Source organism: Enterovibrio norvegicus FF-33, assembly GCF_000286835.2.
GTDB lineage: Bacteria > Pseudomonadota > Gammaproteobacteria > Enterobacterales > Vibrionaceae > Enterovibrio > Enterovibrio norvegicus_A.
The window spans coordinates 378494-436164 of the sequence record NZ_AJYD02000013.1 but is presented as its reverse complement, the minus strand read 5'-3'; the positions used below and the strand labels follow the sequence as shown (position 1 = coordinate 436164).

50 protein-coding genes, 3 tRNA genes and 2 CRISPR repeat arrays (1 of these 55 cut by a window edge) are annotated in these 57671 nt (G+C 48.2%); of the genes, 25 read left to right on the top strand and 28 right to left on the bottom strand.

The window, feature by feature from the left end:
• Positions 1-304: a CRISPR direct-repeat array (repeat unit 28 nt; unit sequence CTTCACTGCCGCACAGGCAGCTTAGAAA); it reaches 1044 nt to the left of the window's first position.
• A gap of 241 nt (positions 305-545) precedes the next feature.
• The 7 genes from cas1f to cas6f are packed head-to-tail and all read left to right on the top strand — an operon-like array spanning position 546 to position 8673.
• Positions 546-1523, top strand: coding sequence for a type I-F CRISPR-associated endonuclease Cas1f (gene cas1f, locus A1OO_RS04320; protein ID WP_017004730.1), 978 nt, complete (start codon positions 546-548; stop codon positions 1521-1523).
• Positions 1520-2149, top strand: coding sequence for a hypothetical protein (locus A1OO_RS23525; RefSeq protein ID WP_198928786.1), 630 nt, complete (start codon positions 1520-1522; stop codon positions 2147-2149). Before cas1f ends, A1OO_RS23525 begins: the two co-directional genes overlap by 4 nt.
• Positions 2128-4842 (top strand): type I-F CRISPR-associated helicase Cas3f, encoded by a 2715-nt coding sequence (gene cas3f / locus A1OO_RS04315; protein ID WP_198928785.1) that lies wholly within the window; start codon positions 2128-2130, stop codon positions 4840-4842. Before A1OO_RS23525 ends, cas3f begins: the two co-directional genes overlap by 22 nt.
• A gap of 29 nt (positions 4843-4871) precedes the next feature.
• On the top strand, positions 4872-6176 hold the full coding sequence (gene csy1 / locus A1OO_RS04310) for a type I-F CRISPR-associated protein Csy1 (protein WP_017004729.1): 1305 nt from the start codon (positions 4872-4874) through the stop codon (positions 6174-6176).
• Positions 6134-7120 (top strand): type I-F CRISPR-associated protein Csy2, encoded by a 987-nt coding sequence (gene csy2, locus A1OO_RS04305; protein WP_083248033.1) that lies wholly within the window; start codon positions 6134-6136, stop codon positions 7118-7120. Before csy1 ends, csy2 begins: the two co-directional genes overlap by 43 nt.
• A 12-nt stretch (positions 7121-7132) precedes the next feature.
• Complete coding sequence (gene csy3, locus A1OO_RS04300; protein ID WP_017004727.1) at positions 7133-8116, top strand: type I-F CRISPR-associated protein Csy3; 984 nt, start codon at positions 7133-7135, stop codon at positions 8114-8116.
• A 2-nt stretch (positions 8117-8118) separates the two neighbouring features.
• Complete coding sequence (gene cas6f, locus A1OO_RS04295) at positions 8119-8673, top strand: type I-F CRISPR-associated endoribonuclease Cas6/Csy4 (RefSeq protein WP_017004726.1); 555 nt, start codon at positions 8119-8121, stop codon at positions 8671-8673.
• 138 nt (positions 8674-8811) lie between these two features.
• Positions 8812-10160: direct repeats of the CRISPR family, unit length 28 nt; unit sequence CTTCACTGCCGCACAGGCAGCTTAGAAA.
• Positions 10161-10190: 30 nt separating this feature from the next.
• Here the strand turns inward: cas6f and A1OO_RS22945 are convergent.
• Positions 10191-10346, bottom strand: coding sequence for a DUF2256 domain-containing protein (locus A1OO_RS22945; RefSeq protein ID WP_083248032.1), 156 nt, complete (start codon positions 10344-10346; stop codon positions 10191-10193).
• Between the two features lie 507 nt (positions 10347-10853).
• On the opposite strand from A1OO_RS22945, the gene A1OO_RS04290 reads away from it, so the two are divergent.
• The gene (locus tag A1OO_RS04290; RefSeq protein WP_017004725.1) at positions 10854-11780 is read left to right on the top strand and encodes a hypothetical protein; all 927 of its coding nucleotides are present in this window, start codon (positions 10854-10856) and stop codon (positions 11778-11780) included.
• Positions 11781-11873: 93 nt separating this feature from the next.
• On the opposite strand, the gene yfbV is transcribed toward A1OO_RS04290, so the two are convergent.
• Positions 11874-12323 (bottom strand): terminus macrodomain insulation protein YfbV, encoded by a 450-nt coding sequence (gene yfbV, locus A1OO_RS04285; protein WP_017004724.1) that lies wholly within the window; start codon positions 12321-12323, stop codon positions 11874-11876.
• Between the two features lie 418 nt (positions 12324-12741).
• Here yfbV and A1OO_RS04280 point away from each other — a divergent pair, with 418 nt between their 5' ends.
• Both A1OO_RS04280 and pta read left to right on the top strand, forming a co-directional pair.
• Positions 12742-13938, top strand: a complete 1197-nt coding sequence (locus A1OO_RS04280) for an acetate kinase (protein ID WP_017004723.1) — start codon at positions 12742-12744, stop codon at positions 13936-13938.
• Positions 13939-14091: 153 nt separating this feature from the next.
• Positions 14092-16239: a phosphate acetyltransferase gene (gene pta / locus A1OO_RS04275; RefSeq protein ID WP_017004721.1), complete on the top strand. Its 2148-nt coding sequence runs from the start codon at positions 14092-14094 to the stop codon at positions 16237-16239.
• A gap of 99 nt (positions 16240-16338) precedes the next feature.
• On the opposite strand, the gene A1OO_RS04270 is transcribed toward pta, so the two are convergent.
• The 11 genes from A1OO_RS04270 to A1OO_RS04220 form a co-directional block, all read right to left on the bottom strand.
• The gene (locus A1OO_RS04270; RefSeq protein WP_016959361.1) at positions 16339-17301 is read right to left on the bottom strand and encodes a dihydroxyacetone kinase subunit DhaK; all 963 of its coding nucleotides are present in this window, start codon (positions 17299-17301) and stop codon (positions 16339-16341) included.
• A 32-nt stretch (positions 17302-17333) separates the two neighbouring features.
• Positions 17334-17744, bottom strand: coding sequence for a hypothetical protein (locus A1OO_RS04265; RefSeq protein WP_016959360.1), 411 nt, complete (start codon positions 17742-17744; stop codon positions 17334-17336).
• Between the two features lie 114 nt (positions 17745-17858).
• A complete protein-coding gene (locus A1OO_RS04260) occupies positions 17859-18152 on the bottom strand; it encodes an HPr family phosphocarrier protein (protein WP_016959359.1) in 294 nt (97 codons plus the stop codon).
• The gene (gene dhaM, locus A1OO_RS04255) at positions 18152-18529 is read right to left on the bottom strand and encodes a dihydroxyacetone kinase phosphoryl donor subunit DhaM (RefSeq protein ID WP_277814487.1); all 378 of its coding nucleotides are present in this window, start codon (positions 18527-18529) and stop codon (positions 18152-18154) included. The genes A1OO_RS04260 and dhaM overlap by 1 nt, the downstream gene beginning before the upstream one ends.
• Positions 18530-18533: 4 nt before the next feature.
• A complete protein-coding gene (gene dhaL, locus A1OO_RS04250) occupies positions 18534-19136 on the bottom strand; it encodes a dihydroxyacetone kinase subunit DhaL (RefSeq protein ID WP_016959357.1) in 603 nt (200 codons plus the stop codon).
• A gap of 25 nt (positions 19137-19161) precedes the next feature.
• Positions 19162-20187 carry an ABC transporter ATP-binding protein gene (locus A1OO_RS04245; RefSeq protein WP_016959356.1) on the bottom strand — a complete coding sequence of 342 codons (1026 nt, stop codon included), beginning with the start codon at positions 20185-20187 and terminating at the stop codon, positions 19162-19164.
• On the bottom strand, positions 20174-21277 hold the full coding sequence (locus tag A1OO_RS04240) for an ABC transporter ATP-binding protein (RefSeq protein ID WP_016959355.1): 1104 nt from the start codon (positions 21275-21277) through the stop codon (positions 20174-20176). The genes A1OO_RS04245 and A1OO_RS04240 overlap by 14 nt, the downstream gene beginning before the upstream one ends.
• An 11-nt stretch (positions 21278-21288) precedes the next feature.
• A complete protein-coding gene (locus A1OO_RS04235; RefSeq protein WP_016959354.1) occupies positions 21289-21477 on the bottom strand; it encodes a hypothetical protein in 189 nt (62 codons plus the stop codon).
• On the bottom strand, positions 21477-22424 hold the full coding sequence (locus A1OO_RS04230) for a carbohydrate ABC transporter permease (protein ID WP_016959353.1): 948 nt from the start codon (positions 22422-22424) through the stop codon (positions 21477-21479). Before A1OO_RS04230 ends, A1OO_RS04235 begins: the two co-directional genes overlap by 1 nt.
• Complete coding sequence (locus A1OO_RS04225; RefSeq protein WP_016959352.1) at positions 22421-23362, bottom strand: carbohydrate ABC transporter permease; 942 nt, start codon at positions 23360-23362, stop codon at positions 22421-22423. The genes A1OO_RS04230 and A1OO_RS04225 overlap by 4 nt, the downstream gene beginning before the upstream one ends.
• A gap of 82 nt (positions 23363-23444) precedes the next feature.
• A complete protein-coding gene (locus A1OO_RS04220; RefSeq protein WP_016959351.1) occupies positions 23445-24776 on the bottom strand; it encodes an ABC transporter substrate-binding protein in 1332 nt (443 codons plus the stop codon).
• A 402-nt stretch (positions 24777-25178) separates the two neighbouring features.
• On the opposite strand from A1OO_RS04220, the gene A1OO_RS04215 reads away from it, so the two are divergent.
• Positions 25179-26831: a dihydroxyacetone kinase subunit DhaK gene (locus A1OO_RS04215; RefSeq protein WP_016959350.1), complete on the top strand. Its 1653-nt coding sequence runs from the start codon at positions 25179-25181 to the stop codon at positions 26829-26831.
• A gap of 61 nt (positions 26832-26892) precedes the next feature.
• Here the strand turns inward: A1OO_RS04215 and A1OO_RS04210 are convergent, their stop codons facing one another.
• A complete protein-coding gene (locus A1OO_RS04210) occupies positions 26893-29700 on the bottom strand; it encodes a hybrid sensor histidine kinase/response regulator (protein ID WP_017004720.1) in 2808 nt (935 codons plus the stop codon).
• Between the two features lie 272 nt (positions 29701-29972).
• Here A1OO_RS04210 and A1OO_RS04205 point away from each other — a divergent pair, with 272 nt between their 5' ends.
• Positions 29973-31073, top strand: a complete 1101-nt coding sequence (locus A1OO_RS04205) for a response regulator (RefSeq protein WP_017004719.1) — start codon at positions 29973-29975, stop codon at positions 31071-31073.
• On the opposite strand, the gene A1OO_RS04200 is transcribed toward A1OO_RS04205, so the two are convergent.
• The 4 genes from A1OO_RS04200 to A1OO_RS04185 form a co-directional block, all read right to left on the bottom strand.
• Positions 31070-31678 (bottom strand): LysE family translocator, encoded by a 609-nt coding sequence (locus tag A1OO_RS04200; protein ID WP_198928787.1) that lies wholly within the window; start codon positions 31676-31678, stop codon positions 31070-31072. The genes A1OO_RS04205 and A1OO_RS04200 overlap by 4 nt on opposite strands.
• A 145-nt stretch (positions 31679-31823) precedes the next feature.
• Positions 31824-33203: a TRAP transporter large permease gene (locus A1OO_RS04195; protein ID WP_016959346.1), complete on the bottom strand. Its 1380-nt coding sequence runs from the start codon at positions 33201-33203 to the stop codon at positions 31824-31826.
• Positions 33200-33766, bottom strand: a complete 567-nt coding sequence (locus A1OO_RS04190; RefSeq protein ID WP_017004718.1) for a TRAP transporter small permease subunit — start codon at positions 33764-33766, stop codon at positions 33200-33202. The genes A1OO_RS04195 and A1OO_RS04190 overlap by 4 nt, the downstream gene beginning before the upstream one ends.
• A gap of 74 nt (positions 33767-33840) precedes the next feature.
• Complete coding sequence (locus A1OO_RS04185) at positions 33841-34950, bottom strand: TRAP transporter substrate-binding protein (protein WP_017004717.1); 1110 nt, start codon at positions 34948-34950, stop codon at positions 33841-33843.
• A gap of 987 nt (positions 34951-35937) precedes the next feature.
• Here A1OO_RS04185 and metN point away from each other — a divergent pair.
• The 5 genes from metN (at position 35938) to A1OO_RS04160 (ending at position 39712) form a co-directional block, all read left to right on the top strand.
• Positions 35938-36972 (top strand): methionine ABC transporter ATP-binding protein MetN, encoded by a 1035-nt coding sequence (gene metN, locus A1OO_RS04180; protein ID WP_017004716.1) that lies wholly within the window; start codon positions 35938-35940, stop codon positions 36970-36972.
• On the top strand, positions 36962-37654 hold the full coding sequence (locus tag A1OO_RS04175; protein ID WP_016959342.1) for a methionine ABC transporter permease: 693 nt from the start codon (positions 36962-36964) through the stop codon (positions 37652-37654). Before metN ends, A1OO_RS04175 begins: the two co-directional genes overlap by 11 nt.
• Before the next feature lie 50 nt (positions 37655-37704).
• Positions 37705-38517 (top strand): MetQ/NlpA family lipoprotein, encoded by an 813-nt coding sequence (locus A1OO_RS04170; protein ID WP_016959341.1) that lies wholly within the window; start codon positions 37705-37707, stop codon positions 38515-38517.
• Between the two features lie 146 nt (positions 38518-38663).
• A complete protein-coding gene (locus A1OO_RS04165; RefSeq protein ID WP_017004715.1) occupies positions 38664-39428 on the top strand; it encodes a sulfite exporter TauE/SafE family protein in 765 nt (254 codons plus the stop codon).
• 8 nt (positions 39429-39436) lie between these two features.
• Complete coding sequence (locus A1OO_RS04160; protein WP_016959339.1) at positions 39437-39712, top strand: SelT/SelW/SelH family protein; 276 nt, start codon at positions 39437-39439, stop codon at positions 39710-39712.
• A gap of 40 nt (positions 39713-39752) precedes the next feature.
• Here the strand turns inward: A1OO_RS04160 and A1OO_RS04155 are convergent, their stop codons facing one another.
• From A1OO_RS04155 to A1OO_RS04140, 4 genes are read right to left on the bottom strand one after another with little or no spacing between them, the layout of a single operon-like run.
• Positions 39753-40148, bottom strand: coding sequence for a CBS domain-containing protein (locus A1OO_RS04155; protein ID WP_016959338.1), 396 nt, complete (start codon positions 40146-40148; stop codon positions 39753-39755).
• Positions 40145-40495, bottom strand: coding sequence for a P-II family nitrogen regulator (locus A1OO_RS04150; protein WP_016959337.1), 351 nt, complete (start codon positions 40493-40495; stop codon positions 40145-40147). Before A1OO_RS04150 ends, A1OO_RS04155 begins: the two co-directional genes overlap by 4 nt.
• On the bottom strand, positions 40495-41301 hold the full coding sequence (locus A1OO_RS04145; RefSeq protein ID WP_016959336.1) for a DUF1538 domain-containing protein: 807 nt from the start codon (positions 41299-41301) through the stop codon (positions 40495-40497). The genes A1OO_RS04150 and A1OO_RS04145 overlap by 1 nt, the downstream gene beginning before the upstream one ends.
• A complete protein-coding gene (locus A1OO_RS04140) occupies positions 41298-42032 on the bottom strand; it encodes a DUF1538 domain-containing protein (RefSeq protein ID WP_016959335.1) in 735 nt (244 codons plus the stop codon). Before A1OO_RS04140 ends, A1OO_RS04145 begins: the two co-directional genes overlap by 4 nt.
• Positions 42033-42331: 299 nt before the next feature.
• On the opposite strand from A1OO_RS04140, the gene A1OO_RS04135 reads away from it, so the two are divergent.
• Positions 42332-43225 carry a TIGR01777 family oxidoreductase gene (locus A1OO_RS04135; RefSeq protein WP_016959334.1) on the top strand — a complete coding sequence of 298 codons (894 nt, stop codon included), beginning with the start codon at positions 42332-42334 and terminating at the stop codon, positions 43223-43225.
• A gap of 132 nt (positions 43226-43357) precedes the next feature.
• On the opposite strand, the gene A1OO_RS04130 is transcribed toward A1OO_RS04135, so the two are convergent.
• Both A1OO_RS04130 and A1OO_RS04125 read right to left on the bottom strand, forming a co-directional pair.
• Positions 43358-45778 carry an ABC transporter permease gene (locus A1OO_RS04130; protein WP_016959333.1) on the bottom strand — a complete coding sequence of 807 codons (2421 nt, stop codon included), beginning with the start codon at positions 45776-45778 and terminating at the stop codon, positions 43358-43360.
• A complete protein-coding gene (locus A1OO_RS04125; RefSeq protein WP_016959332.1) occupies positions 45775-46452 on the bottom strand; it encodes an ABC transporter ATP-binding protein in 678 nt (225 codons plus the stop codon). Before A1OO_RS04125 ends, A1OO_RS04130 begins: the two co-directional genes overlap by 4 nt.
• Here A1OO_RS04125 and A1OO_RS04120 point away from each other — a divergent pair.
• From A1OO_RS04120 to A1OO_RS04105, 4 genes are all read left to right on the top strand, one after another.
• On the top strand, positions 46451-47059 hold the full coding sequence (locus A1OO_RS04120) for an arylesterase (protein ID WP_016959331.1): 609 nt from the start codon (positions 46451-46453) through the stop codon (positions 47057-47059). The two genes, A1OO_RS04125 and A1OO_RS04120, sit on opposite strands and share 2 nt — an antisense overlap.
• An 8-nt stretch (positions 47060-47067) precedes the next feature.
• On the top strand, positions 47068-47895 hold the full coding sequence (locus A1OO_RS04115; protein ID WP_017004714.1) for an SDR family oxidoreductase: 828 nt from the start codon (positions 47068-47070) through the stop codon (positions 47893-47895).
• A gap of 459 nt (positions 47896-48354) precedes the next feature.
• A complete protein-coding gene (locus tag A1OO_RS04110) occupies positions 48355-49209 on the top strand; it encodes a thioredoxin family protein (protein WP_017004713.1) in 855 nt (284 codons plus the stop codon).
• Between the two features lie 198 nt (positions 49210-49407).
• The gene (locus A1OO_RS04105) at positions 49408-51372 is read left to right on the top strand and encodes a CHASE3 domain-containing protein (protein ID WP_017004712.1); all 1965 of its coding nucleotides are present in this window, start codon (positions 49408-49410) and stop codon (positions 51370-51372) included.
• A gap of 293 nt (positions 51373-51665) precedes the next feature.
• On the opposite strand, the gene cueR is transcribed toward A1OO_RS04105, so the two are convergent.
• Positions 51666-52085, bottom strand: coding sequence for a Cu(I)-responsive transcriptional regulator (gene cueR, locus A1OO_RS04100; RefSeq protein ID WP_017004711.1), 420 nt, complete (start codon positions 52083-52085; stop codon positions 51666-51668).
• Positions 52086-52207: 122 nt separating this feature from the next.
• On the opposite strand from cueR, the gene A1OO_RS04095 reads away from it, so the two are divergent.
• The 3 genes from A1OO_RS04095 to A1OO_RS04085 all read left to right on the top strand — a co-directional run bounded on the left by A1OO_RS04095 (position 52208) and on the right by A1OO_RS04085 (position 56533).
• Positions 52208-55000, top strand: a complete 2793-nt coding sequence (locus tag A1OO_RS04095) for a cation transporter (RefSeq protein ID WP_017004710.1) — start codon at positions 52208-52210, stop codon at positions 54998-55000.
• Between the two features lie 147 nt (positions 55001-55147).
• Positions 55148-55582 carry a DUF411 domain-containing protein gene (locus A1OO_RS04090; protein ID WP_017004709.1) on the top strand — a complete coding sequence of 145 codons (435 nt, stop codon included), beginning with the start codon at positions 55148-55150 and terminating at the stop codon, positions 55580-55582.
• Between the two features lie 63 nt (positions 55583-55645).
• Positions 55646-56533, top strand: a complete 888-nt coding sequence (locus A1OO_RS04085; protein WP_017004708.1) for a TraB/GumN family protein — start codon at positions 55646-55648, stop codon at positions 56531-56533.
• Positions 56534-56969: 436 nt separating this feature from the next.
• On the opposite strand, the gene A1OO_RS04080 is transcribed toward A1OO_RS04085, so the two are convergent.
• From A1OO_RS04080 to A1OO_RS04070, 3 genes are all read right to left on the bottom strand, one after another.
• Positions 56970-57046 (bottom strand) — tRNA-Pro (locus A1OO_RS04080).
• A 179-nt stretch (positions 57047-57225) separates the two neighbouring features.
• Positions 57226-57302, bottom strand: a tRNA-Pro gene (locus A1OO_RS04075).
• Positions 57303-57550: 248 nt separating this feature from the next.
• Positions 57551-57627, bottom strand: a tRNA-Pro gene (locus A1OO_RS04070).
• Between the last annotated feature and the right edge of the window lie 44 nt (positions 57628-57671).

Genomic DNA, 57671 nt, shown 5'->3' with positions numbered 1-57671 from the left:
GAAATCATGGTGGACTAACATGTGTCGAGTTGGTTTCTTCACTGCCGCACAGGCAGCTTAGAAATCAGAGAAGCAATCGCACTTATCAATCCATGCCTTCACTGCCGCACAGGCAGCTTAGAAAAATAAAAAAGGCGGCAATTAAGCCACCTGATTCTTCACTGCCGCACAGGCAGCTTAGAAAATATCAGCCGCCTGATTGCCCTGATGATGACTCTTCACTGCCGCACAGGCAGCTTAGAAAGTAAGAGCTTGTCGGTGTTGAGTTCATTGGATCTTCACTGCCGCACAGGCAGCTTAGAAACGAATGAGTCAAACAAGCTCATCGCTCACCCCCTTCACTGCCGCACAGGAAAATAGAACGGAAACGTTAACAACAAACAATCAAAAAAATCACTTAAAGACATTCAGTTTGGTAACTCCAGATCCACAACCATTCAGTAATCACAAACATGACATAAATGTACTTATAATTGGTCAACAATTTATGAGTTTGTAGTTAAAATCCAAACAAGATATGCAACCAAGTTTATTTTGTAGCAAACATGGCCAATAAAGACTTTTCTCCAAGTGATTTAAAAACAATTATCCACTCTAAACGCGCCAACATTTATTACCTTCAACACTGCCGTGTGCTGGTAAATGGCGGACGGGTTGAATATGTCACCGACCAAGGTAAAGAGAGCCTTTATTGGAATATCCCCATCGCAAATACCACCGTGGTGATGCTCGGCACTGGCACATCCGTTACACAGGCAGCCATGCGCGAATTTGCAAAAGCAGGCGTTTTAGTCGGTTTTTGTGGCGGCGGAGGCACGCCGCTATTTAGTGCCAACGAAACTCAGGTCGAGGTTTCGTGGCTAACACCACAATCGGAGTACCGCCCTACCGAGTATCTTCAACAATGGGTTCGATTTTGGTTTGATGATGCATTGCGACTCGAAGCCGCAAAGCAACTCCAACAAGAGCGGATTCGACAGGTCAAAAAGCATTGGCTAAAAGCCAGTAAGCACGATGCGTTTCCGGTTAATGTGGATCAACTCGACGCCGCACTTTCTCGCTTCACGGATAAAATTGAAACCTGCACCACCACGCAAGACCTGTTGTCTCTAGAAGCGACCACAACAAAAACGCTCTATCGCCTAGCCTGTCATGCCACCCAATATGGCGACTTCACGCGTTCAGATCGCGGAAATTCAACTGACATAGCAAATCGGTTTTTAGACCATGGCAACTACCTAGCATACGGTTTGGCTGCTACCGCTTGTTGGGTTATCGGACTACCACATGGACTCGCCATCTTGCATGGAAAAACGCGCCGCGGCGGGTTGGTGTTTGATGTCGCCGATATTGTTAAAGATGCCTTAGTGCTACCTCAAGCCTTCATTGCCGCGATGGCGGGTGACGATGAACAAGAATTTCGCCAACGCTGCTTAAACCAGTTTCGGGAGGCAGAAGCGCTAGACGTGATGATTGACACATTGCAACGCACGTCAGCGTCATGTTCGGAGCAAGCGCTGTGAACATTCTTCTTATCTCTGAATGCAGCAAACAAGCCCTGCCAGAAACGCGACGAGTATTAGACCAATTTGCCGAGCGAAAAGGCCAGCGAACATGGCAAACCCCCATCACGTATGAAGGGCTAAAAACGCTTAGGATCTTGTTGAAAAAAACGGCGCGCAGAAATACCGCCGTAGCCTGTTACCGAACATATGGGAAAAACCACACCGAGTTGATGTGGATAGTCGGCAGCCGAAAACGCTTCAACGAAGACGGCACTGTGCCGACGAATACAACGTGCCGAAACATACTACGAAGCGGCGATGAAAATGATAGACACAGCACCCATGCAACCGCCGTCATGGCGGGGGTTGCTGGGCTTTTTCACGACCTTGGAAAAGCGAATATACTGTTTCAGAACAAACTGCTCGGAATTGGAAAACACTACGAGCCGTACCGACACGAATGGGTGTCTGCCCAGCTTTTTCTCGCCTTTGTCGGTGGCAGAAATGATCAAGAATGGCTTGAGCATCTCAATACACTCAGTGAGATAGATGATAGGAATCTACTCGAGAGCTTTTCCCCAGCTAACATTGTTCCATTCGCAAGCATGGCCCCGCTTGCCGCTTGCATTGCATTGCATGGCTGATTGTTTCACACCACCGCCTGCCTAAATGTTTGAGTGACAGGCAGCAAGACATGCATAACGTAGCGGCATGGTTCAACACAGGCATGAGCGCAGAATGGAACGCACTCAACCACCATGCTTTTGACGAAAAAGAGAAAACGGATGTATTTCGATTTCCAATGGGTACACCATTGGCGAGTTTCACATGGCGAAATAAAGCCAAAGAGCTGGCAGCTCGCGCATTAAAACTCCCAAGCCTCATGGAATTCGCCAAACCAGAATTGGCATACCCACTGCATCTTGCTCGCATGGCCTTGATGCTTGCCGATCACGCATACTCCGCCGGTGCGCCCACCTCGCATTGGCAAGACACACAGTACACCGCCATTGCAAACACCGACAGGCAAACACGCAAACCCAAGCAAAAGCTTGATGAGCACTGCATTGGCGTTGCACACAATGCGTATTTACTGGCCACCATTATTCCTAAATTGCGCGGTGCAATGCCTGCCATCACGCGACATCCTTCACTGAAAAAACGCACCACAGATCCACGTTTTCGTTGGCAAAACAACGCCTATGACGCCGCGGTTTCCGTCAGAGAGCAAACCCAAAATCAAGGCTTCTTTGGGGTCAACATGGCCTCAACAGGAAAGGGGAAAACCTTTGCTAACGCACGGATCATGTATGGGCTTTCTGATCCACAAATGGGGTGTCGCTTTAGCGTGGCGCTAGGCTTGCGCACACTCACGTTGCAAACCGGTGATGCCTTGCAGGAACGCCTTCAACTCGATGACGATGATCTGGCGGTTGTCATTGGTTCAAGCGCGGTTAAGGCACTTCATAACAAGAAAAAAATCCGTGACGTGGCCGCGATAAAAAGTGCGATGGACGACGAAGAGAAAGCATCGCCAACAGGCAGTGCGTCGGAAAACCTCTTTGCTGAACACCTGTATGTAAAATACGATGGTGAGCTTGATAACCACTATTTAAACCGCTGGCTAAAGAACGACAGAAACACGCGAAAATTCGTGCATGCCTTGGTTAGCGCACCGATTTCAGTCAGCACTATTGACCACATCATCCCAGTGTCTGAAGGCACGTCGGGCGGCCAGCAAATCGCGCCAATGCTGCGATTGCTCACCAGTGATTTAGTGTTGGATGAGCCTGATGATTTTGGCATAGAAGACATACCCGCTCTGAGTCGTCTTGTCTATTGGGCTGGTTTGTTGGGATCCCGAGTTCTGCTTTCCTCTGCCACCTTACCACCGTCTCTGCTCAGCAACCTGTTTGACGCTTATCGTGCGGGTCGCCAGCAGTTCAACGTCGTGAATGGTGAACAACTGGAATTGCCCGTCGTGGCGTATTGGTGTGATGAATTTAATCACGACAGCGGACAGCATGACGATGCCAAAAGCTATCTCGCGCAACATCAAGCATTCACAGAGAAGCGCCTGCAATGCTTACGCGACAAATCGTCAGCGCTTCACCTAGGAAAATTTTTACCTGTTGAGACATCGCCACCACAAGATGCCATCGCCTCATTGGCGGCGCTTTTTTTGCAAACCGCACAACAGCTCGCAGCCGAGCATTACACCGAAGATGAAAGCGATACGAAAAACAAAGGGAAAACCTTCTCGGCAGGCATCATACGCATGGCCAACATCGAACCTTTGGTCGCCGTCGGTAAACGGTTGTTGGACATGTCACCCAACGAAAACACACGTATCCACGTTTGCTTTTATCACAGCCAACACCCGTTAGCGGTACGGTCAGAAATTGAAGACAACCTCGATGCGATACTAAAGCGCGATCCGAAGCGCCCAATTACGGCCTTACCTCAGGTGCAGGCGGTGTTCAAACAACACCCAGAACAACACCATATATTTGTGGTGCTCGCCACGCCAGTCGCAGAAGTAGGGCGAGACCATGATTACGATTGGGCCATTGTTGAACCCAGCTCAATGCGTTCCATCATTCAACTTGCGGGCCGCGTACAACGGCATCGTCAGCAACCGCCAACCAACCCCAACATCTATGTGTTGACGCAAAACTACCGTGCGTTAAAAGGCGAATCTGTCGCCTTTTGTAAGCCTGGCTTTGAGAGCAACCAAGAATACAAATTAGTCAGAAAGGAATCGAAACAAGCGCCTTGGCTGCAACTTGATAGCCACAATCTGACAGACATACTAGACGAATGCGATTTACAACCTATTTCGTCTTCACCGCGTTTTATTCAACCACCACTGCGTAAGCAAAATAAAGTGGCCGGCTTCATCGCCTTGGAGCACTTTGCACTGAACTTCGTGATGAGAGACAAAGCAAAAGTGTGGTGGACACAGCCACACGCGCACCTTTTTGCCGAAATTCAGAAACAAACTCCTTTTCGAAAAAGTCAGCCAACACAACCCTATGTATTTGGGATAGCGCAAGACGAAGAAACCCCAACCCTTGAGCAATGGGATCCGTTCGGCTTGGAATTTATAGACAGCGGCAAGCTCGAGATCGAACCCGACATCCCCCTTGCTGATGGCGTCTCGGTGTGGGGAAACATTGGATTGGCGAGCGTCATGGAAACATTGGGCGAACACTTCGACCTCCCTCTCGATGAAGCCTGTCAGCGCTTTGCCACCATCGAACTGAGTGAACTGAATCATGGCCAAAAATGGCGCTATCACCCCGTATTAGGGGTATTTAGAGGAACAGAATGTTAATCATTTGGAATAGGCGTTTAGGAGGATAAATGCCCACAACGTTAACCCAACATATCGCGCAATACATTGCCGATAGACGCGCCGTGAAAGTAGAGGCGCTCGAAAAAGAATGCGACAAAGAAAAAGCAAAAATCACATCAGCTGACGATGCCGACACCTTTGAAGCAAACCGATCTGCCAAAGTCGCCAAACTGGAACTCGATTTTACCGTTACCCACTGGTTAGACAGCGCGGCAAAACGCGCAGGGCAAATCAGCATGGCGACACATGCCATTAAGTTCAGCCACAGTGCCGCCAAAGGCACGAATGTGCTGGCAGAAAATCTTGGTAGCGATTCGCGTTATGTCGATACCTTTTCGATCGCCAGCCCCGCTGTTGATGCGGTGGGCAATGCGGCAGCACTGGATGTTGCCCGTTTATTGCAGCTCAAAGACGATGCGGGTAAGAGCTTATTGGAATACCTCCAAGAAGACAGTATCGAACCGCTGTCCCCTTTAGCCAACACGCCTGAGCAACTGCAAGAATGGCAACATGGGTTAAAACAAGCGTTACGCGATGCAGCGCCTAGCAGTCACACCTTAGCCAAGCAGGTTTACTTCCCTGTCGCTCAAGGTGAGTACCATCTTCTGGCACCGCTGTACTCGTCGTCGTTATCGCAAGCGCTATACAGTGAGATCAACCACAGTCGTTTCAGCCAAGAAATGAAAGCCGTTCGGGACGCCAAAAAGGCCAACCTGCCTTGTGAAAACCTTCTGGTGGCGTACCCCAATCTTGCTGTCACCATCAGCGGCGGATCTAAACCGCAAAACGTGTCTCAGCTGAATAGCGGTCGAGGTGGAAGAACCTACTTACTCGATACTCGCCCACCCACCTGGCGCAACCAACAGCAGCAGCCTAAAGACAGTAACCAGCTGTTCAACCATTCATCGTTGCTGTTCAACACAGAGCGAACCGTAAAACGCATTGCCGATTTTATGCTTTGTATGCTTCACAAACCGAGCAACCTAAAGCGCCGCGAATACATTCAACGCATGGTTGAACAAATTGGTGAGCAAGTGATTAACGACATAGCCATTTGGCAGCAACAACCTGCGGGATGGACGAACACCTACCATCAACTTCCGTTGCACCATGCCCAATGGCTCGATCCCAATAACCCCCGTTGGACCGAGGAAAACGATGACTGGCGCGACCGCGTGAGTACTGAGTTTGGTCTTTGGCTTAAAGACAGAATTGATAAAGCCGCTGGCAGTGGTCAAACATTTCGATTGTCTCAAGGCGAAGCGGATGAATGGCGACAAACCTTCAAGCAGCTACTGTGGGAGATGAAGTAATGGCCTACTTGGTACTTAAAAATATTCAGATCAGCAACGCCAATGCCATTTCTGGCATGACCTGGGGCTTTCCCGCTGTTAGTCATTTTTTGGGGTTTGTTCATGCCCTGTCAAGACATACTGAGCGCAGCGAGTTCGGGTTTAGCCTTGATGCATGCGCCATCGTTTGCAACCAGCACCAAGTACATGCTCATAGAGAAAATGCCTACGAGCCGTATGCTTTTTCACTCACCCGCAACCCTTTGACCAAAGAGGGGAAAACCGCCCCTATTGTTGAAGAAGGACGCATGCACCTGACCGTGTCTTTGGTCATTGAGTGCAACGGCGTGAATCGCGTCACCGACGACATGGAGCGCGCACAATCTGATTTTGTGAAACGCTTGGCTGAACGCAACAAACTCGCTGGCGGCACAATCACTGACATTGGTGCTTGCTACTTCTCAGATGAGCCTCACGCGAAGTTATTACGCCGCCTGCTTCCCGGTTTTATCTTGGTTGATCGCAGTCAATACCTCGCAGAGCAGAACGAACAATGCAACGAATCTGCCTTACAAAACTGGCTCGATTTCTCTGCGCTCAAATATCAGGCCACCGATACGCCTTTGTCGGCGGAAGAGCACAAAGAAAGCCCCAAGGTTGAATGGCAACGCGTTAAATCGTCCTTCGACGGTTACTTAGTGCCCATTCAAATTGGCTATAAAAAAATTGCCCCGACATACGCGGCAGGCGACGTTGCCAACACGCGCGATAACGACACCCCAGTGAGTTTCGTTGAAGCCATTTACAGTGTCGGTGAATGGGTGGGCAGTCCGAGCCGCCTCACATCGATGCAGCAAGCTTTGTGGCAACACGCCTACCGAGACCCTTTTTATGTTTGCCATACCCAATCGCAACTGAGCGCAAACGTTGACCCTATTGATCTAGATGACGATTTTTTAGAATAAGGAAATAATCCCATGACAAACTTAACGACCCCTTCGGTACTTGCTTTTGAATCTAAACTTGCTTGCTCAGACGCGCTGTTGTCGTCAGGCAACTGGGAACAACGCGCCGATTCAACGCAATGGCAAGCCGTGAATGTGATTGAGAAATCTGTCAGAGGCACCATTTCAAACCGAGTAAAAGGGGCGAAAGCCAGTAAAATTGATGCCGAAGTAGAAAAAGCTAACCTTCAAACCGTCGACAATGCGGCGCTGCCTTTCGATGCAGACACACTGAAAGTCAGCTTTAGCCTGCGTGTGCTTGGTGATTTGTCTGTTCCCTCTACCTGCAACAACCCCGATTATCAAAAAGCACTTGCAGGCCTAATTTCTGAATATGTTCAAGAGAATGGCTTTAGTGCGCTGGCGCTTCGCTTTGCCACCAATCTTGCAAACGGCCGATTCCTATGGCGAAACCGTGTGGGTGCAGAGCGAGTAGAAGTGCGTATTTCACATGCCGATAAACAATGGGTATTTGATGCACAGGAACTTTCACTTCGCGATTTCAGCCACAAAGATGAACAGCTTTCCCAACTGGTAGCCGTGATCGAACAAGGCTTAATGGGTGAAAAACCGACGCTAATCAAAGTGGACGCTTTTAGCTGCTTAGGCGAAGGGCAAACTGTTTTCCCATCCCAAGAATTGGTAATGAACAGTAGCGGTAACAAAAGTAAATACCTCTACCAACTTAACCAACAAGCCGCAATGCACTCTCAAAAAATTGGTAATGCATTACGCACCATCGACACTTGGTACCCTGAAGCGAGCGAATTTGGCCCTATCGCCATTGAACCCTATGGCAGCGTAACCAACCGCGGCGTTGCCTACAGAAAACCAAAAGAAAAAACCGACTTCTATACCCTGCTGGATAATTGGATCCTTAAGGGGCAAGCACCATCAAACGAACAACAACACTACGTTATCGCGATGCTGATTCGCGGTGGTGTTTTCGGGGAGTAATCATGGACAGCTACATAGATATTGTTGTTCTGCCTGATGCAGAAATCTCCTGCCCCGCACTGATGAACAACTTATTCGCTAAACTGCACCGTGCCTTGGTGGAACTCGCCAGCGGTGACGTGGCCGCCAGTTTCCCAAAGTATGGAAAAACGCTGGGTAACATACTGCGACTTCACGGCACTCGAGATGCATTAGATCGCTTAATGACACAACCTTGGCTTAAAGGTTTACGAGATTACACATCGGTCAGTGATATTTCTCCTGTACCAGACAATGTTCAAGGGTATCGTTCCACGTTTCGAGTGCAACAGAAAAGCCCTCAAAACATCCGTAGACGCGCCATCTCTAAAGGTTGGTTATCTGAAGAGGAAGCACTGCATAAAATCCCAGACTCCAAGCAAAAGCGACTCTCTTTGCCTTTTATCCAAATAAAAAGTCAGTCGACCAACCAAGAGGTTCGTCTTTTTGTTGAGCGCGGAGAATTACTAGATAAACCCGAAACTGGCCACTTTTCCAGCTATGGGTTCAGTAGAACAGCAACCACCCCTTGGTTCTAACCCACTACAACCCTATTTTTCAGGCCTAACTTAAGCCATTGATTCTAAATGGCTTAAATTTCCATTCGAAAATAGGGTTTTTCCATCATATTTCTTCCTAGCTCTTTAAAAATCTATGCTTCAGAGATATCCTCAACCCTTCACTGCCGCACAGGCAGCTTAGAAAGAACAGACCGGGCTTTTAACCGAACCTTTAACCTTCACTGCCGCACAGGCAGCTTAGAAAAACACTGATTACGACTTCGACGGTAACGTTGTCTTCACTGCCGCACAGGCAGCTTAGAAATGATCGTCAACTGCTCGGCCTACAACAACGTCCTTCACTGCCGCACAGGCAGCTTAGAAAGGAATGATGAACTATTACGTCGTCGACCTGAACTTCACTGCCGCACAGGCAGCTTAGAAAACCACATTGCCGCTATCAGGGAACGGCCCAGACTTCACTGCCGCACAGGCAGCTTAGAAAATTGTATCTTGCGTATTAGTTTTAAATTTTAGCTTCACTGCCGCACAGGCAGCTTAGAAATGGCATATGCGTGACACTGCTTCTTAAAGTCTCTTCACTGCCGCACAGGCAGCTTAGAAACGTTGCGCACTCAATCAATGAAAATTCACTTCCTTCACTGCCGCACAGGCAGCTTAGAAAATATGACGACACCGAGAGTGACACACACGATGCTTCACTGCCGCACAGGCAGCTTAGAAAGGGTAGACCTTTCTCACCCGTGCTTTTATCTACTTCACTGCCGCACAGGCAGCTTAGAAATTGAGTGCGCTGATTGTCAGACTTGCGAAACTCTTCACTGCCGCACAGGCAGCTTAGAAACAAGCCGACCGGCCATGATGGGTACCTTTCAACTTCACTGCCGCACAGGCAGCTTAGAAATAATTGATAGTTACCTACAGTCTTTTGCATTAGCTTCACTGCCGCACAGGCAGCTTAGAAATTGTGGCCAGGGAACAAGCCGTTAAACTCTGACTTCACTGCCGCACAGGCAGCTTAGAAAACTCGGTAGGGCGAAAGGGTAAGCACAACAAGCTTCACTGCCGCACAGGCAGCTTAGAAATTGATTGGCTCCCACTCTGGGTACAAATCAACCTTCACTGCCGCACAGGCAGCTTAGAAAAGTAAATCGATACCGTATGGAGACGATGAAAGCTTCACTGCCGCACAGGCAGCTTAGAAATGAATGACATCAAGCGCGATGAATACGAAAGCCTTCACTGCCGCACAGGCAGCTTAGAAAAAAAATGAAACATTCGTGCCGTTATCAAAATGCTTCACTGCCGCACAGGCAGCTTAGAAAATGTTCCCGCTAGTTCTCCCGCATCAAATGTCCTTCACTGCCGCACAGGCAGCTTAGAAATGAATGTCTTTGTCGGTTAAAGGCCCGGACATCTTCACTGCCGCACAGGCAGCTTAGAAAGTATGGGCCTGTTGAATCAATAGTGATGTTGTCTTCACTGCCGCACAGGCAGCTTAGAAACGAAAGCCACTACGCATTATACCCATAGTGTTAAATAGCTTTAGTTAGCTTTTTCATACTTCGTTGTCCGGCGCAGCGCTTGGAGCAATACTTCACGTCATCCCACACACGTTCCCATTTCTTGCGCCACGTAAACGGGCGCTCACACACAGCACAGGTTTTCGAAGGTAACGTTTTTTTCTTCATTCAGTGTCCACCAATATCATCAATCTGGCCTTACGTGTCGTTTGAGTAAGCGATGCGCTTCACGTTGTACTTCGGGCAGCTTTCGCCTGCACAATTGAATACACCTGACGAAGACTCAAATTACCCCACGCTAAGTAGGCAGAAACCCAAAAACATCGATTGCATCCAAAAACAAATAGCGACAATCCGACTTTGCGGGTGCGCATGATTGTGACTATTGGTTCGACATCTAACGTCTTTTCTTTTGGTCCGTGATGGAAAGAACCTACGAAGCGAACGAGCAATTAGATTGTTAGCGACAGAAAATTAAAGACCCTATCGGGTAAGCATCTTAAAGACATCGCAAAGAAATGAAGCACATAGGAAAACGAGAGTGCAAACCATGTATTACTATTTAGACCAGCCACCAATTGCGGCAAGTATTGATAGGCAATGATTGCTCGCTTGGGTGTCGAGCATTAGCATTTCTCCAACTAAAGAGAATCGGATATTGACGTGAAAACAAACATGCTAGCTTTTTTGGTCACATCAGCACTTTTATCTTTCACCGCTCGCGGTGAATATTCAGGGACAGCAACTGTTATCGAGGGAAGCGCTGACGTAAAAGTTGAAAACTTATATATATGCGAAAACGGAAGATCTCGTCCATCACCTATCGGTGAAAAACAAAGTGACGGGCAAACGTTCGTCGTGCCAGCAGACGTGCAGTACGAAGAGCAAAAGTTTGCAACCAACCTCTACGATCAGTGTTCAAACGTCAAACCCGGCTCTCTGGCTGATGTTGATGTGTCGGCAGTGCCTGTTGTTGAAGTCGATAGCGATGGCGAGATAGTGACGGGATATATTTTTGCGGACAATTACTTCGAGCTTTACATTAACGGCACCCTGATCGGTGTTGACCCCGTGCCTTTTACGCCATTCAACTCCAATATTGTCAGATTCAAAGTCAACAAGCCGTATGACATCGCCATCAAGGTGGTAGATTGGGAAGAAAACTCAGGGCTGGGAAGCGAAAATAACCGTGGGAAGCGTTATCACGCCGGCGATGGTGGCTTAATCGCGAGCTTTACTGATGGAACGAAAACCAATGGTGATTGGTCAGCACAGACATTTTACACGTCACCGATTACCGATCTAAATTGTGTTGAAGAAAACGGCCAACATCGAATCACTGCGACATGCGACACGGACGGTTCTGACAGTTATGTAACAACTTACTCTTTGCATTGGGGTGTACCAGACGGTTGGAAAGCCAATGAACAGTTTGAGGCTTGGCCAAAGGCCACGGAATTCACGGAAGACGACATCGGCGTAAACAACAAAAAAGCCTACATGAACTTCCAAGAGCAATTCACAGGTTCTGGCGCGAAATTCATTTGGTCAAAGAACCTTGTTTTAGACAACCTCGTTCTATTCAGATACTCAGTAAAGTAATCGCGAGTAACGTTTAAACCAAACAGTTAAAACCCAAAAAGCGCCTTGGTCTCCCAAGACGCTTTTTTCGTTTTCATTCACGCTAACCGAATACTAAAACCAGCGCTCTAGCGACGATTTATCTAATTGCTTGAACGCGCGGTTCAAGGTTTGCGCCAGTTCTTTGTAACGAGGGCGACTTTTGATGGGTTGTACTGCCCCACCTTCACTCACAATTTTCTCGTGAAGCTCGCGATACCAACCTGCCAATGCCGGCGGAAGTTGCGTGTCACGACGTCTTCCCAGCCACCACATACCCTGTAGTGGCATACTCAATGCAAACAACGCCATGATCATTGCTTGAGGCAAGCCTGAGTAATTATTAAAGGCCATTTGCATCAATACACTCATCACTGCGACAGCAGGCATCACTTTGGTAGCAAACTGTGTTGCTCGAATCACCCGGTTTTCTGGGAACATCGGTGCCAATTCTTTTCGGATTGGCCATTCCGTCATGTATTTTTGACCATCACGAAAACTGTTCCACATCGATTTATTGCTCATACGGTGCATACCTCCCAGCGATGTCTCTGTATTGTCAGCTAAAATCCTGCTGCAAGCTTTAAAATAAAGTTTATAAACATTAATTCAAATCAATAATGACTTAAAAATTTTTGTTATCTGCCGCAAGTATCGCTATCCTTAGCCGACCTAAATCAATTGTTGCTCGGATTTGATTATCTCGCAACCACAGAAACGCCAAATGGATGACCGGCAGCGCAACAAATCACCAACGATGGTGAGCCTGTAGGTTAGTCTGTCTGGCGTTTTTCGTTGCATATCAGGGACCGATGAGCGATGCATCTATTCCGCGACAAATTTTTTGCTTATTGCTTTTGTGAGAAGAATAGTGACTTTTTTATCTACTATCCTTCTCCGATTAGTTAACAAACTCTATTTTACATCGAATAGGTAGTATTAAATGTCTAAGCTGGTTCTTGTTCTTAACTGCGGCAGCTCATCGCTGAAATTCGCTATCATTGACGCACAAACAGGTGATGAGCACCTGTCTGGTCTGGCGGAGTGTCTACACCTGCCAGAAGCTCGCATTAAGTGGAAATTGGACGGCAAACACGAAGCTCAACTGGGCGAAGGTGCTGCACACAAAGAAGCACTGAGCTTCATCGTTGACACCATTCTGGCTTCTAAGCCTGAACTGGCTGAAAACTTGGGCGCAATTGGTCACCGTGTTGTTCACGGTGGCGAGCAATTCACGCAATCTGCACTGATCTGTGAAAACGTTCTGAAAGGCATTCAAGATGCTTCTAGCTTCGCACCTCTTCACAACCCAGCACACCTTGTTGGTATTGAAGCGGCTAAAGCTGCATTCCCAGAGCTGAAAAACGTTGCAGTATTCGACACCGCGTTCCACCAAACTATGCCTGAAGAAGCGTTCCTATACGCGCTGCCATACAAGCTGTACAAAGAAAACGGTATCCGTCGTTACGGCATGCACGGTACTTCTCACTTCTTCATCGCGCAAGAAGCAGCAAACCTACTTGGCAAGCCAGTTGAAGAACTCAACATCATCAACTGTCACCTAGGTAACGGCGCATCTGTATGTGCTATCAAAAATGGTAAATCTGTAGACACTTCAATGGGTATGACCCCTCTTGAAGGTCTGGTCATGGGTACCCGTTCTGGTGACCTAGACCCAGCTATCATTTTCCACCTGCACGATGCACTGGGTTACAGCGTTGAGCAAATCAACAACATGCTAACCAAAGAGTCTGGCCTTGCGGGTCTGACTGAAGTGACTTCTGATTGCCGTTTCGTTGAAGACAACTACGGCACTAAAGAAGAAGCAACCCGTGCGATGGACGTATTCTGTCACCGTCTTGCTAAGTACGTTGCAGGTTACACTGCATGTCTTGACGGTCGTCTTGACGCAATCGTATTCACTGGCGGTATCGGCGAGAACTCTGGCCCGATCCGTGAATTGGTTCTGAACCGTCTGGCTCTGCTGGGTGTTGAAGTTGACCAAGCACGCAACCTGAAAGCACGTTTCGGCGGCGAAGGCGTTATCACTACAGATAGCAGCCGTGTTCCTGCGATGGTTATCTCTACCAACGAAGAACTGGTTATCGCTCAAGATACTGCACGTCTAGCTGCTATTTAATTAGCGACTGACGTGAACTTGCGGCTGGTCAATGCGATCAGTCGTTTCAATTTGGCATAGTAATAGGCCACATTGAACACATTCACAAAGCCTGCCTCGCGCGGGCTTTGCTCCTGACGTAGTAAAGAGGAATTAACCGTGTCCCGTACTATTATGCTCATTCCAATCGGCGCTGGCGTTGGCCTAACAAGCATTAGCTTAGGCGTATTGCGTGCGATGGAACACAAGGGCGTTCGCGTTTCGTTTTTCAAGCCAATCGCGCAACCTCGCCATGGCGACAATCAGCCTGACCTGACCACCACAATTATCGAAGCTAACAGCAGCATGAAAGTGGCTGTGCCACTCAGTATGGCAAAAGCTGAAGCGCTGATCCGTACTGACCAAAATGATGTGTTGATGGAAGAAATCATCGCACGTTTCAAAGAAGCCACTGCTGATACAGAAGTCGCGCTGATTGAAGGTCTAGTACCGACACGTAACCACCCGTTCGCTAACCAAGTGAACTACGAGATCGCGAAAACACTGGATGCGGAAATCGTGTTCGTGGCGACGCCGGGTACGGATAACCCATCGCAGCTTCGTGAGCGTATTGAGGTTGCGGTATCTAACTTCGGTGGTTCGAAGAACAAAAACATCTCTGGTTTGATCATCAACAAGCACAATGCGCCTGTTGACGAAGAAGGCCGCACTCGCCCTGACCTGTCTGACATCTTTGACGAGTCAAACGCGGCGAAACCAACCAACGTAGAAGTGATGGAGATTTTCAACTCTAGCCCTATCCGCGTTCTTGGTTGTGTGCCTTGGAGCATCGATCTTATTGCAACACGTGCAAGCGATTTAGCGGCGCACTTGAAAGCTGAGATCGTAAACGCAGGTGACATTAATACGCGTCGTATTAAGAGCATCACGTTCTGCGCACGCTCTATTCCAAACATGATCGAGCACTTCCGTCCGGGTTCACTGCTGGTGACTTCAGCAGACCGTCCTGACGTTATCGTAGCGGCATGTCTGTCTGCGATGAATGGTCTTGAAATCGGCGCCCTGCTGCTAACTGGCGGTTACAACATCCCAGAACAGCTTCAAGGTCTTTGTGCGCGTGCGTTTGAATCTGGCTTGCCAGTATTCACCACCAAAGGTAACACTTGGCAGACATCTCTGAATCTTCAGAGCTTCAGCCTAGAAGTGCCTGCTGACGACAAAGAGCGCGTTGAGTTCGTTAACGAGCACGTAGCAAGCCACATCGACGGCAACTGGATTGAATCGCTTTCTGAAGGTTCTGTTCGTGCGCGTCGTCTAAGCCCACCAGCGTTCCGTTACCAGCTTACTGAGCTTGCTCGTAAAGCCGCTAAACGTATCGTTCTGCCTGAAGGCGACGAGCCACGTACAGTGAAAGCAGCATCAATTTGTGCTGAACGTAAAATCGCTGAGTGTGTGCTTCTGGGTAACCCTGATGAAATCCGTCGCGTAGCCGCTCAACAAGGTGTTGAACTTGGCGCTGGCGTCACCATCATCAACTCTGACGAAGTGCGTGAAAATTACGTCGCGCGTTTGGTTGAGCTACGTGGTTCGAAAGGCATGACGGAAGTTGTGGCTCGCGAGAAGCTAAAAGATTCAGTATTCCTTGGCACCATGATGCTTGAAGCGGGTGAAGTTGACGGTCTGGTTTCTGGTGCGGTTCATACCACAGCAAACACCATCGTTCCTCCGTTCCAAATCATCAAAACAGCCCCTGATGCCTCTATCGTATCTTCAATCTTCTTCATGCTTCTGCCTGATCAAGTGCTTGTATACGGTGACTGTGCGATCAACCCAGATCCAACGGCTGAGCAACTTGCTGAAATCGCTATTCAATCTGCTGATTCTGCAGCGGCATTTGGTATCGACCCTCGCGTTGCAATGATCTCATACTCTACTGGTGAATCTGGTAAAGGTGCAGACGTTGATAAAGTGCGTGAAGCAACGAAACTGGCACAAGCGAAACGTCCTGATTTGATCATCGACGGTCCGCTTCAGTACGACGCAGCGATCATGGAAAACGTAGCCGCTTCTAAAGCGCCTAACTCTCCTGTTGCGGGTAAAGCTACCGTGTTCGTCTTCCCTGACTTGAACACCGGTAACACCACGTACAAAGCGGTACAGCGTTCTGCTGATTTGGTTTCTATCGGTCCTATGCTGCAAGGCATGCGTAAGCCGGTAAATGACCTGTCTCGTGGCGCACTGGTAGACGATATCGTTTACACCGTGGCACTGACTGCGATTCAAGCGAAACAAGCTGACGACGCGGAAGCGGCGGCAGAATAAGCCAGGCGCTTATTGATAAAAAAAGCCGATGCTGATGCATCGGCTTTTTTGTCGGTCGCGGTTTGTGATTCCACCCATCGGCTACCCGTCCGTTTAACCCTAACCTATCGCCAATGCCGGCGTTGTTGCTGGCGAATCCCAAAGTTCAATCCACTCTGGTCGCGCATCAACCACGGTAAGAGAAATCCCGTCAGTATCCAATGTTGTTGCAAACGTCCCCACTAGGGTTCGCGCAACGGGCATTCCCTTTTCAGCCAATACTTTTTGGGCTTCTTCTAAAGCAAGATCCAGATCAGAAGCAAGGGCAGCACCCAGGCCATTGACCATCAAGATAGGCTGAGACGATGCGGCTTCCAAAGATTGCAGAATATCGTCGATCATTTTGGGAATGAGAACATTGATGGGCGATCTGGGAATACGTGAAATACCTAACTCACCATGTATACCCACACCATATTCCACTTCATGGCTTTCTAAAGACCCAGCCATTTTTCGAAAAGAGCATGTCGAAAAAGCAACGCCGATTGTTCGCGTGCGAGAAACAATGTCATCACCCAGTTCAGCCAAGGCCTCAAGCGTCAAGCCACGCTCTGCGGCAGCGCCCAGCATTTTTTCTACCACCACCACGCCCGCCAACCCTCGCGCGGAATCCCTATCCGATTGCGTCGCGTCATCGTTGACGAGAACCATCAAAGTATCACTCTCCGAGAGCTCTGCTGCTATTTCAAAGTTCATCCGATCCCCTTGATAATTTTTCACGATCAAAAGGACGCCCTTACCGGTATCAGATTGGTGAATAGCGGATGTAATTTGATCGGGAGAAGGTGACGTAAATATTTCGCCAGGGCACGCTGCATCAAGCATTCCTTCGCCCACAAACCCCGCATGCAGAGGCTCATGACCCGAGCCACCGCCAGAAACCAATGCCACTTTATTTTTCTGATAGTGGGGATGTCGAAAGACAACCAAAGGATCCCACTGAATGACGATGTTATCTTGATGGGTCTGTTCAAATTCCTTTAGGCGGCTTTTTACAGAAATGTCTTTGCTATCCTTTGCCATTTGATTTCGTCTCAATCTTCAAGAGATTCGAACTAAGGTGTTTTAACCGTTTCAATCGTTGCTACTAACTGCTTAGTATAATCTTGAATCGCCTTTTTGATGGCGGTGTTACTTTTCTCACTGCCCATGTCTGGAAATGAAACGGAGCAATGCACCATCTGCACTTTCTTATTCTCTAACGCTGACCGATTGGGGTGAGCCTCGGTATAAGCAGCGAGGAACTGACTCTCCTGCTCATCTGAAAACATGCAGACGTCAAAAATTTTGGGGATATGCTTAAACGGGATCGGCGTGTTGTACTCAGGGTTTGAAATCTGAGAAATAAAACTGCGATTTTTTCCTAACGCCTCCGCCAAGCGCTGCCGAATACCAGAAGGGCGCTGTTCAATAACGGTTCTAAGGATGACTTTGTATTTAGAGACTTTCGACCCTTCACTGCTCATGCATTACCACTCGTGAAACCCAATATGACAAACTCGCTTTGCATTGTGTTATCCATCTAATTGGAGAGAAATCAGCATATCAGATGCAGGATCAATCACCAATTGGATAGCCAGTTATCTATTCTCTCGTTGCTGACAGTCGACACCTTCGAGGCAATCCACGATCACAGACATCGCGGCGATCTTATCTTGTCCTGATGCCCTTATGTAAACGGGATAGTCCGAACGTAGCTTTAACCGCACCAAAGCCGCCTGACGTGTCGCACACACCCAAGGGCCATCAACCGTTTCAGCCAGCTCAACCCTCGCGTCATACCCTTGCATTAAGCGAGCTAAGCGGGCGGCTGGACGCACATGCAGGTCGAAACCACCTGTTAGCCAAACCTTGGCTTTTACATGTTCTTCCATTATCCACCAGCATGATTGAGTTCATTGGCCGCCAATTCGACTTGCTTGAGGCTTCCCCCAGCAACGGCCTTGTAAGATGCCACGATAACGCCTTCGACAAGCGGCGCATCGATAATTCTCACCACTTTGGCTTTTTCTGGCGAAAGCATGTCAATGGCGACTTCACTGTTAAGTTCCGTGCTGCCCATATCAACGAAGATCGCCACACCCGCAGGAGACCACACAGAGGTTATCGCGTCATAAATGGCATCAGCATTGCAACCGAGTTGACCATCAGACGCTCCCCCCGTCCATGCGATAGGCACAGCGTCGGTCACAATTTGTGTTGCCATATCAGCAACGCCTTGCGCCACGAGCCGCGAATGCGAAACGATCACTAAGCTAATCGGATTGTTCAAGGTTCGTCATCTCCATCATTCCATTCATTGCAGCTTTCATCGCTAGCATACAAGAGCAAGCACCGGGATCGATATGCCCCACGCTTCTCTCACCGAGGTATGCCGCTCTCCCTTTTTGCGCAAGCAGATTTTTTGTGTTTTCACAGTGGGTTTCAGCGAGACGCTGAACAATAGGCCACGTATCAACGCCAAGTGCTTTCGTCTCAAAATGCCAATATGCAGCAAAAGGAACCAGCACATCCAACATGGTTTTATCACCCACCGTGGACTTCCCTCTTCGTTCAACCGATTCAACCCCAAGGTAAAATGCCGCATCAATGGATTTACCTTGGTTGAGCGCCTTGCCCCAGGTTAAAAACAAGGTGCCATACAAGGCGCCAGAGGCGCCACCAATGTGCTTTAACACGCATTCGCCTAGTGCCTTTAGAAAGGCGTCATCCATTAAGTGTCGCCACTGCGGTGCGGCTTCCAAAACGGCTTCCGCGCCCCTAGAGATGTTAAACCCATGGTCACCATCTCCAATCTCAACATCTAATCGCGTAAGCAAATCTTGATGAGAGAGCAAATCATGACAGACTCGATTCACTATCTGCTCTCGCCATATCTGTTGACTAATACGTTATCCCTCGCAGTCTCAGACCTGCTTTATCAAATAAAACCGGATTCATAAAATCGAACGACACACGCTCACTTGGTTTCAACGTGGTATTTGAAGGCACCAACATTGTGATTTTCTCTTGATGAAAATCCAGATGCAGATGGCATTGATCCCCCAAATGTTCCACTCGTCGCACGACCGCCGAATATTTTCCTTCCCCGCTCGCCTTTAACGACAAATGCTCGGTTCTCACCCCAACGAACGCCACGTCTTCCTCAGAGAAATGTTCATCGAAACATTGCTTCGGCAACACATTGATTTGAGGTAACCCCAGTCTCGTCGCGACATAGTCACTGTTTGGGTTGCTATAGATTTCCTTTGGTGTGCCGACTTGAACAATCTCGCCGTCTTTCAGCACACCAATACGATCACCCAGCGTCATGGCTTCAATTTGATCGTGTGTGACATAAAGTATAGTGGCACCAAGCTCTTGCTGAATCCGCTTCAGTTCAACCCTGAGATCCGCACGCAGTTTTGCATCCAACGATGATAAGGGTTCGTCCATCAAATACAGCGCGGGGCGGCGAACTAACGCACGTCCAATAGCGACTCGTTGCATTTCACCACCCGACAGTTTCGTTGCTTTGTTTTGCAGCTTATGGCTAATCCGCAGCACTTCAGCCACTTTCCCGATACGTTTTTTGATGTCGGCTTCAGGCATATTTCGGATTTTCGAACGCAGCGGAAAGGCCAAGTTGTCATAAACACTCATATGAGGATAAAGCGAATATTGCTGAAAAACGAAAGCAACATCTCTCTCAGAGGGAGCCACGGAATGCATGTTTCGATTCGCTAACGTGATATCGCCCTCGTCACACGTTTCTAGCCCAGCCGCCAAACGCAATAAGGTCGTTTTACCTGCGCCAGTTGGCCCAAGCAACACCATAAACTCCCCTTCTTTAACGTCTAAATTGATTTGCTTCACCGCTTCAATATCACCAAAGCGTTTAAAGACATGATTAAATTTAAGCTTGGGCATGGTATGCCTCCTCATAACGCGTGTTCATTATCACTTGATCTGTTTCGCGATCGAATACCGAGGTATGTTCAGGGTTTAACTGAAGATAAACTTGCTGGCCTCGCTCAACATCGATGTGGCTATCAACACGCGCTTTTAATTTTCCAATCATTGAGTTAATTGTCAGTACTTGTGTTGTTCCCAAGTATTCAACGGCATCAATCATTCCTTTCAAGTGGGAGAACTCAACCAATGATACATGCTCAGGGCGGACGCCCAATGCCAGTTTCTTGGTTTGAACCCCCTCAACAATGCGCGCAACGGCAATCTTGATACTGTTGATGCAGACAGAGTCTGCTCCCTGCGCAACGCTCCCTTCAAACTCAATGATGTTCATTGAGGGTTCCCCGAGAAATTTGGCGACAAATATGGTGTTGGGAAAATCGTAAATAAACTGTGGCGCTCCCACTTGTTCTATCACGCTATGGTTCATCACCATGATTTTATCGGCCATCGACATCGCTTCTAATTGGTCATGCGTAACATAAACCGTCGTTGCCCCCATTCGATTGTGCAGCTCTTTGAGCTCAGAACACATCAGGTGGCGAAACTCACTGTCCAACGCACCTAAAGGCTCATCCATCAAAAAAGCCTGTGGTTTTCGGATGATTGCCCTACCCAGCGAAACGCGCTGTTTATCACCGCTAGATAACCCACCGACAGGGCTGTCTAGGAGATGCTCAATACGTAAAATGTCGGCCACTTCCGCGACCCGTTCTTTTATTTCCGCTCTCGCGACACCCTGACACTTCAGCGGGAAGCTGATGTTTTGACGAACATTCATGTGCGGATAGAGTGCGAACATCTGAAAGACAAACGCAATATCTCTCTGGCTTGCGCGCAGAAATGAAACGTCATCTCCTTCGATTTTTATTTGGCCTGAGGTAGGTAACTCCAGCCCTGCAATCATCCTTAATGTGGTTGTTTTCCCGCACCCAGAAGGACCGAGTAAGACAAAAAACTCACCATCATTAATCGTAAATGTCGAATTTTTTACCGCGACAAAGCGATCAAATCGTTTGTGCAAATTAGCCACTGTAATATCAGCCATAAACTTCTCTCCTATTCTGGAAAATGGCTGACAATCAGAAAGCTGACTGTGCCGAACAAAATGACGCTGAACGAATATGTAAATGCGGTCATGACAAAAGGTTGCATCAGCATAAAGATGCCAAGCCCTATCAATACGCATGAGACATTTTCCAAGAAACCTCTACGCAGGTAGCGGCTGGTTAATAATCTATTTTTCATTACTTCCTCACTGCTCCAAACGTAATTCCTCGTAGCAGGTGCTTTCTGAGAACCACGGTAAACACAACAATTGGGATGAGGAACAAAGACGTGCCTGCTGCAACAGCCGGCCAATCAAGCCCTCCTTCACCGATAATGATGGGGATGAATGGCGGTGCGGTTTGGGCATTACCACTGGTCAACAGCAATGCAAACGCATATTCATTCCACGCAAACACCAAACAGAAAATGGCGGTAGACGCGATGCCCGTTGCCGCTTGTGGTAACACCACTTTGATAAAGGCTTGAAATCGGCTGTATCCATCAATCATTGCGGCTTCTTCATACTCTCGCGGGATCTCATCAATAAAGCCTTTGAGCAACCACACCGATAAGCTGACATTGACCGCGGTATACAAAATAATCATCCCAAGATGGGTATCTGATAGCCCTAACTGCCGATACATCAAATAGATGGGGATGGCGACCGCAATGGGTGGCATCATTCGCGTCGACAGAATAAAGAACAGCAGATCATCTTTTAGCGGCACCTTAAATCGTGAAAAACCATACGCTGCTAACGTTCCTAGGAATACGGCTAGAAATGTCGAACCGAAGCCGATGATCATCGAGTTGGTATACCGCCCTAAAAAGCGAGAAGGCCCCGTAATGACCATGTTTTGGTCACGAACGATTTCGTCATACCACGTCGAGGGTGGCGGCAACGATGCCATGTGCTCTTCGGTTTGACGCGAACGACTGGTGAACAAGTTAACGTACCCCTCTAAGCTGGCTTCGAATGTCACTTTAGGAGGGTAAGCAATGGCGTCAGACGGCGACTTAAAGCTCGTCATCAATATCCATATCAGCGGAGCAATGGAAATCACGCCGTAGAAAATGACTACCGCAGCTGCCATTTTTTTTGAGCGTCCGCTTGGCTCAATTACAGAAAATGCAGAATCACTCATCGACTTTTCACCTTATTCATCGCTTTAACATAGATATTTGCGGCACCAAATACGGTGACAAACAAAATAACGGCGAATGCAGAGCTATAGCCCGTCTTCCATTTTTCAAACGCTTCCCGCTTGAGATTAATTGACGCCAACTCTGTTATTGACCCAGGGCCTCCCGAGGTTAGCTGCACAACCATGTCAAACATTTTGAAGTTCTCTATTGCTCGGAATAAAATGGCTAACATCAAAAATGGCATCACCATCGGCAGAGTAATCGAGAAAAACTGACGTATATTTGAAGCACGGTCTACCTCGGCTGCTTCATAGATACTGCCCGGTATCGACCTCAACCCAGCGAGACAAATCAGCATCACATAGGGTGTCCACATCCATGTATCCACTAAGATGATCGACCACGGCGCAAGTGTGGTATCGCCAATCATGTCGACGGGACCAACATCCACAAAGAAGTTAACGACGTAAGAAAAGACACCAGATTGTGGCTGATAGAGATAGGTCCAAAATGTCCCTACCACGGCGGGTGCCATCATCATTGGGATCAAAATCAAGGTCGTCCAAAAACTGTGACCTTTAAAGTTTTTATTAATGAGTAGCGCAAGACCAAAACCAATAGTGAATTGGAGAATCATCGTCCAGCTGACAAAGTGCATCGTCGCTTGGAGATACCCCCAAATATCCTCATCATTTAAGATTTTTATGTAGTTCTTTAACCCCACCCATTCCACATCACGATCAAGTCTGTTCGCGCGGTAATTGGTAAAGCTCAGATAGATCGTCCAAATGAGAGGGAAAATGTTAATGGCTAACAGGAGTAGAATGGTGGGAGAAATAAACCACCAGGCCATTGCACGGTCAGACATCGACCACGTCTTCCGTGACGAGCCCTCCAATGCGTTGACAATATTGTCAGCACTCTGTATTGACTTCATTTTATTTACTTCCATGGTGCAACCGTTTTTGCGAGTCACTGAAGTTAAGCAGAGAGAGCGAGGCTCTCCCTGCCTCGGAGAATTACAGCTGTCCGCCGTCTTCTAAGATTTCCTGCCAGTCATCTTTCAGTTTTTCAAGAGCTTGCTCTGGTGTGCCCTTGCCTGCGACGACATAGTCATGAAGTCGTTTTTGCATTGCCTGAAGAAGTTCTGCGTAGTTCGGCTCCTGCCAAAAATCTTTCACGTTTGACATCGCTTCTACAAAGTCGGCAGCAAAAGGTGCAGTACTCGCAAAATCGGGATGCTCAACCACCGCTCGGTGTGCAGAGTAACCACCCAGAGTCCACCAGTCTGATTGCACCTGAGGTTGGGCGAACCATTTGATGTATTGCAACGCTAAGTCTTTCTTATCCGAATAAGAAACCACAGAGATGCCTTGCCCACCCAGTGTTGAACCTTCGGTAGTTTGTTTTGGGTTTAAGAAAAAGCCCGAGTTTTCACCCCCAACGTTGGGGTCTTTGACAATGCCAGGGAAGAAAGCGAACCAGTTCATTTGCATGGCAACCTGACCTGATTTATACGCATCAAGGTTTGCCACCATATAGGCATTCGAGTGGCCTGGCGGGGTGCAGCAATCATACAGTTCCTTGTATGCTTTCAGACCTTCCGCCGCTTCGGGACTATTTACAAAGCCTTCTAAATCATAAGGTTTGTTAGGGTTTTGATATTGAAAGCCATGTGCATAGAGCGCTGATGTCGCCCCCATGGTAATACCTTCTGAGCCACGTTCGGTGTAGATAGCCGCACCGTAGACTTTTTGGCCATCAATCTCTCGACCTTGAAAAAAGCTCGATACTTCTTTTAACTCTGTCCACGTTTTAGGCGGCGTGAGTTCTCGGCCAAATTCCATTTCAAATTGGCTCTGAATATCTTTTCTTGAAAACCAATCTTTACGATAAACCCAACCCAACGCATCACCCATTGCAGGGAGCGCCCAGTAATTGTCAGACCCTTTGGGCCAGGCAGAATATGCATCAACCGTTGCGGGGATAAAGTCACTCATGCTGATCCCTTCTTTTTCAAAGAAATCATTTAGCTTGATGTAGTGACCATTTTCAGCAGAACCCCCAATCCATTGGCTATCACCAATAAGCAGGTCGCAAAGCTTGCCGCGAGAGTTCAATTCATTTTGGAAACGGGAAGAAAAACTCGTCCAAGGTACAAATTCGAAATTCATTTCGATACCTGTCTCAGACGTAAAGTCTTTTGAGAGTTCAACGAGTGCATTGGCGGGATCCCAAGCAGCCCAGCAGAGTGTTAAAGATTGCTCCGCACTCTGCGCGGCAGTACTACTTACTCCGAGTCCGATTGCTGTTACCGCAATGACGGCATTTAACTTGTGCCTCAATTTCATTAGATCAGCTCCTTTTGTTTCTTCCTTGAACCTTTTTGGTTCATTACAAATCCTGTCTGAGACCATCTTCATCCAACGATTCTCTGGTGCGTGACCGCAGATCAGGTTCCATCTCGACGAAGATTGTGTTCAATAACCAAAGTTCACTAAACACACAAAAACACTGAGCCAACGCTTAACAAAATGCAAGCTATATTTAACTTAATAATAACAATTGATTTTCATCCATTTTTAAATAAATAAAAAACAATAACTTAAAGACATTTAGTGTTTAACAGTAAAATTACACCGTTGAGTTTCATCGTAAAAGTGTTATGTTTACCTCACGAGATCAATCATAAATCACTAAACTTTTTGTTCAGCTTTAGAGTCCAATGTTTAGTAAATCAGGGAGTAAGATGAATGAGTCGTTTCTATGCACATGACAACCAACACGTGCCTTTAGCTATCCAAGGCTATCTCGCAAGCAATGCCCATCGCCCACTCGCGATGCTGGAAGGAGAGCAGAGCATTAAGGTGGTTATCAGAACTGATTGGGACAAAAGCAAGGTTGCGATTTTGTCAGGTGGCGGTGCGGGTCATGAGCCAGCACATGTTGGGTTTGTTGGACAAGGAATGTTAACGGCTGCCATTGCAGGCGACGTATTTTCCTCTCCAAGCGTTGAAGCGATCCTACAAGCGATTGTCGCGACAACAGGGAAAAGCGGCTGTTTTCTGATCGTGAAAAGTTATACCGGCGATCGCCTCAACTTCGGCCTAGCCGCGGAAAAGGCACGCGCCATGGGCTATCAGGTCGACATGATCATTGTGGGAGACGACATTGCACTGCCCGATGTGGCAAATCCACGCGGCATTGCTGGAACATTGTTTGTCCATAAATTGGCGGGGCATCTTTCAGAGCAAGGGAAAAGCCTCGAAGAGGTAGCGACGATCACGAAAGCAGCAGCCCAAGGTATTCACTCCATCGGGTTGGCGCTCTCATCGTGTGCATTACCTTATGATGAAACGGGAGAACTTAAGTATGCGCCGGAAATTGGGATGGGGATCCATGGTGAGCCAGGGTTCGAAAAAGTCGACATCGCCAATGCCAAACAAGCCGTCACAATGATGCTAAATAAACTGGCGCCGTATACCGGAGATCCCGATAAGCGTTTTGCTCTTTTAATCAACAATCTAGGATCAGCGACAGAGCTTGAGCTTCAAATTATTACTCAGCAAGTTCTTGCCTCTCCCTTGCAGAAGCAACTCGATATTGTGTTTGAACCCGGTGCATACATGACATCGCTGAATATGTATGGCATTTCTCTGTCTTTGATTGCACTAGACGACACCGTTCGTGAAGCCCTCCTATCCGATGTCGCGCCAACCGCGTGGCCAGCACCAGGTGTTTGTGGCGACGTTGCGCGGGTTCCAATGCATAACTTGACGACCCATACCTCGTATCTGTCAGAGGAGAATTCGACCGTTGAGCAACTCATTGTGCACGTGTGTCAGGAACTCGTAGCACAAGAGTCCTATCTCAATAACCTTGATGAAAAGGTCGGTGATGGGGACACGGGAACAACGTTTTCTAGTGCTGCGAAGGCTATTCTCGCCAAATTGGACAATGAAGGACTCCCTCTGAACACGCCAGAAAAACTCTTTCAATGTATAGGCCAAGAGCTCTCAACGGTGATGGGAGGATCAAGCGGTGTTCTTCTTTCCATTTTCTTTACCGCTGCGGCTTCAGCCAATAGTTCAGGTCACTCGCTCAGCAGCTCTCTTTTAAAAGGCATCGCCAAAGTGCAGCAATATGGAGGCGCTAAACTCAATGACCGCACCATGCTTGATGCCGCAATACCCGCATTAGAGGTGTATAGCGAAACCGGGAATCTCGAACAGGCCGCTCATGCCGCGCTTTTGGGTGCAGAAGCGACTGCACACATGACAAAAGCACGCGCGGGTCGTTCTTCTTATTTAAGGGAGGACAGTCTGAAGGGCAATGTAGACCCGGGCGCGATGGCTATTGCCAAGGTCTTTCACGTTATTTGGCGTTGTACTCAAGATCAAAAATAATCACTCAAATCACGATAAAGGAGCTTTGCCTCGCTCCTTTACTCTTTCGTTGACTGAGCGCTTAACCTGTTTTCTTTTTCAAATCTTTAAGGTGGTCTTCTGCAGTCAGAAAATCAAATTGGCCTATCGCCTCTTGCAAACGCTGGAATTCCTCAAGCTGGTTGCACCATTGCGGCAAGGCTTTCGCCAAAACAGTCACCTTATCCTGCACCTCAATATCAAACTCTTGCAAGCTAACCTGCAACGCATTGAGCTGCTCAACAAGATAAGCATCAAGCGGTTTGATTTCTTCGTCAACTTGCGGCTCAGGCGTTTCTTCCGCGCTAGCGGCTATTTCATCAAACTTTTCAATGGCAGCGATAATCATCGATTTCAGCACGAGCACTTCACTTTCTGACACTGGCTCGCCCGCGTTGTATTTGTCTTCCAACGCAGAGGCGACATCGGCCATTTCATCCGCGCCTATGTTGCTGCCGGCACCTTTACACGAGTGCGCCAAAATGCCTTTCTCGCTGTTGTCATCCGACGTCAGCAATTGCTCGACAGAACTCACCTGAGAATTGAGGAAAAGCGACAGGATTTTGAGATATTTTGCTTTGTTGCCCCCCAAGCGTTTAACGCCGTCAGCAAGATTGATACCAGGGACATTATCCACCATCAGGTCGAACATGGTTTCGGTGTATTCCATTGTTGCTCTCCTTCGGTTTTTTCCTGCCTCATCACCTTGTTGTTGCGGTTGCGATGTGAGTACGATTTCTGGCTCTGGTTCAGGTTTTGATTCTGGTACTAATTCCGTTTCTTTTTGCGTATCAGCTTGCACCTCAGCCTTAACTTCTGGCTCTGGCTCTGGCTCTGGCTCTGGCGCATGAGACAACGTTTTAGCCATTAACACTGCCTCACTATCAGCTTGGCGCTTTTCATCCAAAGAAGCCGCTTGGGATGTTGTGACCGATGGAGAAATCTCGGTTTCTGATGTGACAGATTCGATTGGAGGTGCCGCAGGATCACCTTTGGTTAGCCAATGAATTAAGCGATCTTTCAAGAGTTCAAAATTGATGGGTTTCGCGATGTGCTCATTCATGCCCGCTTCCCGACAGGCCGCCACATCATGGGCATCCGTATTTGCCGTCATGGCTAAAATCGGTAGCGCTGTCATCCCCATTTCTCGACGGATAATCTTTGTGGCTGTCACGCCATCTATCACGGGCATCTGCATGTCCATTAACACTAAATCGACGGCATGTTCTTTCAGTATTTGAATCGCCTCATCACCATTATTTGCCACCAATACATTGATGGGTAAACACTCCATGGCACCAATAGCGACTTCTTGATTGATCAAGTTGTCTTCAACCAGCAGCACCATGCGATCGCGTATCACCAACTCCCACTCAGGAATATCTTCAAGCTCTAACTCTGAGTCGCGATCATAAGCACTATGCCTGATTGGGGCGACAGAGTGGCGCTCATCGGTAATCGCACGAAGCAATGCAGAAGGAAGTGTCGGCAGGGCTAGCCATTTAAACGTAAAGGATGGGCGAGTTTCCGGCACATCCAAGCAGTGATCGAGGCCAGAAAGCAGCAATACCGATGGCGATGTCTTTAAGCCACTCAGAACAGAGGTCAATAACGACGTCATTTCTGCACTAATACCTGCCCAATCGACGACAATGTTTGCGAAATTCCCTCTTTCTATTCCTTTTTGACACTCTTCTAATTCAGCAAGATTACGACATTGACTGACGTTTGCTCCGGCATAAACGAGTGGGTCACAAATGTTGCCTTGCAGGGTCGTATTGGTTGCTATCACCAACACACTTTTCGTCGTTAATGCGCGCGACCATGCACCACCCAATCGCGTATTTCCCCTCACGCCAGACTGACAAGGCAGCGTGAAAGAAAGCATCGTTCCTTCACCAAGCCGACTCTCCACTTGAATATTGCCGCCCATCAGCGCCACCAACTCTTTCGCCAACGACAAACCGAGCCCTTTCCCCCCCTTGGAGCGAGACGTCGATGAATCGGCTTGAGAAAATGGCTGAAACAACAGATCGAGATCTTTTCGCTTAATACCGATCCCAGTGTCATTGACCGCAAATCGGATCTTCACATCGTCTTCGCGACGCGACTCAAGCGAAACAGAGATCGTGACCTCACCTTCGTCAGTAAATTTGATCGCATTATCGCCGAGCGCCATCAATACCTGCGTCATGCGAACGGTATCCGCATCGATCACCTTTGGAATGTTCATGTCGACATTGACACATAACAAGAGGCCTTTTTCATCAGCGCGCTCACCCAATGTCTTAGTTACCGGTGAAAGAATGGTTTCAACATTACACTCCACCCATTCAATTTCGAGGTTGCCCGCTTTTACATTGGTAAAATCTAGGGTGGCATTGACCGCTTCCAATAAAGAATGCGCAGAGGTGACAACACGCCGTATATAACGCTGCTGCTTGGAGTCTAAGCCGCTATCTAGGGCAAGTTGAGACATACCCAAAATCGCGTTGAGCGGTGTTCTAAATTCATGAGACATGTTGGAAAGAAAATCGCGCTTAGCCTGATGCGATACCTGCGCAGATTTTTTTGCGATTTGTAGTTCCTTTTCTTTTTGCATTAACGCTTGTCGTTGTTCTCGCAACTCTTCTTGCGCGCGCTTATTCATGGCGCTGTTAAAGATTAACGCACCAGCGAGAGCAAGAAGAAGGATAACCAGCAATGTGATGATACTCGTTGCATCAGCCACAACGCTTTGATCAACCGGAGGAAGGCTCGTCCCCGACAAATATCCATGCTCTTCCTTGCCCAATACAGACAAAGGAAAAGACAATGTAAACACACCAAACAATTTTACTAGTTGGGTCATAGTCACCGCAGAGTGCTGTCTCAAACAGCACATTTCCATTATGTCGAATTGCAATCCGCCCGCGTCGAAATCAAAACGGGCACCTACCTTTGGGGCCGAAAAACATCATTCGCATGCTGCCAATAAACCAACAAGGCTTTCGTTGGTACATCAAGCATCTCGTTTTGACGCTAAATGCATGTCTCAAATTAAATTAATGCGACTCATAGTTGGAACATTATTAAGAGTAGACCTAGGATTGAATTAGTGAAAAGTGAATCAGGATCCCGTTGATGGAGTCACCGGAAAGCAAACAGAAAAAACGCGCAACCATCCTGGTCGTTGACGATACGCCCGAGAATCTCGTGTTCGTCAGTGAAATGCTGAAAGACAGTTATGAAGTAAAAGCAGCAACGAACGGCCAAACTGCGCTAGCTATCGTAGAGAAGTTTTCTATCGATCTCATTCTGCTGGATGTCGTTATGCCTGGCATGGATGGCTATGAAGTGTGTCGCCAAATTAAAGCGAAAAAGAGTGCATGCGACATACCCGTGATTTTTCTCACCTCAAAATCAAAAGCTGAAGACCAAGAATTTGGCTTTACCGTTGGTGCTGCGGACTACATTAAAAAGCCATTAAGTCCGCCCATCACGATGGCTCGCATCAAGATCCACCTAGAAAACAAAGCATCCCAAGATTTTCTACACGATCAAAATGAATACCTTGAAGCCGAAGTTCAACGTCGGGTGAAAGAGCTCAGTGTCATTCAAGATGTCACCATCAATGCATTGGCAAGTCTTGCTGAAACCCGCGATCAGGAAACGGGTAATCACATCGTACGTACACAATACTATGTGAAGATTTTGGCCGACCAGCTCTATTTGCGAGGCAAATACCCGGAGCTTGTGACTGCAGAATACATCACCATGGTGTTTAAAACCGCGCCGCTGCATGACATTGGCAAGGTAGGGATCCCTGACGCTATCTTGCTCAAGCCGGGCAAACTCACAGCAGAAGAATTCGAGATAATGAAAACCCACGCCAAGCTGGGTTATGACGCCATCGTAAAAGCGGAAAAAGAAGTGGACGCGCATTATCCGTTCTTGAGTGCCGCAAAAGAAATTTCTTATGGGCACCACGAGAAATGGGATGGTTCGGGCTATCCGCAAGGTCTGATCGGAGAAGACATTCCGCTCAGTGCGCGACTCATGGCTGTTGCCGATGTATTTGATGCTTTGGTGAGTAAACGCGTTTACAAATCAGCCATGTCGCACGATGAAGCGTTTGAAATCATTCGTGAAGGCAAGGGGACCCATTTTGATCCCATGCTGGTCGATTTGATGTTTGATATGAAAAACGATTTTATTAAAATTGCAGACACCTACAAAGACTAACCAACCGCCAACCAAACACCGACAGCCATCATTAATGTACCTGCAATACGGTTCATCATCCGCACATTCCCACTTTTTTGTAGGAAATGGCGTAACGTGCGCCCACCACTCGCATACAACATCAAACAGCTAAACTCTGTCATCAAGATTATGCCGATCAACACAGCTAGCTGAGGAGGAAGTGCAGCTTGAGGGTTAATAAATGGTGGCAGCAAGGACACCATAAATGCCCAGCCTTTAGGGTTGGCAATAGCAGTCACAAACCCTTGCGTTGCCAACGATAGTGGAGAGGTATTTCCATTCACTGATAAGTCATCTGGAATGGCCATTTTTCCGCGAGATAGCCACATCTGAATGCCCAGATAAAACAAGTAGGCACCACCAACGTACTTGAGCACCATGAACAAGCTCGGATAATTGAGCATGATCGCAGCGACACCGACCACTGACGCCAAAGAGACCAGCCCAACGCCAATCAGCTCACCCCACATCATATGCAGACTTTTTCTTACGCCAATACTCATGCCGAGCGTCATGGCAAAAGTCATACACATTCCAGGGGTCACTGAAACAAAGAAAAATGTGGGAATAAACACCGCTAACATGGCGATATCAACAGCAGATGTCACGTTATCTCCAGACAAAAGCAAACAAAAAGTCGCTTAGTAGAAACTGAGCAGGGTCATTTCGTCAAGTGTAATTAATGAGACAAAAAAAGCCTCCCAAAAGAGGCTTTAAACTCATCAAAATTTATCCGTATACCAATTCAGGCAGCCATGTCGCGAGCGTTGGCCAATAGGCAAGCAAGCCCAGCATTAGAAGCTGAATGAATATGAATGGTACAACGCCACGATAAATATCAGACGTTGATATGGAATCAGGCGCAACACCTCTCAGGTAGAACAACGAGAAACCAAACGGCGGGGTGAGAAATGACGTCTGCAGATTCAAGGCAATCATGATACCCAGCCACACAGGGTCAACACCCATGGTCAGCAGAATCGGCGCTACAATCGGAACAACCACAAAAGTGATCTCGATAAAATCGAGGAAGAAGCCCAATAAGAACAACACCAACATCACCAGTGCCATCGCGCCAAATACGCCACCAGGCAGGCTTGTCAGAAAGTCTCTAACAATGTCATCGCCACCAAAACCACGAAATACCAAAGCAAAGAGTGACGCACCAATGAGGATCAAGAACACCATCGCCGTCACTTCAGTGGTGCTACGCAGCACATGACGAAGTATTGACAGGTTAAACATGCCCTTGCTCATTGCCAAAATGATTGCACCCACAGAGCCGACAGACGCGGCTTCTGTCGGCGTTGCTACGCCGCCTAAGATTGAACCCAACACCAGAACAATCAACATCACAGGTGGGAACAATACGGTCAACACCTGCATCCAAAGCTCTTTGCTCACTTTGCGCTCTTCCACTGGGATCGGCGGCACACGCTCAGGTTGCGTAATGGCAACGAAAATGAGGTAAAGAATGTACATACCCACCAGCATGAAGCCTGGGATCAGCGCGCCCAAGAACAAATCACCAACAGTGACGCTGTCTGGCGAAAAAATCCCTTGGTCTAGTTGCGCTTGTTGATACGCAGAGGAAATGACATCCCCCAGCAATACCAAAACAATTGAGGGTGGAATGATTTGTCCCAGCGTTCCCGAGGCGCAAATAATGCCCGTTGACAGCTTGGGGCAATAACCGCGTTTCATCATCGATGGCAACGAGAGCAGACCCATGGTGACCACGGTTGCGCCCACAATACCGGTACTGGCGGCAAGCAGCATCCCAACGATCGTCACGGAAATACCTAAACCACCCGCCAAGCCCCCGAACACTTGTCCCATGGTGTCCAGCAAGTCTTCGGCAATGCGAGATTTCTCTAGCATGACCCCCATAAAAACGAACAACGGAATCGCAACAAGCAACTCATTGGCCAAGGTGCCTTGAATACGGTTGGGTATCGCTTCTAAAAAAGCAGGATCAAACGTACCCGTGACTGTCCCAATAAACGCGAACAAGAGCGCAGAACCGCCAAGCGTAAACGCGACGGGATAACCCACAAGGAGGACGCCAAAGGTAAACAGAAAAAGAAATAAAGCGAGGAATTCACTCATAACGCGTGCTCCTCGTCGTGGTCTTCGAGTTGTTTAGCAATGTCTTGATGCCCAGTAATCGTGAGCACTGATTTAAGGGCTTCAGCAATACCTTGTAAAATCATCAAAGCAGGCATCAATAAAATACTGGTTTTAAAAAGGTATTTGGCATCAACGCCACCCGCTTCTTGCGAGCCTTCCATGACGTGCCATGAGGCCGCTACGTAATCCCATGCGATATAGAAAATGAACACGCATGTCGGAAGTAATAAGAACAAAAAGCCAAGCAGGTCGACCCAGGCTTTTTTCTTTTCAGACGCGGGGCGATAAAAAATATCAACGCGAACATGGGCGCCTTTTAACAGCGCGTAAGCAGCGCCAAGCATGATGACGTAGTTGTGAAAATAAAGGACGGATTCTTGCAGAAAAACAGATCCCGAGTTAAACAAATAGCGCATAACGACGACCACAAAGGTAATCAGCACAATGGCTAACACGAACCAAGAAACAAAACGTCCTGTCCAGTCACTAAAACGATTAATGCCCTTAATGAGGGCAATAAGACGAGGAGAGGCGGTATCCATACTACTACTCTAACTTCAGCCTGTTGGGCTCAATGGAAAAGAAAAAGAGGCTGCCATAGACAGCCTCTTAAAGGTTATTGCGGATTACGGGCATTCAACATAGCTTGCTCAGAAATAGCATGCCAATCAATCGCTTGGTCACGGAATGATTTGTAAGAGTTGTACACTTTTTTACTCACTTCATCCACTTCAGCTTGCTCGGCAACCACTTGATCCGCCAAAACTTGCAGTTCACTCAGCACTTCCGCTGGGTAAGGACGAAGTTCAACTTTGTGCTCACCAATCAGGCTTTCCAATGCTGCGTTGTTACGGGCAGTGAACTCAGCCAACATGTCAGCATTCGCTACGCGCGTCGCGGCGAGAACGATAGATTGAAGATCTTTAGGTAGCCTATTAAACGCTTCTTTGTTGATCAGCGCTTCTAGCGTTGTACCTGGCTCATGCCAACCTGGGTAGTAGTAGTATTTTGCGGCTTTGTGCAGACCAAAGGCCAGATCATTGTATGGGCCAACCCACTCAGTCGCATCAATCGCGCCAGATTGCAGTGACGGGAATATCTCACCACCGGGCAGCAATACTGGTGTACCACCCGCACGTTTCAACACTTCACCGCCAAGGCCTGGAATACGCATTTTTAGACCTTCTAGATCGCCAATGGTATTAATTTCCTTGTTAAACCAACCCCCCATTTGCACCCCGGTGTTACCCGCAGGCATAGGGATGATACCGAAAGGTTCATAGGCTTCAGCCCAAAGCTCAAGACCACCACCGTTGTAGATCCAACCGTTCATTTCTTGTGCTGTCAGGCCAAAAGGAACCGCTGCAAAGAACTGTCCTGCAGGCGCTTTGCCTTTCCAGTAGTAACCTGCACCGTGACCCATTTCTGCTGTGCCGCGAGATACCGCATCAAACACATCCAGTGCGCCAACAAGTTCCCCTGCACCGTATACTTTCACGTCCAAACGCCCATCACTCATCTCGGTGATTAGCTCAGCAAGGTTATTTGCACCTGTACCTAGCCCTGGGAAGTTTTTCGGCCAAGTCGTTACCATTTTCCAACTGATTTTTTCTTGTGCTGCTGGCTGAGCCTGCGCACTTGCTTCCTGCTTTTCTTCACCACAACCAGATAGCAGCACACTCAGTGCGACTGCTGTTGCGGCAAGAAACGAACGACGTTTGTACATGAGAGTTATCTCCTTGCTTGGGAAAGGCGAAAGGTTTAGCAGTACTGAAGGTTTACATCAAAAAGTAGGTACTGCCTTACTAACACAACACTCATCAATCACACCGATGAGTTAATGGTTTGTTACGATAACTTTACCTATTATCGCGACCAGCAAGTAGTAAAAGGGCAAGGTTGTTTGAAGTTGGTCAAACAATGATCACTAGAAATATAAACATATGATAGATAACACGCTCTGTGAGCGACCAATGACGTGCTACGCCGCGTCAACCTTATCCCTGCGCGTTGTGTTTACATTTTTTGGTAGAGACGAAAATGCCTTCCCACAGGAAGGCATGTCGTCGTGTTTTTTGGCGAAACAAAAAACGTTTTCGCGTTAACTTAACGCATCTTTAAATGTCACCATATATCGGCAAATCAACGCATCAATGACCCTCAAAGTCACCTTGACGACCCAAGCCATTGGAAACGCAATATCCTGAAAACGATGCTGCAAACAATGACGTTCCACAACCCGATTTTTCCGATGGCGATAATGCCCTCAACGCAAGGCGAGCGAGAACATATCAACGGTTTTGAAGTATGTTGCGTGCGGAAGAGTCGAGTAGGACCATATTCATTAAGCGAATAGAATTGACGAAAGACCTTAGTGTAAATCGACATTAGAAACGTGCTTCAGTGCAAAAACTAAGCAGTTGGTTCACGAACAACAGAAATTTAATTACAAACCGTTCAGGTTTGGGTATTTCTATAGAGCGCTTCCCCGTAAGCATCCTGCCTTACTGAGATTTCTTAAAACACAGTCTTTGTACTTCCCTCAAAACACGTCAAAAAAACCTCAAATAAACGTATAGACGTCTAGCCGTAAAAATATCTATTGACTTGTCGTTCGACTATAAATAGCATCAAATTCCAGAGTGAAGAACAAAAGCAACGATTATCACTACATTTTAACGATTATTTAACACAATTTTGTCCAGGATGGATTATGATCGAAATTAGTCAGGTTAATAAAGAATTCAAGCAGGGCGTGAAAACAATTCATGCTTTGCGTGATATTGACCTTCACATTCCACAGGGCAGAATTTTTGGGGTTATCGGCGCATCTGGCGCAGGTAAAAGCACCTTGATTCGTATTGTTAACTTGTTGGAACGCCCAACAAGCGGGAGTGTGAGCGTCGATGGTGTTGAACTCACCCGCCTTTCAGCGTCAGAACTGACGCGAGAACGCCAAAAGATCGGCATGATCTTCCAGCACTTTAATTTGCTCTCTTCCCGCACTGTATTTGATAACGTGGCGTTGCCACTCGAATTAGCTGGCAAAGAACAGGCAAATATCCCAAAGAAAGTGACCGAGCTACTCGAACTGGTCGGCCTTGAAGACAAGCACGATACTTATCCTGCGAATCTGAGCGGCGGTCAAAAGCAACGCGTGGCGATTGCGCGCGCACTCGCCAGTGACCCAAAAGTCCTGCTATGCGACGAGGCGACCAGCGCCTTGGACCCTGCCACCACCCATTCAATTTTAAATCTGCTGCAAACGATTAATCAAAAGTTAGGTTTAACTATCTTGCTGATCACCCATGAAATGGATGTGGTAAAGCGCATCTGTCATGAAGTGGCAATTATCGGTGACGGAAAATTGGTAGAAAAAGGCACGGTCGGCGATATTTTCGCCCATCCAAAAACCGAGCTTGCTCGCGACTTTATTCGCGCCACCCTAAACCTGTCGATTCCTCAAGATTACGCAGCGCGTCTGCAAGTTGAAAACACCGGCTCACTGCCGCCCTTGGTACGTCTTGAATTTACTGGCACCAGCGTGGATGCCCCATTGGTGAGTCAAGTTTCGCGCAAATTCAATATCGATGTGAGCATCCTAAGTGCAGACATGGATTACGCCGGCGGCGTGAAATTCGGCCTCATGCTGGCAGAATTTTTCGGTGATGCACCAGATGTCACACGCGCATTGGAATACTTAAAAGAACACAACGTCAACATCGAGGTGCTTGGTTATGTCGCTTAATATTGCTGCCATTTCTGGCTGGTTCGCGGAAAACGAACGACTTGTAGGCTTATTGATTGATGCGCTCGGCCAAACCCTCACCATGGTGTTTGTCTCTGGTTTCATCGGCTTTGTGTTTGGTATTCCTTTAGGTGTCTTGCTTCATCTGTCCAAACCACGTGGTTTGCTGGAAAACAAGCTACTTAATCGCAGCTTAGGGGCCATAGTGAACATTGGTCGCTCTATCCCCTTCATCATTTTGCTGGTTGCCATCATTCCGTTTACTCGCCTTGTGGTGGGTAGCTCGATCGGCACAGCCGCAGCCATCGTGCCTTTGATTGTTGGCGCTATTCCTTTCATTGCTCGCCTTGTTGAAGGGGCGCTCATCGAAGTGCCTTCAGGTCTTGTTGAAGCGGCGCAAGCAATGGGTGCCACACCGCTGCAAATCATCCGTAAGGTTTTGTTACCAGAAGCCCTGCCTGGCATCGTGAACAGCGTAACGATCACCTTGGTCACGCTGGTGAGCTATTCCGCGATGGCGGGAGCCGTTGGCGGCGGTGGCCTGGGCGATGTCGGCATTCGCTACGGATACCAACGCTTTGATGGCACCGTCATGATGATCACCATTGTCATGCTCGTCATACTGGTGCAAATGATTCAATCGGCCGGTGATTACTTCGTAAAACGGGTCGACCACAGATAAATATAGAAAATCAAAAATAATGGAAATTTAAGCTCATAGGAGATGCGCAAATGACTTTCAATCTTAAAAAAATCGCCACCGCTCTAGGTTTAGCGTCAGCACTAGTACTTACCGGCTGCGGTGAAGAAAAAGCGGTCGATCTGACCAAAGTGAAAATCGGTGTGATGGCGGGTGCAGAAGAGCAAGTTGCCGAAATCGCAGCAAAAGTGGCAAAAGAAAAATATGACTTAGACGTGGAGCTGGTGACGTTTACGGATTACGTTTCGCCGAATGCAGCACTGGAAGAAGGCGCCATTGATGCCAATGCTTTCCAGCACAAGCCATACTTGGACCAGCAGATCAGCGACCGTGGTTACAAATTCACTATTGCAGGTAACACCTTGGTTTACCCAATTGCGGGTTACTCAAACACAGTGACGTCTGTTGAACAAATCCAAGACGGCGCACAAATCGCGGTACCCAATGACCCAACAAACCTAGGCCGTTCTTTGATTCTTCTTGAAGAGCAAGGCTTGCTGACGTTGAAAGAGGGCGTAGGCCTTCAAGCAACGGTACTGGATATCGTAGGCAACCCAAAGAACTTGGATATTGTTGAGCTAGAAGCGGCGCAACTTCCACGCTCACTGGACGACGTGACCCTAGCAATCATCAACAGCACGTATGCAGCGACTATTGGTCTTTCACAAGAAAAAGACGGTGTATTCGTTGAAGACAAAGAATCTCCGTACGTGAACCTGATTGTGGCTCGTGCAGACAATGTGAAAGCGCAGAACGTTCAGCAGTTCGTTCAAGCTTACCAGTCAGATGCGGTATTCAGTGCTGCGATGGACATCTTTGACGGTGGTGCAGTGAAAGGCTGGTAATCACTTACCTTTCATTTCGAACTAAAGCCTGTGCTCGTCACAGGCTTTTTCTTTTCTGTGTTACTGGTAACCATTCTCTCGCCGTGGTATCAACACTCAATCGCAGCATAACGACTGCCAACCCATCTCTTGTTAACTGAGCGAATATGGATATTCTCGCAACCTTTGGCCTCTTTGTCGGCTCACTGATCGCAAATACCCTCGCCTCTCTCGCTGGCGGCGGCGCAGGCTTACTTCAACTTCCCCTGTTGTTATTCCTTGGTCTGACATTTTCTATCGCGCTTGCGACCCACAAAGTGGCGTCTGTTGCCCTTGGTTTGGGTGCAGCACTGAAACACTGGAGAAGCGGTAACCTCGACCCCGCACTCACGCTTTATGTGGTTTTAGCGGGTGCTGCGGGCGTGATAACAGGTGCGAATCTTATCTTGTTTGTACCCGGTCCTTTGGCAGAAGCACTGCTGGGAGCGCTGATCATTGCGCTCGGTCTCTATTCCCGAATGCGAAAAAGCTTGGGGCAAAATGCAGAGCCAAAACATCGTGACACCTTGGGCTTGGTGATAGGCTGCATCGGGTTAAGTGTGATTGGCATACTCAATGGCTCTTTAACAGCGGGGACAGGGCTTTTCGTGACGCTGTTTTTGGTACGATGGTTCGGTTTAGATTACAAACAGGCCGTTGCGCTTACATTGGTCAGCGTCGGTATCTTTTGGAATGGATTAGGGGCGATAACACTTGCTGTCGCCGGCGCCGATATTTACTGGCCTTGGATACCCGCACTACTGCTTGGGTCGTTACTCGGCGGTTACTTGGGCGCTTACATGGCTGACAAGTACAGCAATCAGCTGATAAAAGTCGCCTTTGAGTGGCTCACGTTCGCTATCGGACTAAAACTGCTTTGGAGCGCATGGTAAGGAACATCATGGACAAAATGAATATCGATATTTACTACTGCCGTCAATGCAACTGGATGTTGCGATCGTCGTGGATGGCGCAAGAACTGCTTTCTACCTTCAGTGAGGAAATTGGCGGCCTTACACTTCACCCTGATACCGGCGGACGTTTTGAAGTCCACTGCAATGGGGTGATCATTTGGGAGCGCAAACGCGATGGTGGCTTTCCCGAAGCCAAGGTGCTGAAACAACGCGTCCGCGATGTGTTCGATCCTGATCGTGATTTGGGACATAACGACCGCTAAGGCTTTTCCAACCCAACGCGCAGTGATCTCAACACATAGCCTAGTCCGACAACATCCCGTACATGACGATACTGTTGTAACTCACGACACCCAAGACTTCGCCATTATCGATCACTGGCGCTCGGCTAATACCAAAACGCTCAAACAGTCGAGCGCAATACTTTACGTTCATGTTTGCCGACACACCCAATGCGGGCTTGGTCATGATCTCATAAATATTAACGCGTTCAGGCGAGCGATTTTGTGACAGTACCTTTTTGGCGATGTCATTCATCAGCACCAAACCGTATTCGTCATTTTCATCACGCTTATCTACCACAAGTGCTTTGATATGCTTATCTCGTGCAATGCGAATTGCCTCAGCAACGGTAATTAATCCGTCTACTACGGCAAAATCATCTTTCATGACGTCACCAACGCGTTTCGTTACTTTCATAATTCATCCCCAATCACGCTACTCAATTCTTGCACTTGATGTGCCACACCGACCGCATCTTCGATATCTAACTGTACGGCAATCCCTTTTCCAGACGTCGCATCAAACTCGCCGACTTGATTAATGGTCTCCAAAATACTGCGAGCGAGGTGCTCTTCCACCACAAAAAGCAGTACGTCACGCTGCACATCAAGGGTCAAACCAAAAAAGGTTTTCTGCTTGGTGAGCCCTTCACCTCGCGCATTGTTAATGACGGTCGCACCCGTCGCTCCTGCCTTTCTTGCGGCATCAAGCACCGCATCGGTTTTTGAATCTTCAATGAAAGCGACAATCAGTTTGAATCGCATTATGGTTCCCTCGTTTCTTTTTGAGCCGATCCGCGTTTTGCTGACCACTCGGTTAACTGTGCATATCCCATGACGGTGATCATTGGGAATAAGCTGGCAAAGGCAATCAAACCAAAACCATCAATTAATGGGCTTCTCCCTGGAACCGTGGAGGCAAGGCCAAGGCCTAGTGCAGTCACTAACGGCACCGTTACCGTAGATGTTGTTACCCCGCCTGAGTCATATGCTAGCGGGACAATAAATTTGGGCGCATAAAAGGTTTGAATAACCACCAATACGTAGCCAGCAATGATGTAGTAATGGATAGGATCGCCGGCGACAATACGATAACAGCCCAACGAGATACCGAACGATACCCCGAGCGCCACTGAAAATCGCAACCCGTTTACACTGATCGCGCCCCCCGACACCTGCGCCGCCTTTATTGCCACAGCGATCAAGGAAGGTTCTGCCACTGTGGTGCTAAAGCCTATGGCCGCAGCAAAAATGTACACCCAATAGTAATGCTGCCAATCCACCACAGCGGGCATGACCGCGCCTTCACCGTATAGAAATTCCGGTGCAGTTAGCTGAATTGCCATCGACTCGCCAAGTGGGAACAAGGCCATTTCTAGCCCCATCAAAAACAAAGACAGCCCTAAAATAACGTAGGCGAAACCGAAAATGATTTTCTTTAGGTTCACCACAGGTTTGCGTAAAACCGCAAACTGAAAGCCAAAAATGATACAGACGATAGGAAATACGTCTCTGACCGTCGAAAGTAAGGTGTCGAAAAAGGTTGGGATAAGGGAAAGGAATAGGGTCATACCGCCACCATCCCGTAAACCATGACGAATATCATCGGGGATAGGGAGGCAAAGGCAATCAAACCAAAGCCATCAATCATCGGGTTGCGCCCTTTAATCACAGTGGCTAAACCAACGCCTAATGCGGTCACAAGCGGCACGGTAATGGTGGATGTAGTCACACCGCCTGAATCGTAGGCGATGCCAATAATATAGCGCGGTGCAACCATGGTCATCGCCACCACCAGCATGTAGCCACCAATGATAATACGGTGGATAGGCCAGCCTTTGAGTATGCGCAACACACCCAGCATAATGGCAAAGCCAACCGAAAAGGCGACCGTGAGCCTAAGGCCATTAGCATAGGAAGACTGCGCTTCTTCGGTGAGAGGGATCATCCCCCCTTCAGCAGCCACTTCTGCGGCCTCTGCTGCGACGGCAGTCAGTGCAGGTTCAGCTATCGTGGTACCAAAACCCAGCAGAAACGCGAACACCATTAGCCAAAATACACTGCCTTTTTTCGCCAGCGCGTGAGCCATGGATTCACCGATGGGGAACAAGCCCATCTCCAAACCAAAAACAAAGAACGTTAGCCCCATCACGACGAGAACTAGGCCGATAACAATTGAAATCCAGTCTGGCAACGGCTGCTGCAAGACAACGACCTGAAAAAAACCAATGACCAAGATGATAGGCAGCAAATCTTTAAAACTTCCTAACATCGCGGTGAGCAATGCAGTAAATCCCTTCACACTCATTCCATTTGAATATACTCAGGTCACTAGCACTTCCCGAGTACGAACGGCAAACCAATAATAAAGACGATAAGACAATATACTCAAACAACCTCAAGATGCTTGAGTATATGCTGTCTTTATAACCCTGAGCCACTGTACAGGTATTTGCCATCCCACAATGTCTATAGGGTGATAAAGGTAACAAGGTTTTCTTTAAAATCGGTATCGTGGTCATTTCTGTATTTGGCGAGATAGTGATCATTCAACCGATTGAATGCATACTAATCTTATCGCTCATCGAAAGGATTATTCCCATGCACATTCTTGTCACTGGGGGAACGGGCTTAATTGGTCGTGCGCTCATCGCTCAACTGGAACATCATCAGGTAACTGTTCTTACCCGCTCACCAGAGATGGCCAAGAAAAAGTTACCCAGCAGAGTTCACCTGATTAAAGAGTTGGATGCGCTATCAGACTTCAATGGCATTGACGCGGTCATTAATCTGGCAGGCGAACCTATTGTTGACAAACGATGGACGGAACAACAAAAAGGCATTATTTGCACCAGTCGTTGGGGGATCACTGAAAAACTGGTGAATCATATCCTTGCGGCTGAAACGCCTCCTCATACCTTTATCAGTGGCTCTGCCGTTGGCTATTATGGCGATCAAGGCGATAAGATTGTCGATGAATCACTGAAGGTTGATGCGACTGATTTTGCTCACTCAGTTTGTGCAAACTGGGAAAAAATCGCGATGAAAGCCGATTCAGACCATACCCGCGTTTGCCTCCTGCGCACGGGGATTGTGCTGAGCAAAGAAGGCGGCGCTCTCAAGAAAATGTTATTGCCCTATCAATTCGGACTGGGCGGACCCATTGGTGATGGCAGCCAGTATTTTCCGTGGATCCACATTAATGACATGGTATCGGGCATTATCTTTCTGCTTGAGCATGCAGAAGCACGCGGGCCCTTTAACCTCACAGCCCCGCATCCCGTCACCAATAAAGCCTTCAGCAAAACACTGGCAGCAACTCTGAAACGACCTCATCTGCTTTTCACGCCAAAAGTGGCGATATCATTGATGCTGGGCGAGGCAGGTCAACTGCTTTTAGAAGGGCAACGCGCGGTGCCACGAGCGCTAGAAAATCTCGGGTTTGGTTTCGAGTATCCTGATTTGCCGCCGGCATTGGACGATCTGTTGAGTTAGCAACCTGCTACGTGAGCCACCAATCAGCCTAATCATAAATACAGCAAGACCGCGAATTTTCAAAAGAAACAAAAGAGAGAAAAAGAAAGGCACGTTTTCACGTGCCTTTTTGGTTTTCGTATTTTCAACACATTATTGTCTAAGCGGCTGTAGCAACCCTCTTATCATCCATGCGACGGTTAAGAAAACCAATCCAACCGCAAGCGTGGGCAAGCTAAGCCAAACTTCTGGGTGTAAGCGAACAGGCAATTCGACGCCCCACTTCAACAGCGCTGCCATCGCCAATTCTGCCCCCCCCACCGCCATGCAACCCGAAACAAAGGCCATGATGCCGTATTCCGCCCACAAGGTAGTATTGATACGCTTCTTACTCGCGCCCAAGGTACGATACAGCATGATTTCACGTTGTCGTTCTGACAAGGTAATGCGCAGCAAGGTCAGCAACAGCAATAAACCACTCACCACCGCCAAGCCAGCCAGTACCGACAACGACAAACTGATTTGCTTCAAAATCACTTGGATTCTGCCACTCATGGTGCGCAAATCGAGCAAGGTTATGGTGGGGTAATCACGGCCTAACTGATTGAGAACATCGCTTTGCTCTTGCTCCAAACGAAAACTTATCAGCCAGTTCGCTGGCAGTGTCTCCACGAGCGCAGGGTCAAATATGAAGTAGAAATTTGGCTTCATGTTTCGCCATTCCACATCGCGAATTGAGTTCACGGTGGCAGTAAACTCCTGACTACTGACGCTAAAAGTTAGCTCGTCGCCCAAACGTAAACCAAGACGTTCAGCAATGCCGCTTTCGACAGATACACCGCCTTCACTTGGCCAAGTACCTTGCAATACCTCATTGTGGCTCGGCAATGTGTCTCGCCATGTGAAGTTCAGCTCGCGACGTAACGCTTCATCACGTTCCTCGCGATTAGGCTCAAGATCCGCATAGTTGTCGCCGTTTTTACCTATCAATCTGCCGCGAATAATCGGGTACGCTTCCGATCGTTCAATGTTGTTTTCATCAACACGAGACAGGTAATCATCCAACTCTTGTTTAGCGATGTTCAGGGCAAACACATTGGGTGCATCAACAGGCAAGGTCTGCTGCCAATCTTCTAACAGGTCCGTTCTTAGCAGCCAGATAATCGACAGCAGCATGAAGGAGGTTGCCAATGCACCCAGTTGTGCACCGCTCGAAGCAGGATTACGGGTAATCCGGCTCAAGGCCAGTTTGAATGCAGGTCGTTTTACGCGTTTTTGTGCAAAGCGAAGCACCATAACGCCAAGCCCTGCCAGCAGGCTAAGCATAAGCACCAGTGCCGCCAACACCAGCCACAGCAAGCGATTGTCGTAGGACCAAGCAATCAGCGCTAAGATTGGCACAGAGGCAAGCGCCCAGCTCCAGGGATTCTTTCTTGCTCGCACTTTGCTTTGTTCTTGCAGCACACTCATTGCGGGGGCTTCAATTAAACGGATCAGCGGAATACCCAGCGCAGGTAATGCCACCAGCAAAGCCACTAATGGGCCTAAGATCCACGGCAACATGCCATAACTTGGCAGTGGCGAGGGCAACACATCAGCCAAAGGCAGGCGCAGTAAGTATTCCAGCGCTGCGCCAATGCCCAAGCCCAGCACGGTCGCCATGACCATCAACATCAGCAACTGCCTTGCTAGCCAGCGACGAACCCAACTTCGTTGTGCCCCAAGGCTTTTGACCATGGCTAATGTTTGGGTGCGACTGTCCGCGTAATGTTGGCAAGTCAGCAACAAGGTCGCCGCTGCCATGATGATGACCAACACGACGGTTAACGACAAATACCCGCGACTGCGCTCAAGCATGTCACCGGTGCGATCCCCGTCGTTTTCGTCAATCCAACGCTGACCGTCAGTGAGGGTGTATCCAGATTTTACAGCGGCTAATTCATTGTCGCTGCCACGAAAGAAATAACGGTAGCTGACTCGACTGCCAGGGCGCACAACACCGGCGGCTTCAACATCGCTTTGGTGCATCAATGCCGCTGGCATTTGGCTAAACGGATTGAAAGATAACTCAGGCTCTGAAACGATCATCCCGGACACCGTGAGGGTTAAATCTCCCACATCAACCTGATCCCCGCGTTTCACGTCCAGCAGTGAGAAAAGGCGCTCTTCCAGCCACAACTCGCCCGGCTGAACCTTGTCATGCATCTCGGCGTCACTTTGTAGCTCCAACGCCCCACGTAGCGGATAGTTGCTCTCAACCGCCTTCACGGTGATGAGTTGCATGTTGTTGTCACTGAATGCCATGGTGCCAAAGCGCGTTTGATCTGAGCCTTCCGCGCCGGAAGCGTCAAGTGCAGTCAGTACCTCTGGTGCCAAAGGCTGGTTACTGCGAAGCACCAAATCCGCCGCCAGCATCGAGCGGCCTTGCTGGGTTAAAACAGACTCAATACGCCCCGCCAATGCCGACAGCGCAAAGACACAAGCAATAATAAGTGCAAGCGCCGCAACAACAGGCCAAAGCTGACCATGAAACAATTCACGCCACGCCCAGCGCCAAACCAAATTCTTCCTCATGCCGCCCCCACCATTTCACCCGCATTAAGATGCAAGGTTCGGTGGCAACGATCAGCCAAAGCAGGATCGTGAGTCACCAAGATCAGTGTTGTTCCGTGGTCGCGATTGAGAGAGAAAAGCAGGTCAATCACGGTTGCTGCGGTGTGCTGGTCAAGGTTGCCTGTCGGTTCGTCCGCAAACAGCACACGAGGCTTGGTCATAAACGCTCGTGCAATGGCTACGCGCTGTTGCTCACCGCCAGAAAGCTGCGAAGGCAAATGGGTTTCACGGCCATTGAGCCCAACTGAGGCAAGCAATTCCATGGCGCGTTCTTCGTCTTCATCCTCACCGCGAATCGTGCAAGGAAGCAGTACGTTTTCCAGGGCAGTCAAAGAAGGCACAAGCAGGAAGCTTTGGAAAACAAACCCGATAGATTCAGCCCGCAGTGCAGCACGCTGATCGTCATCAAGCTGGCTAAGAGGCTTGCCCAATAATTCGATTTCTCCGGTACTTGGTGTATCCAATCCGGCAAGCAGTGTCATTAGTGTTGACTTGCCTGCACCAGAAACGCCCACCAAAGCAATACTTTCCCCTTGCTCGACCTGAAGCGAAACATCCTGCAATATGGTCAGAGACTGCGTATTCGTTGTTACTTTTTTTGAAACATTTTTCGCCCTGATCACTGGAGTTGTCATGATTCGCATCCTTTCTTTTTGTCTTTTAATTCTGAGTCAAAGCGCTGCGGCGCAGACGCTGCTTGTATTGGGTGACAGCCTAAGTGCTGGATACCAGATGCCCATTGAAAAAAGTTGGCCAAGCCTCTTAGAGCCTAACGTTGTTTCCGCTAGCCCTATCGAACGCGTCATTAATGCCAGTATTTCGGGTGATACCAGTGGCAATGGCCTCCACCGTTTACCCGCCTTACTTGAACAGCATTCTCCCGATTGGGTATTCATAGAGTTAGGCGCAAATGACGGGCTGCGAGGCTTTCCACCCAAGCAAGTACGCAACAACCTCGCCAAATTGATCACCCTCAGTCAGGAAAGTGGCGCAAATGTCGCTATCATGCAGATCCAGATCCCACCAAACTATGGTCAACGATACAGCAAGGCCTTTGCTGATATCTATCTGACATTGAGTAAAGAAATGCAAATCCCACTTATTCCGTTTTTTATGGAGAAGGTGGTATTGACCGAAGGATGGATGATGTCTGACGGCCTCCACCCCAACGAAATTGCTCAACCTTGGATTGCCGAATTTATGACCGAACAACTTCTCCCTCATCTGAACAAACAAGGATAGTAAAAACAATGACAAGTACCGTTTTGATAACTGGATGTTCAACGGGAATTGGTTACGCTTGCGCCCACGCATTGGCAAAGAAGGGCTTTGATGTCATTGCGTCATGTCGAAAAAAAGAAGATGTGGCAAGACTAAATGCCGAAGGACTGAATTGCATTCAGCTCGATTTAGCGGACACAGACAGCATTCTTGCTGCGGTTGAAGAAGTCAGAACACACACGGGCGGAAAGCTATATGGTTTATTTAACAATGGCGCTTACGGCCAACCCGGTGCATTAGAAGACCTCCCCACCGATGCACTTCGGAAACAATTTGAAACCAATTTCTTTGGGTGGCACACGCTTACTCAAGCCGTTATCCCGATGATGATGGCAAATGGCAAAGGCCGTATCGTGCAAAACAGCTCTGTGCTGGGTTTTATTGCGCTGAAGTTTCGCGGCGCATACAACGCCAGCAAATTTGCGGTGGAAGGCTGGACTGACACACTGAGACTGGAACTAAAAGGCACCCCCATTCAAATCAGTTTGATTGAACCGGGTCCGATCGATAGTCGCTTTCGCGCCAACGCGCTTGATGCCTTTCTTCAGGCTATCAATCTCAATACCAGCCGCTTTAAAAAAGATTATCTCGCCCAACAATCACGCCTCGAAAGTGAGCATTCCACCAACAAATATACTTTGCCATCAGAAGCGATCATTGCACCTTTGTTACACGCACTAACCGCGCCAAACGCAAAAATCCGTTACCGTGTGACAAAACCGACCCACTATATGGCGATATGTAAAAGACTGCTCCCCGCAAGCGTGCTTGACCGTCTGTTGGCGAAAGGAGGCTAAAGGCGGTAACTGTCGATTGGTTCCCAAAAACTGCTGAAAAACAATCTTATCAAGTTCATATTTTTGTCATAAATGATCGGTAGGCTTAACCCTGTACCGTGAAACACCTGCCCCACCCTTCAACTTCAATGTGATGTGAGTCGGATCAGGCCGTAAACGGGGACGAAAACAAAAACAATAATTCCCCTCAAGGAGCCGGACTATGTCCTTAAGCCAATTGAACTGGCTCTGTTTGAGTGTAACGCTGGCTATTTTGCTTGTGTTCTAAGTCAGCGTTTCATATCGACAAACGCCAAGAGGAAGGCCACTGATTATCAGTGGCCTTTTTCATTTCTCGCCAGTGATAGCCATGAAAACTCTCATCTTTGCCATCAAGCACTAATTTCATGCGCTAATGCCTTGAATTTTCGGTGCTCTCCCCCCACCTTTACAGCATTACTCCTTTAATCAGGCGATAACATGCAACCTAATTACATTGTTGAACTTACCGAGCAAAACTTTCAGCAAGTGCTGGAAAACTCAGTAACAACACCCGTCCTGATCCACTTTTGGGCTCAGATGAGTCCTGAAAGTACGGAAATCATTCCTGCAATCGAAAAACTGGCACATGAATACGCAGGGGCTTTCACACTGGCATTGCTCGATTGTGAGCAGCAACAAATGTTGGCGCAACAGTTTGGCGTGCGTGCTTTACCAACCATTGCCCTGTTCAGCAATGGGCAACCTGTCGATGGTATTGCGGGCCCACAAACCGAAGACACTATTCGTGAAATGCTGACACGTCATCTGCCTAGCCAAGATGAAATGGCATTCAAGCAAGCACTGGCACACATTGCCGAAGGTAACCACGCAGAAGCACTGCTGCAATTGAAGGCACTAGAAGCCACGCTGAGTGAGGCGGGAGCCTATAAATTGGCGTTGGCGGAATGTTATGTCGAAACACAGCAATATGATGCGGCAGAAGCGATTCTTGCGACCGTATTAATGCAAGATCAGGATGCGCAATACAAGGCGCTCGTTGCCAAAGTTGAACTGCACAAGCAAGCTGCTGACACACCGGAAATTCGCGAGCTTGAGAAAGCATATGAAGCAGACCCAAGCAATGCTGAAGTCGCCTATGAACTCGCTGTTCAGTACAGCCAAGTTAGCCGACAAGAAGAAGCGCTGGAGATCTTGATTGGTCTACTACGTAAAGATCTGAACTGTGCCAACGGCGACGCGAAAAAGACCATGATGGATCTTCTCGCTGCACTGGGGCAAGGCAATGAGATAGCAAGCCGTTATCGTCGCCAGCTCTACTCACTGCTCTACTAATTGACACACCACTTAAATAGATCATCATTGCCTCATTATTATATAACCCCTTACCTATAGGGGTTATCCCTCCTTAAAATCATCACTGCCCACAAAAACACACAGCAAAAGTCTCACTTTTGAACCACACTAAACCTTGAACTTGCAGCTAATGAGTATCAATCCTGCTCGACAAAGTACGCCAGTGGAGAAAAAGCCATGTTAATGAATAAGTTAACCATCAAATCAAAACTACTGATCGGTAATTTGATCACAGCTTCGTTACTCGTGGTGCTTTGTGGTATTGCGTGGAGTGGGATCAACACCATGGATAAAACCGCTGACATGGTGAGCCACACTTACAAAGTCATCGATAACTCCAATGGCCTTGTCAACGCGATGGTAGACAAAGAAACGGGTTTAAGAGGATTTGCTATCGGTGGCGGTGATGACTATTTAGAGCCTTATTACGCTGGGATCACCGCGTTTGATGAAAGGCTGAAAACAGTCAAAAAACTTACCAGTGATAATCCCGCTCAGCAAGTACGATTCGACGATGTGGCCAAAGATGCCGCTGCATGGGATGCCTATGCAGAGGGTGTTATCACTTTGCGAAAAGATATTCGTGAAGGTGAAAAAGCCAATACTCAACTCAAAGAACTTATTGCTTCCGGTATTGGTAAGGAAAAATTTGATGGCCTTCGCGCAGAAATTGCCACAGGAAATTTTGGTCTCGCTGGCACTCGCCTTCTTGAAGCTATGGTGAACATGGAAACTGGCTTACGTGGCTTTATGCTCAACCGCCAGGAGGAATATTTGGAGCCGTACCTGGGAGGCAAAGAAACGGTAAACAACATTCTAAAAACGCTTCAGGGCACAAAACTCGCGGCAGATGCAAATGGCTGGATTGACGGCTATGCCGAAAAAGCCATCGCAACGGTTCGTGAGGCCAATCAATATGCAACAACGTCAGACTTGTTCAACAAGCTATCTAAAAAAGAAGGTAAAGCTTTTATGGATAGCCTGAGAGAAAAAGTCTCAGCTATTGTTGCCGTGGAAGAGAGCTTAAAAGATCAACGCTATATTGCTGCCCACCAAGCATCAACCGTCGCATCAAACGTGATCATTTTCGGTGGGCTGCTTACCATTATCGTGGCGATTTCTTTTGGTATTTTCGTTTCGAACTCCATCACTAAGCCCATCAACAAAGTGGTGGTCGCAGCAGGAAAGCTCGCAAAAGGCGACCTGACCTTCAATCTGGATAAAGGTCACAAGAACGAAGTTGGTGAGCTGCAAAATGCGCTGATTGCAACATCAGAAAGCCTCAGTAACATTATCAGTAACATGGCTAAAGCCAGCGACCGATTAACAAACGCGTCAAACGAGCTGGGGAAAACCACCCACGCCACCAGTCAAGGGGCGCAAAACCAGTTAAAAATGACAGACCAAGTTGCTGTTGGTATGCAGGAAATGGCCAGTGTTGTTGGGGAAGTATCTGCTAACGCCGAGTCAGTGGCACGTCTTGCCGATGAAGCTCACGGTCATGCTCAGTCAGGCATGAAGGTGGTACAAGGAACCATCAGTAGTATCCAGCAACTTGAAGGGGAAGTGAAAACAACAGCCAATCGCCTTAATGAGCTCGCGCAGGAGACAGACAATATCGGCGGCATTCTAGATGTGATATTAGGTATTGCCGATCAAACCAATCTACTCGCCCTCAATGCGGCCATTGAAGCTGCCCGTGCAGGTGAACAAGGCCGAGGGTTTGCCGTTGTGGCGGATGAAGTAAGAGGATTGGCACAGAGAACGCAAAATTCCACATCAGAAATACAGTCACTGATTGAAAGGCTGCAACAAGGAACACGTGAAGTAGTCACGAGTATGGAAAAGAGCAGCACTATTGTTCAATCTAGTGTGGCTGATGCTAGCAAGTCGGGAGATGCGTTCGATACGATCACTCAAGCCATCAGTGAAATCCAACAGTTCAGCACATTAAATGCCACTGCCTGTGAAGAGCAAAGCGCAGCAACCAATGAAATAAATAATAATGTTCAGGAAGTCAGCATCATATCGAAGAAAAGTGCGGATGGTGTAGAAACCACGGTTAAGTCCACTGATGAGCTCTCGCAATTAGCAAGTACTCTGAAGGGAATTGTGGATCAATTTAAGCTCCGACAAGCCTGAGTGTAAACTAGCTCCAACATGCAAAAAGGCCGCTTTGATAGCGGTCTTTTTTCTTTCTGTTACCCGTCCTAAATAAGGTCGACACTTTTCTATTCAAAAACTGGAGAGTGTTATGAAATCAACCACCCGTTACCCAAAATTTGGTTTCAACGCACCTTCCCCAGTTAAGGGCATACATAAGTCTTTGTGTATCAAATCACGACAAGTGTTATATATCAGTCGAGCAATTATCGTTCCAACAAGACTGATAGCAGATGCCCGAGAAAGTGGCTAGCCAGCACACTAATTGGTTTTCAGTCTTCAGTTCTCATCGATGCGTTTTCACTGTTCGAAGACAGAGCTTCTATGATGGGACAGCAAGCACTTTCATCTCCAGGACATGCACTAGCTAAGGATTTTAGCGACGTTTTCATCGCCTGAAGTTCTTTGATTTTGTCGTCAATCTCAGCGATTTTTTCTAACGCTTTTTGTTTTACATCAGCGCTGCGACGGTTCGGATTACGTGACATATCCAGTAGAATTTGGCATTCATCCAAACTAAACCCGACCAATCTCGAACGCTTGATCATTTGCAATTCATTGATATGACATTCGTTATAGGCGCGATATCCATTCTCACTTCGCTCAGGTTCACTGATGACCCCTTTTTGCTCATAGAAACGAATAGTCTTCGCTGTCAGCCCCGTTAAACGAGAAACCTCATTTATTTTCATCAATGACTCCCGATCTCAAATTCACGCTTGACCTTACAGTTGATGGAAGGTTTATGCTCTGTATTATGAACAATTAGCCTGCCTGACTGCAAGTCATGCAAATGCACAACAAGGTTACCGCTATGGCTGACATTGAAATGACAAACGCAACCACGCCACAAAAGGCACAAGCGCTGATCACTCTGCCCCTATCAGGGCTAAGCTGCATGAACTGCGCCCGAAAAGTCATGGCGGCGGTTGAATCTATTGAAGGCGTTCATTCTGTCACCGCAGATAAAACCTCCCTTACCATCAATGCCGATGCACCTATTCAAAAGGTCATCGAAGCCGTCGAGTCATTCGGCTATCAAGCAGGTGAAACCCTAACCCTGCCATTGGCAGGGTTGAGCTGTGGACGCTGCATTGCAAAACTCACCAGCGCCTTCGAGCAAAGCGACACCATTTTTTATGCCGTTGTGAGCAAAACAGAGGCGACAGTGACAGGCACGATCGACAGAGCGGGCATGGTCGCTATTGTCGAAAAAACGGGCTATCAGGTACCTGGTCTGCAAGACAAAGTGATCGCAGGCATTGAGGCTAACGCTGAGGCACAAACTGAATCAGTGGATCGATCACCATCACTGCCTATCGATGCTGAGTCAGTAAAAGATACCGTGACCACGATCCAAACAACTGACAGCGTGACAAAACAATTCATTTTGTCAGGCATGAGCTGCGCAAGCTGCGTCTCTTCGGTGGAAAGCGCGCTAAAAAGTGTTACTGGCGTTGATAGCGTGAACGTCAATTTGGCCGAGCGTACCGCACTGGTATCTGGTCACGCCGCAGCAGCAGCATTGATTCACGCAGTTGAAGAGGCGGGATATGGTGCTGAACTTAGTGAAGATGAAACAACACGTCGCGAGCGCCAAGCCACCTTGTATGCACAGCAGTTTGCTGAACACAAACGCAATACATGGTTGGCGTTAGGATTAGGCGCACCGCTCATGGCGTGGGGTCTGTTCGGTGGCTCAATGACCATTGACAGCACCACCAGCCAAATTGCATGGGGCATCATTGCTGCGCTAACGTTCGCCCTACTGTGCACGGCAGGGAAGCACTTCTTTGTGGATGCTTTTAAATCAGCGCGTCATCATAGAGCAACCATGGATACCTTGGTTGCTTTGGGCACTGGCTCCGCCTGGCTGTATTCAGCTGCGGTCGTTGTCGCGCCAGCGCTGTTCCCCGATCAAGCTCGTCACGTCTATTTCGAAGCCACAGCCATGATCTTGGGTTTAGTCACACTCGGTCATGCCATTGAAGCCAAAGCCCGCGCATCAACGTCTAAGGCATTGGATCGACTACTCGATTTGCAACCGCAAAACGCGTTGGTTGTGGAAAACGGTCAAGAGCGTGAAGTGCCATTGGCTGCCGTCACCGCTGGCATGGTGCTTCGCATCAAGCCGGGTTCAAAAATTCCTGTCGATGGCGTCGTAGAAAGCGGTGAAAGCTTTGTCGATGAATCCATGCTCACAGGCGAGCCATTGGCAGTAAGAAAAACGCTCGGTGATACTTTGCATGCGGGTACCGTCAACCAAAACGGCAGCATGTTGTTCAAAGCCACTGGCATTGGCAGCGACACCATGTTGTCACGCATCATCAATCTTGTTCGTCAGGCGCAAAGCAGTAAGCCTGCCCTAGCAAGAATGGCTGACACGGTATCGTCGATTTTCGTCCCAACCGTGATGATCATTGCGATTCTCACTGCGCTGGGTTGGTACAACTTCGGCCCTGACCCAAAACTCAGCTTCATGCTGGTCACAGCGACCACGGTGCTGATTATCGCCTGCCCTTGCGCACTTGGGTTAGCAACACCCATGTCCGTCACCACAGGCGTTGGGCGTGCTGCTGAGCTCGGCGTATTAATCCGTGATGCAGAAGCGCTTCAACATGCGGCTGGCGTCGATACAGTTGTTTTGGATAAAACCGGCACGCTGACAGAAGGCAAACCTCAAGTCACGTCATTGGTGAATTTTGAACTCGACGATAATGTTGTTCTGCAACTCGCCGCAAGCTTAGAGCAAGGCTCAGAGCACCCGCTAGCAAAAGCAGTAATCGATGCGGCTAAGAGCAAATCACTGACATTGTCGAATATCGACCAATTTGAAGGTATTCCAGGCAAAGGGCTTCAAGCTGTCATCGACGGTGACACTTACCTGTTAGGTAATGCGCGTCTCATGGAAGAAAAAAGCGTGGACGTGAGCAGCGCCAGCGACGCTGCAGCGAAACAAGCAAAACGCGGTGAAACGGCGGTTTATCTCGCCCAAGGTACGACGTTGATCGGTCTAATTGGCATCAGCGATCCACTGCGACATGATTCAACGACTGCCGTCGCACGCATGAAGAGTTTGGGCTACAAGGTCGTCATGTTGACGGGCGATCACCCTGACACCGCCAACGCGATCGCTGCACTTGCAGGCATTGATGACGTGATTGCAGGCGTGCTGCCTGATGGCAAAGCAGACGCCATTATCACGCTCCAGGCCCAAGGCCGTAAAGTTGCCATGATAGGAGATGGGATTAACGACGCCCCTGCGCTTGCGAAAGCTGAAGTGGGGATTGCCATTGGCAGCGGTAGCGACGTAGCCATTGAAAGTGCGCAAATGACCCTGATGCGTCACTCCATTGATGCGGCGACAGACGGGTTAGAATTGTCCAAAGCAACGCTACGCAATATGAAAGAGAACCTGTTTGGCGCATTTGTTTACAATTCTCTGGGTATTCCCATTGCAGCGGGTGTGCTATATCCCCTCACCGGTGCATTGCTTAGCCCCGTGGTAGCAGGCGCAGCCATGGCGTTGTCTTCTATCACCGTGGTGAGTAACGCAAATCGACTGCGCTGGTTTAAACCTCGCAAAGGAGGCAATCATGTTGGTTAATCTGATAGGCATTGGCCTGATTGCTTTAATCATTTGGTGGTTCTGGCTGTCTGGCAAGAAAGATAAACAATAAAACTAAACATTTAGCCACGCGCCCTTACAGGTGCGCGTGGTGATAAAGATCTTAAAAACACTGAGGAGATAATCATGAAAACTCTACCTAAACTTGCCGCCTTTTCCCTAGCTCTTCTTTCAGCAAGCACTTTTGCGGCAGCAGGCATCACGTATAAATCCCCTTATTGCGGTTGCTGTAAAGAGTGGGTAAAGCACATGGAAGACAATGGCTTTGAGATGACCGCCGAAGACCATGTGAACATGAACCCCATCAAACAAAAGTTTGGCATCAAACCGCAGCTCGCTTCTTGCCATACTACTGTGATTGATGGCTACGTATTTGAAGGTCATATTCCTGCTAGTGACGTTAAGAGCTTCCTTGCTGAAAAACCTAAGCTAGCCGGCCTTGCGGTTCCCGGCATGCCGATGGGCTCACCGGGCATGGAATACGGTGATCAAAAAGATGCCTATAACGTGATTGGCTTTTCAAAAAATGGCATGACGATGGTCTTTAACAGCCACAATTAACAACGCATAGTGACTTATTAGCAATGGGTCTCCATACTTTGATTTCAATAGCATGGAGGCTCAATGTTAAAAATTATCACAATTCTTATCTCACTGTTTTATTGCACTTACACAGCCGCTGAACCCACTGTTTGGCAAGCAAAAAAAGGGCAACTGACTTTTGTGTTGATGGGGTCTGTCCATATGGGCAAACCTGATTTCTATCCCCTTCCTAGCAGTATTCTCGACCCTTTCCCACACACAACAGGGTTAGTCGTCGAAGCTGATCTAAACAAAGATACCCAGTTTGAGATTCCGCAGGGAGCGACGACAAAATCTCTTTTGAACAAACAAGAACTTCGCCGTCTGACGGAGATAGCCAAAGAGATTGGCGTACCCGAAATCGCCTTATACAACATGCCGCCATGGCAAGCAGCTATGGCCATCCAACAGGCGCAAAGTGAGCAGTTTGAGCTCGACGCAACCCTTGGGGTCGATCTGCACTTTCTCTCTCTCGCGCAACAACGTGGCATTCCCGTTATTGCGTTTGAAACGGTTCAAGAACAACTGGATATGATTGCTTCAATGGGAAAAGACGGCCTACCGCTACTCGCAGATACCCTGAACTACTGGGAAGACTCGAAAGCGCTACTACCTTGCATGTTCAGCGCTTGGGAAAGCGGCGACAGCCAAACCATGACGGCAATCGTTGATGACATGATGCAAGAGGCGGGTGTGCTGGAACACGTCATATTCACAGACAGAAATGAAAATTGGGTACAGCAATTAAGTAATACGGGTCGCTTTACTGATGGCACTTACACGGTTGTTGTCGGTGCACTTCATTTTTATGGCGAAGAGGGCTTACTTGCTTTGCTCGAAAGCAAAGGGTTTACCATCGAATCGTTAACTGAAAGCCGAAAAGCCGATTGCGACATTTCGGCGCTCCTGTCGCGAGAAGGTGTGTCGTAAAACTTAGCCGCTAACCACCACATTTGTGACAAGCATAGAAACCACGAAAAGCAGAATGAACCAGATGATGAATGACTTGCGCATGAGATGTCCTTACAACGTGGGCGCGATACGCGCTGAAAGTGCATTCAGTTTAACGTAAACACCCCCTCCAACGCAGCGACAATTCTGATTTTGTTACACACTCAGCAGCCAAAAAACGAAAAAGCCTCGCATTTCTGCGAGGCTTTCGAATGGTTGGTCGGTGAAGAGGGATTCGATTGGTTCGGCATTCCGAGGACCTGCCATCAAGCGGGGCGGCCTTCCACGCCCGACCCTCTGGTCCGCTTTTATTCAGAAGCAGAGATGCGCTACCAAACTACGCTATTCACGTGCAGCGTTTCACTCTACGTCAGATGCAAAAAAGCCTCGCATTTCTGCGAGGCTTTCGAATGGTTGGTCGGTGAAGAGGGATTCGAACCCCCGACCCTCTGGTCCCAAACCAGATGCGCTACCAAGCTGCGCTATTCACCGAGATTTTGCGTTTTTTTGAGAGGCTTTCAGAGGGTCACCCTCTGCTCCGCTATTCCCAAGATCCGGATGCACTACTAAGCTGCGCTATTCACCGAACTTTGTTCTTTGTCAGCCGTTAAGCTAACTAATGATAAGACGATCTTGAAACTCGTTCATTGATATCTCACCACTTTAAATAGTGGTCGGTGAAGAGGGATTCGAACCCCCGACCCTCTGGTCCCAAACCAGATGCGCTACCAAGCTGCGCTATTCACCGAGATTTTGCGTTTTTTTGAGAGGCTTTCAGAGGGTCACCCTCTGCTCCGCTATTCCCAAGATCCGGATGCGCTACCAAGCTGCGCTATTCACCGAACCGATACAACTCTTTCTGAATCATCAGAGGCGGCTGTCTACCTGAAAGTGGTCGGTGAAGAGGGATTCGAACGGGGCGGCCTTCCGTACCCGACCCATGAGCCTCTGGCTCACCGACGTTTCATCTCGGATATTCCAAGATTATAAAGTAAGTGGTCGGTGAAGAGGGATTCGAACCCCCGACCCTCTGGTCCCAAACCAGATGCGCTACCAAGCTGCGCTATTCACCGAGATTTTGCATTTTTTGAGATGCTCTCAGAGGGTCACCCTCTGG

What these genes read in the sequence shown, in the direction of transcription:
- A1OO_RS22945 (WP_083248032.1), bottom strand. Translation starts at nt 10,346, where the DNA reads ATGAAGAAAAAAACGTTACCTTCGAAAACCTGTGCTGTGTGTGAGCGC.
- A1OO_RS04090 (WP_017004709.1), top strand. Translation starts at nt 55,148, where the DNA reads ATGAAAACTCTACCTAAACTTGCCGCCTTTTCCCTAGCTCTTCTTTCA.
- A1OO_RS04290 (WP_017004725.1), top strand. Translation starts at nt 10,854, where the DNA reads ATGCTAGCTTTTTTGGTCACATCAGCACTTTTATCTTTCACCGCTCGC.
- A1OO_RS04105 (WP_017004712.1), top strand. Translation starts at nt 49,408, where the DNA reads ATGTTAATGAATAAGTTAACCATCAAATCAAAACTACTGATCGGTAAT.
- A1OO_RS04200 (WP_198928787.1), bottom strand. Translation starts at nt 31,678, where the DNA reads ATGTTAGCGGTGTTTATTCCCACATTTTTCTTTGTTTCAGTGACCCCT.
- A1OO_RS04245 (WP_016959356.1), bottom strand. Translation starts at nt 20,187, where the DNA reads ATGCCCAAGCTTAAATTTAATCATGTCTTTAAACGCTTTGGTGATATT.
- A1OO_RS04225 (WP_016959352.1), bottom strand. Translation starts at nt 23,362, where the DNA reads ATGAAGTCAATACAGAGTGCTGACAATATTGTCAACGCATTGGAGGGC.
- yfbV (WP_017004724.1), bottom strand. Translation starts at nt 12,323, where the DNA reads ATGAGCAATAAATCGATGTGGAACAGTTTTCGTGATGGTCAAAAATAC.
- A1OO_RS04120 (WP_016959331.1), top strand. Translation starts at nt 46,451, where the DNA reads ATGATTCGCATCCTTTCTTTTTGTCTTTTAATTCTGAGTCAAAGCGCT.
- A1OO_RS04205 (WP_017004719.1), top strand. Translation starts at nt 29,973, where the DNA reads ATGGAGTCACCGGAAAGCAAACAGAAAAAACGCGCAACCATCCTGGTC.
- A1OO_RS04270 (WP_016959361.1), bottom strand. Translation starts at nt 17,301, where the DNA reads ATGGCAAAGGATAGCAAAGACATTTCTGTAAAAAGCCGCCTAAAGGAA.
- A1OO_RS04195 (WP_016959346.1), bottom strand. Translation starts at nt 33,203, where the DNA reads ATGAGTGAATTCCTCGCTTTATTTCTTTTTCTGTTTACCTTTGGCGTC.
- A1OO_RS04135 (WP_016959334.1), top strand. Translation starts at nt 42,332, where the DNA reads ATGCACATTCTTGTCACTGGGGGAACGGGCTTAATTGGTCGTGCGCTC.
- A1OO_RS04150 (WP_016959337.1), bottom strand. Translation starts at nt 40,495, where the DNA reads ATGCGATTCAAACTGATTGTCGCTTTCATTGAAGATTCAAAAACCGAT.
- A1OO_RS04085 (WP_017004708.1), top strand. Translation starts at nt 55,646, where the DNA reads ATGTTAAAAATTATCACAATTCTTATCTCACTGTTTTATTGCACTTAC.
- A1OO_RS04220 (WP_016959351.1), bottom strand. Translation starts at nt 24,776, where the DNA reads ATGAAATTGAGGCACAAGTTAAATGCCGTCATTGCGGTAACAGCAATC.
- A1OO_RS04190 (WP_017004718.1), bottom strand. Translation starts at nt 33,766, where the DNA reads ATGGATACCGCCTCTCCTCGTCTTATTGCCCTCATTAAGGGCATTAAT.
- A1OO_RS04110 (WP_017004713.1), top strand. Translation starts at nt 48,355, where the DNA reads ATGCAACCTAATTACATTGTTGAACTTACCGAGCAAAACTTTCAGCAA.
- csy1 (WP_017004729.1), top strand. Translation starts at nt 4,872, where the DNA reads ATGCCCACAACGTTAACCCAACATATCGCGCAATACATTGCCGATAGA.
- A1OO_RS04165 (WP_017004715.1), top strand. Translation starts at nt 38,664, where the DNA reads ATGGATATTCTCGCAACCTTTGGCCTCTTTGTCGGCTCACTGATCGCA.
- A1OO_RS04155 (WP_016959338.1), bottom strand. Translation starts at nt 40,148, where the DNA reads ATGAAAGTAACGAAACGCGTTGGTGACGTCATGAAAGATGATTTTGCC.
- A1OO_RS04170 (WP_016959341.1), top strand. Translation starts at nt 37,705, where the DNA reads ATGACTTTCAATCTTAAAAAAATCGCCACCGCTCTAGGTTTAGCGTCA.
- csy2 (WP_083248033.1), top strand. Translation starts at nt 6,134, where the DNA reads ATGGCGACAAACCTTCAAGCAGCTACTGTGGGAGATGAAGTAATGGCC.
- A1OO_RS04230 (WP_016959353.1), bottom strand. Translation starts at nt 22,424, where the DNA reads ATGAGTGATTCTGCATTTTCTGTAATTGAGCCAAGCGGACGCTCAAAA.
- cas6f (WP_017004726.1), top strand. Translation starts at nt 8,119, where the DNA reads ATGGACAGCTACATAGATATTGTTGTTCTGCCTGATGCAGAAATCTCC.
- A1OO_RS04260 (WP_016959359.1), bottom strand. Translation starts at nt 18,152, where the DNA reads ATGGAAGAACATGTAAAAGCCAAGGTTTGGCTAACAGGTGGTTTCGAC.
- A1OO_RS04125 (WP_016959332.1), bottom strand. Translation starts at nt 46,452, where the DNA reads ATGACAACTCCAGTGATCAGGGCGAAAAATGTTTCAAAAAAAGTAACA.
- metN (WP_017004716.1), top strand. Translation starts at nt 35,938, where the DNA reads ATGATCGAAATTAGTCAGGTTAATAAAGAATTCAAGCAGGGCGTGAAA.
- csy3 (WP_017004727.1), top strand. Translation starts at nt 7,133, where the DNA reads ATGACAAACTTAACGACCCCTTCGGTACTTGCTTTTGAATCTAAACTT.
- pta (WP_017004721.1), top strand. Translation starts at nt 14,092, where the DNA reads ATGCTCATTCCAATCGGCGCTGGCGTTGGCCTAACAAGCATTAGCTTA.
- A1OO_RS04130 (WP_016959333.1), bottom strand. Translation starts at nt 45,778, where the DNA reads ATGAGGAAGAATTTGGTTTGGCGCTGGGCGTGGCGTGAATTGTTTCAT.
- A1OO_RS04115 (WP_017004714.1), top strand. Translation starts at nt 47,068, where the DNA reads ATGACAAGTACCGTTTTGATAACTGGATGTTCAACGGGAATTGGTTAC.
- A1OO_RS04265 (WP_016959360.1), bottom strand. Translation starts at nt 17,744, where the DNA reads ATGAGCAGTGAAGGGTCGAAAGTCTCTAAATACAAAGTCATCCTTAGA.
- cas1f (WP_017004730.1), top strand. Translation starts at nt 546, where the DNA reads ATGGCCAATAAAGACTTTTCTCCAAGTGATTTAAAAACAATTATCCAC.
- A1OO_RS04240 (WP_016959355.1), bottom strand. Translation starts at nt 21,277, where the DNA reads ATGGCTGATATTACAGTGGCTAATTTGCACAAACGATTTGATCGCTTT.
- A1OO_RS04280 (WP_017004723.1), top strand. Translation starts at nt 12,742, where the DNA reads ATGTCTAAGCTGGTTCTTGTTCTTAACTGCGGCAGCTCATCGCTGAAA.
- cueR (WP_017004711.1), bottom strand. Translation starts at nt 52,085, where the DNA reads ATGAAAATAAATGAGGTTTCTCGTTTAACGGGGCTGACAGCGAAGACT.
- A1OO_RS04145 (WP_016959336.1), bottom strand. Translation starts at nt 41,301, where the DNA reads ATGACCCTATTCCTTTCCCTTATCCCAACCTTTTTCGACACCTTACTT.
- A1OO_RS04215 (WP_016959350.1), top strand. Translation starts at nt 25,179, where the DNA reads ATGAGTCGTTTCTATGCACATGACAACCAACACGTGCCTTTAGCTATC.
- A1OO_RS04185 (WP_017004717.1), bottom strand. Translation starts at nt 34,950, where the DNA reads ATGTACAAACGTCGTTCGTTTCTTGCCGCAACAGCAGTCGCACTGAGT.
- A1OO_RS04175 (WP_016959342.1), top strand. Translation starts at nt 36,962, where the DNA reads ATGTCGCTTAATATTGCTGCCATTTCTGGCTGGTTCGCGGAAAACGAA.
- A1OO_RS04160 (WP_016959339.1), top strand. Translation starts at nt 39,437, where the DNA reads ATGGACAAAATGAATATCGATATTTACTACTGCCGTCAATGCAACTGG.
- A1OO_RS04235 (WP_016959354.1), bottom strand. Translation starts at nt 21,477, where the DNA reads ATGAAAAATAGATTATTAACCAGCCGCTACCTGCGTAGAGGTTTCTTG.
- A1OO_RS04210 (WP_017004720.1), bottom strand. Translation starts at nt 29,700, where the DNA reads ATGACCCAACTAGTAAAATTGTTTGGTGTGTTTACATTGTCTTTTCCT.
- A1OO_RS04095 (WP_017004710.1), top strand. Translation starts at nt 52,208, where the DNA reads ATGGCTGACATTGAAATGACAAACGCAACCACGCCACAAAAGGCACAA.